General features: G+C 73.1%; 52 protein-coding genes (2 of these 52 running past the window's edge). 21 read left to right on the top strand and 31 right to left on the bottom strand.

The features are described 5' to 3' along the window. Positions 1–705 carry the 5' portion of a helix-turn-helix transcriptional regulator gene (locus tag E9228_RS11495; RefSeq protein WP_166780677.1) on the bottom strand. It extends 234 nt beyond the left edge of the window, so only the first 705 of its 939 coding nucleotides appear in the window; the start codon lies at positions 703–705; its stop codon lies beyond the left edge, outside the window. Between the two features lie 198 nt (positions 706–903). Here E9228_RS11495 and E9228_RS11490 point away from each other — a divergent pair, with 198 nt between their 5' ends. Together E9228_RS11490 and E9228_RS11485 are read left to right on the top strand one after the other, a co-directional pair. Beyond that, the gene (locus E9228_RS11490; RefSeq protein WP_166780676.1) at positions 904–8,559 is read left to right on the top strand and encodes a choice-of-anchor G family protein; all 7,656 of its coding nucleotides are present in this window, start codon (positions 904–906) and stop codon (positions 8,557–8,559) included. Between the two features lie 355 nt (positions 8,560–8,914). Further along, a complete protein-coding gene (locus tag E9228_RS11485; RefSeq protein WP_166780675.1) occupies positions 8,915–10,720 on the top strand; it encodes an adenylyl cyclase in 1,806 nt (601 codons plus the stop codon). A 103-nt stretch (positions 10,721–10,823) separates the two neighbouring features. Here E9228_RS11485 and E9228_RS11480 read toward each other — a convergent pair whose 3' ends face one another. Continuing rightward, positions 10,824–11,540 (bottom strand): TetR/AcrR family transcriptional regulator C-terminal domain-containing protein, encoded by a 717-nt coding sequence (locus E9228_RS11480; protein ID WP_166780674.1) that lies wholly within the window; start codon positions 11,538–11,540, stop codon positions 10,824–10,826. A gap of 254 nt (positions 11,541–11,794) precedes the next feature. Between E9228_RS11480 and E9228_RS11475 the strand changes: the two genes are divergently transcribed. From E9228_RS11475 to E9228_RS11465, 3 genes are all read left to right on the top strand, one after another. Beyond that, positions 11,795–12,619: a DUF2382 domain-containing protein gene (locus tag E9228_RS11475; protein ID WP_166780673.1), complete on the top strand. Its 825-nt coding sequence runs from the start codon at positions 11,795–11,797 to the stop codon at positions 12,617–12,619. An 88-nt stretch (positions 12,620–12,707) separates the two neighbouring features. Beyond that, a complete protein-coding gene (locus E9228_RS11470; RefSeq protein ID WP_166780672.1) occupies positions 12,708–13,472 on the top strand; it encodes a mechanosensitive ion channel family protein in 765 nt (254 codons plus the stop codon). A gap of 95 nt (positions 13,473–13,567) precedes the next feature. Next, positions 13,568–13,975: a YsnF/AvaK domain-containing protein gene (locus tag E9228_RS11465; RefSeq protein ID WP_166780671.1), complete on the top strand. Its 408-nt coding sequence runs from the start codon at positions 13,568–13,570 to the stop codon at positions 13,973–13,975. 38 nt (positions 13,976–14,013) lie between these two features. Here E9228_RS11465 and E9228_RS11460 read toward each other — a convergent pair whose 3' ends face one another. After that, positions 14,014–14,724 carry an SDR family oxidoreductase gene (locus E9228_RS11460; protein ID WP_166780670.1) on the bottom strand — a complete coding sequence of 237 codons (711 nt, stop codon included), beginning with the start codon at positions 14,722–14,724 and terminating at the stop codon, positions 14,014–14,016. Between the two features lie 54 nt (positions 14,725–14,778). Here E9228_RS11460 and E9228_RS11455 point away from each other — a divergent pair, with 54 nt between their 5' ends. After that, positions 14,779–15,174, top strand: coding sequence for a MerR family transcriptional regulator (locus E9228_RS11455; RefSeq protein WP_166780669.1), 396 nt, complete (start codon positions 14,779–14,781; stop codon positions 15,172–15,174). Positions 15,175–15,211: 37 nt separating this feature from the next. Here E9228_RS11455 and E9228_RS11450 read toward each other — a convergent pair whose 3' ends face one another. Beyond that, positions 15,212–15,418 carry a hypothetical protein gene (locus tag E9228_RS11450; protein WP_166780668.1) on the bottom strand — a complete coding sequence of 69 codons (207 nt, stop codon included), beginning with the start codon at positions 15,416–15,418 and terminating at the stop codon, positions 15,212–15,214. Between the two features lie 147 nt (positions 15,419–15,565). Next, positions 15,566–16,570, bottom strand: a complete 1,005-nt coding sequence (locus tag E9228_RS11445) for a helix-turn-helix transcriptional regulator (protein ID WP_166780667.1) — start codon at positions 16,568–16,570, stop codon at positions 15,566–15,568. Positions 16,571–16,732: 162 nt separating this feature from the next. On the opposite strand from E9228_RS11445, the gene E9228_RS11440 reads away from it, so the two are divergent. Continuing rightward, the gene (locus E9228_RS11440) at positions 16,733–17,596 is read left to right on the top strand and encodes an NAD-dependent epimerase/dehydratase family protein (protein WP_166780666.1); all 864 of its coding nucleotides are present in this window, start codon (positions 16,733–16,735) and stop codon (positions 17,594–17,596) included. Between the two features lie 3 nt (positions 17,597–17,599). Here E9228_RS11440 and E9228_RS11435 read toward each other — a convergent pair whose 3' ends face one another. Continuing rightward, on the bottom strand, positions 17,600–18,574 hold the full coding sequence (locus E9228_RS11435; RefSeq protein WP_208385846.1) for a DNA-3-methyladenine glycosylase family protein: 975 nt from the start codon (positions 18,572–18,574) through the stop codon (positions 17,600–17,602). Positions 18,575–18,646: 72 nt separating this feature from the next. On the opposite strand from E9228_RS11435, the gene E9228_RS11430 reads away from it, so the two are divergent. The 4 genes from E9228_RS11430 (at position 18,647) to E9228_RS11415 (ending at position 22,358) form a co-directional block, all read left to right on the top strand. Then, positions 18,647–19,675 carry a 6-phosphofructokinase gene (locus tag E9228_RS11430; protein ID WP_111075393.1) on the top strand — a complete coding sequence of 343 codons (1,029 nt, stop codon included), beginning with the start codon at positions 18,647–18,649 and terminating at the stop codon, positions 19,673–19,675. 126 nt (positions 19,676–19,801) lie between these two features. Next, positions 19,802–20,779, top strand: coding sequence for an MDR family oxidoreductase (locus tag E9228_RS11425; RefSeq protein ID WP_166780665.1), 978 nt, complete (start codon positions 19,802–19,804; stop codon positions 20,777–20,779). 86 nt (positions 20,780–20,865) lie between these two features. Then, positions 20,866–21,534: a GntR family transcriptional regulator gene (locus E9228_RS11420; RefSeq protein WP_166780664.1), complete on the top strand. Its 669-nt coding sequence runs from the start codon at positions 20,866–20,868 to the stop codon at positions 21,532–21,534. A 38-nt stretch (positions 21,535–21,572) separates the two neighbouring features. Further along, a complete protein-coding gene (locus tag E9228_RS11415; RefSeq protein WP_166780663.1) occupies positions 21,573–22,358 on the top strand; it encodes an ABC transporter ATP-binding protein in 786 nt (261 codons plus the stop codon). A gap of 136 nt (positions 22,359–22,494) precedes the next feature. Here E9228_RS11415 and hemL read toward each other — a convergent pair whose 3' ends face one another. The 11 genes from hemL to hemE all read right to left on the bottom strand — a co-directional run bounded on the left by hemL (position 22,495) and on the right by hemE (position 32,530). Next, positions 22,495–23,832: a glutamate-1-semialdehyde 2,1-aminomutase gene (hemL, locus tag E9228_RS11410; RefSeq protein WP_166780662.1), complete on the bottom strand. Its 1,338-nt coding sequence runs from the start codon at positions 23,830–23,832 to the stop codon at positions 22,495–22,497. After that, positions 23,829–24,884, bottom strand: coding sequence for a porphobilinogen synthase (gene hemB, locus E9228_RS11405; protein ID WP_166780661.1), 1,056 nt, complete (start codon positions 24,882–24,884; stop codon positions 23,829–23,831). Before hemB ends, hemL begins: the two co-directional genes overlap by 4 nt. Continuing rightward, a complete protein-coding gene (locus E9228_RS11400) occupies positions 24,881–25,630 on the bottom strand; it encodes a uroporphyrinogen-III synthase (RefSeq protein ID WP_166780660.1) in 750 nt (249 codons plus the stop codon). The genes hemB and E9228_RS11400 overlap by 4 nt, the downstream gene beginning before the upstream one ends. 97 nt (positions 25,631–25,727) lie before the next feature. Next, complete coding sequence (gene hemC, locus E9228_RS11395) at positions 25,728–26,768, bottom strand: hydroxymethylbilane synthase (RefSeq protein WP_166780659.1); 1,041 nt, start codon at positions 26,766–26,768, stop codon at positions 25,728–25,730. After that, positions 26,765–28,000 (bottom strand): ferrochelatase, encoded by a 1,236-nt coding sequence (locus E9228_RS11390; RefSeq protein WP_166780658.1) that lies wholly within the window; start codon positions 27,998–28,000, stop codon positions 26,765–26,767. The genes hemC and E9228_RS11390 overlap by 4 nt, the downstream gene beginning before the upstream one ends. Continuing rightward, positions 27,997–28,770, bottom strand: coding sequence for a hydrogen peroxide-dependent heme synthase (gene hemQ / locus E9228_RS11385; RefSeq protein ID WP_166780657.1), 774 nt, complete (start codon positions 28,768–28,770; stop codon positions 27,997–27,999). The genes E9228_RS11390 and hemQ overlap by 4 nt, the downstream gene beginning before the upstream one ends. A 141-nt stretch (positions 28,771–28,911) precedes the next feature. Further along, positions 28,912–29,151, bottom strand: a complete 240-nt coding sequence (locus tag E9228_RS11380) for a DUF3618 domain-containing protein (RefSeq protein ID WP_239539903.1) — start codon at positions 29,149–29,151, stop codon at positions 28,912–28,914. A gap of 51 nt (positions 29,152–29,202) precedes the next feature. Further along, positions 29,203–29,661 carry a phage holin family protein gene (locus E9228_RS11375; RefSeq protein ID WP_166780656.1) on the bottom strand — a complete coding sequence of 153 codons (459 nt, stop codon included), beginning with the start codon at positions 29,659–29,661 and terminating at the stop codon, positions 29,203–29,205. Beyond that, the gene (locus E9228_RS11370; protein WP_166780655.1) at positions 29,658–29,924 is read right to left on the bottom strand and encodes a hypothetical protein; all 267 of its coding nucleotides are present in this window, start codon (positions 29,922–29,924) and stop codon (positions 29,658–29,660) included. Before E9228_RS11370 ends, E9228_RS11375 begins: the two co-directional genes overlap by 4 nt. Before the next feature lie 117 nt (positions 29,925–30,041). Next, entirely contained in the window at positions 30,042–31,394 is a 1,353-nt protein-coding gene (locus E9228_RS11365; protein WP_166780654.1) for a protoporphyrinogen/coproporphyrinogen oxidase, read from the bottom strand. Continuing rightward, on the bottom strand, positions 31,391–32,530 hold the full coding sequence (gene hemE / locus E9228_RS11360; RefSeq protein ID WP_166780653.1) for a uroporphyrinogen decarboxylase: 1,140 nt from the start codon (positions 32,528–32,530) through the stop codon (positions 31,391–31,393). Before hemE ends, E9228_RS11365 begins: the two co-directional genes overlap by 4 nt. 74 nt (positions 32,531–32,604) lie before the next feature. Here hemE and E9228_RS11355 point away from each other — a divergent pair, with 74 nt between their 5' ends. Further along, the gene (locus E9228_RS11355; protein ID WP_166780652.1) at positions 32,605–33,909 is read left to right on the top strand and encodes a glutamyl-tRNA reductase; all 1,305 of its coding nucleotides are present in this window, start codon (positions 32,605–32,607) and stop codon (positions 33,907–33,909) included. Further along, a complete protein-coding gene (locus E9228_RS11350) occupies positions 33,906–34,352 on the top strand; it encodes an NUDIX hydrolase (protein WP_289845984.1) in 447 nt (148 codons plus the stop codon). The genes E9228_RS11355 and E9228_RS11350 overlap by 4 nt, the downstream gene beginning before the upstream one ends. A 23-nt stretch (positions 34,353–34,375) precedes the next feature. Here the strand turns inward: E9228_RS11350 and E9228_RS11345 are convergent, their stop codons facing one another. Beyond that, a complete protein-coding gene (locus tag E9228_RS11345) occupies positions 34,376–34,651 on the bottom strand; it encodes a hypothetical protein (protein WP_166780650.1) in 276 nt (91 codons plus the stop codon). Between the two features lie 135 nt (positions 34,652–34,786). Here E9228_RS11345 and E9228_RS11340 point away from each other — a divergent pair, with 135 nt between their 5' ends. Continuing rightward, positions 34,787–35,542, top strand: a complete 756-nt coding sequence (locus tag E9228_RS11340) for a DUF4232 domain-containing protein (RefSeq protein ID WP_166780649.1) — start codon at positions 34,787–34,789, stop codon at positions 35,540–35,542. A gap of 154 nt (positions 35,543–35,696) precedes the next feature. On the opposite strand, the gene E9228_RS11335 is transcribed toward E9228_RS11340, so the two are convergent. Both E9228_RS11335 and E9228_RS11330 read right to left on the bottom strand, forming a co-directional pair. Beyond that, the gene (locus E9228_RS11335; RefSeq protein WP_166780648.1) at positions 35,697–36,680 is read right to left on the bottom strand and encodes a serine hydrolase; all 984 of its coding nucleotides are present in this window, start codon (positions 36,678–36,680) and stop codon (positions 35,697–35,699) included. Beyond that, the gene (locus E9228_RS11330; RefSeq protein WP_166780647.1) at positions 36,680–38,644 is read right to left on the bottom strand and encodes a M13 family metallopeptidase; all 1,965 of its coding nucleotides are present in this window, start codon (positions 38,642–38,644) and stop codon (positions 36,680–36,682) included. Before E9228_RS11330 ends, E9228_RS11335 begins: the two co-directional genes overlap by 1 nt. Before the next feature lie 138 nt (positions 38,645–38,782). Between E9228_RS11330 and E9228_RS11325 the strand changes: the two genes are divergently transcribed. Beyond that, positions 38,783–40,135 (top strand): uracil-xanthine permease family protein, encoded by a 1,353-nt coding sequence (locus E9228_RS11325; protein WP_166780646.1) that lies wholly within the window; start codon positions 38,783–38,785, stop codon positions 40,133–40,135. A gap of 16 nt (positions 40,136–40,151) precedes the next feature. On the opposite strand, the gene E9228_RS11320 is transcribed toward E9228_RS11325, so the two are convergent. Then, on the bottom strand, positions 40,152–40,817 hold the full coding sequence (locus E9228_RS11320; RefSeq protein WP_166780645.1) for a GAP family protein: 666 nt from the start codon (positions 40,815–40,817) through the stop codon (positions 40,152–40,154). 32 nt (positions 40,818–40,849) lie between these two features. Here E9228_RS11320 and E9228_RS11315 point away from each other — a divergent pair, with 32 nt between their 5' ends. Further along, entirely contained in the window at positions 40,850–42,205 is a 1,356-nt protein-coding gene (locus E9228_RS11315; protein ID WP_166780644.1) for an MATE family efflux transporter, read from the top strand. Between the two features lie 24 nt (positions 42,206–42,229). Here E9228_RS11315 and E9228_RS11310 read toward each other — a convergent pair whose 3' ends face one another. From E9228_RS11310 to E9228_RS11300, 3 genes are all read right to left on the bottom strand, one after another. After that, positions 42,230–42,886 carry a hypothetical protein gene (locus tag E9228_RS11310; RefSeq protein ID WP_166780643.1) on the bottom strand — a complete coding sequence of 219 codons (657 nt, stop codon included), beginning with the start codon at positions 42,884–42,886 and terminating at the stop codon, positions 42,230–42,232. A gap of 49 nt (positions 42,887–42,935) precedes the next feature. After that, complete coding sequence (locus E9228_RS11305) at positions 42,936–43,403, bottom strand: DUF2087 domain-containing protein (protein WP_166780642.1); 468 nt, start codon at positions 43,401–43,403, stop codon at positions 42,936–42,938. Between the two features lie 168 nt (positions 43,404–43,571). Then, positions 43,572–44,798, bottom strand: coding sequence for a LacI family DNA-binding transcriptional regulator (locus tag E9228_RS11300; protein ID WP_166780641.1), 1,227 nt, complete (start codon positions 44,796–44,798; stop codon positions 43,572–43,574). 54 nt (positions 44,799–44,852) lie between these two features. On the opposite strand from E9228_RS11300, the gene E9228_RS11295 reads away from it, so the two are divergent. The 5 genes from E9228_RS11295 (at position 44,853) to E9228_RS11275 (ending at position 51,265) form a co-directional block, all read left to right on the top strand. Further along, complete coding sequence (locus tag E9228_RS11295) at positions 44,853–46,154, top strand: MFS transporter (RefSeq protein WP_166780640.1); 1,302 nt, start codon at positions 44,853–44,855, stop codon at positions 46,152–46,154. A gap of 65 nt (positions 46,155–46,219) precedes the next feature. Beyond that, positions 46,220–46,915, top strand: a complete 696-nt coding sequence (gene nucS, locus E9228_RS11290) for an endonuclease NucS (protein ID WP_166780639.1) — start codon at positions 46,220–46,222, stop codon at positions 46,913–46,915. A 62-nt stretch (positions 46,916–46,977) separates the two neighbouring features. After that, positions 46,978–47,652, top strand: a complete 675-nt coding sequence (locus E9228_RS11285) for an HAD hydrolase-like protein (protein WP_166780638.1) — start codon at positions 46,978–46,980, stop codon at positions 47,650–47,652. After that, complete coding sequence (locus E9228_RS11280) at positions 47,649–48,932, top strand: MFS transporter (protein ID WP_166780637.1); 1,284 nt, start codon at positions 47,649–47,651, stop codon at positions 48,930–48,932. The genes E9228_RS11285 and E9228_RS11280 overlap by 4 nt, the downstream gene beginning before the upstream one ends. A 173-nt stretch (positions 48,933–49,105) precedes the next feature. After that, positions 49,106–51,265 carry a glycosyltransferase family 39 protein gene (locus tag E9228_RS11275; protein WP_166780636.1) on the top strand — a complete coding sequence of 720 codons (2,160 nt, stop codon included), beginning with the start codon at positions 49,106–49,108 and terminating at the stop codon, positions 51,263–51,265. A gap of 15 nt (positions 51,266–51,280) precedes the next feature. Here the strand turns inward: E9228_RS11275 and E9228_RS11270 are convergent, their stop codons facing one another. From E9228_RS11270 to E9228_RS11240, 7 genes are all read right to left on the bottom strand, one after another. Beyond that, a complete protein-coding gene (locus E9228_RS11270) occupies positions 51,281–52,120 on the bottom strand; it encodes an NmrA family NAD(P)-binding protein (protein WP_166780635.1) in 840 nt (279 codons plus the stop codon). A gap of 66 nt (positions 52,121–52,186) precedes the next feature. Beyond that, entirely contained in the window at positions 52,187–52,846 is a 660-nt protein-coding gene (locus tag E9228_RS11265; protein ID WP_341849868.1) for a nucleoside/nucleotide kinase family protein, read from the bottom strand. Beyond that, positions 52,843–53,589: an FAD:protein FMN transferase gene (locus E9228_RS11260; RefSeq protein ID WP_166780634.1), complete on the bottom strand. Its 747-nt coding sequence runs from the start codon at positions 53,587–53,589 to the stop codon at positions 52,843–52,845. Before E9228_RS11260 ends, E9228_RS11265 begins: the two co-directional genes overlap by 4 nt. Then, positions 53,586–54,059 (bottom strand): FMN-binding protein, encoded by a 474-nt coding sequence (locus E9228_RS11255; protein WP_166780633.1) that lies wholly within the window; start codon positions 54,057–54,059, stop codon positions 53,586–53,588. Before E9228_RS11255 ends, E9228_RS11260 begins: the two co-directional genes overlap by 4 nt. Continuing rightward, entirely contained in the window at positions 54,056–55,495 is a 1,440-nt protein-coding gene (locus E9228_RS11250; RefSeq protein WP_166780632.1) for a ferric reductase-like transmembrane domain-containing protein, read from the bottom strand. The genes E9228_RS11255 and E9228_RS11250 overlap by 4 nt, the downstream gene beginning before the upstream one ends. Before the next feature lie 129 nt (positions 55,496–55,624). Next, positions 55,625–57,028, bottom strand: coding sequence for an ATP-binding protein (locus E9228_RS11245; RefSeq protein ID WP_166780631.1), 1,404 nt, complete (start codon positions 57,026–57,028; stop codon positions 55,625–55,627). Beyond that, positions 57,025–57,206, bottom strand: partial view of a response regulator transcription factor gene (locus E9228_RS11240; RefSeq protein ID WP_166780630.1) — the end only. The gene runs 499 nt beyond the window's last position; only the last 182 of its 681 coding nucleotides appear in the window; its start codon lies off the right edge, out of view; it ends in the stop codon at positions 57,025–57,027. The genes E9228_RS11245 and E9228_RS11240 overlap by 4 nt, the downstream gene beginning before the upstream one ends.

Here is a 57,206-nt window from a genome sequence, read left to right as displayed (position 1 = left end):
GAGTCGTGCCGCCGCGGCGAGGTCGTGCACCGTGATCGGCTCGCGGCGGTGTTCGTCCACCCAGGTCGTCGCGCGTCGGACGGCGGCGCTCTCGCAGGCTCCGCGTCGGGGTTCGGCGACGAGTCCGAACGCCGAGATCGCACTCACGACGACGAACCGCGACGCCTCGGCGCGCAGCAGCTCGTTGCCGTAGACGTCCGGGGTCTCGAGCACCTGCTGGCGGTACTCCTGCACGGTCCGGCGCCAGAGCCAGTGGCGCGCGGCGTCCACCGGCCGCAGGGAGCCCTCCGCCAGGCAGACGTCCTCGTCGTCCCAGACCTCCTGGGCGACCCGGCGGAGCAGCTGCGCCGAGAAGGAGCACGTCGACGCCACCGCGTGGTCGATCGCGAACTCGAGCTCCTGGTCGGGTGGCATCACGAACGCGTCGCCCCCGCCGATGGCCTGCTCGGAGCCCCACGGGTTGAAGGCGAACGTCCCCGAGTGGACCTCCACGAACATCACCTCGTCGGTGGCGTCGACCGCGAGTCGGAGCTCCGTGTCCCACTCGAGGTCCGCGATCGTGACCGGGTCCCCGACGATGACGTGCTGCCGGTGCGAGACCAGGTCGGAGGACGGCGCGACGCGGTACCCGAACCCCTCGCTGATCGCTTCGGTGAGTTCGTCGGCATTCGTCGTCTCCACGTCGAGGAACGAAGGACTGCTCATGGGGAGGGGTCTACCACACCCCGTCCCGGCACGCGGCAAGATGTCCACCGCCCCCGAACGGGGGTTGCGGCGGAATTCCTGAACGTGTGTCAAGATCGCTGCCAGGAACCCCCAACCAGGGTTCCTGCACCTCCGGCTCACCACCGGAGGCACTTCCAGGATCAGGTGGCGGGATCCCCGCCAGGATGAGAGACACGCATGCGCAGGCACGCGTCGTTCCGTGGTACCCGCGTACCCGCCGGAGCGAACGACCGGTCCAGTCCGACCAGCGGTTCCGTCCCCGTGGAGGCTCGACGACGAGTCGCCCTCGGCCGGAACCCCGTCCTGCGCGGCACCGTCGTCGCGACCGTGGCGGCGCTCGTCGCCGCCACGGTCGCGCTCGAACCCGCGAGCGCCGCACCGACCGACGTCACTGCAGCCGAGGGCGTCGTGCTCAGCGGCTCCGGGGTCGTCGACCTCGACACGATCGCCCAGCTCGCCGGCGCCTACAACGCGTCCGGCTCCACGAACGGCGGCACCACCCGGCAGCCGCTCGACCTGACGGCCCTCGACGCCGTCCGGGTCGACCTGGGCAACGACCTGACGCTGCTCGGACGCAACGGGATCCTCGACCTCGGGGTGTCCGACCAGTACGCCCGCACCTCCCGGACGGGAGCGACGGCGAGCGCCGGGCTCCTGGCCGGCGACGGCGGACTCGGTGTCGGCAGCGGTGCCGACGACCAGGCCACCACGCTCGACCTCACCGCGCTGCTCCGCTCGGCGGGGGTCGGCGCGGACGTGCTCGCGAACGGCGGCCTCGAACTCGGCGCGCTCGGCTCGACGATCACCGCGACGCGTGGCACCCCCGTCCGGACGCAGAGCTCCTACGACGTCGCGAGCGCCGAACTGCACCTGCAGAGCCCGGCCCTCAGTGGCCTCACGCCGGCGCTGCAGGACGACGTCGCCGGACTCTCCGACGGGGTCGACGCCGCCGTCGGCCGTGACGGGGCACTCTCCGGCGTGACGACGGGTCTCACCGACTCGTTGGCGGGCGTGCTGCGCCCGCTGCTCGGACGGCTGCTCAGCGTCTCCGGCACCACGGTCACCGCAGCGGTCGACGTGGACCTCGACCAGACGGTCCGCACCGTCCTCGACCAGCCGCTCACCGACGGCGCCGTCACGATCGTGCCGGGGACCGGTGCCGTGACGATCGACCTCGACCGGCTCACCGCCCTGAACGGCCAGCCCGCGAACACCCCGGTGCTCACCGACGCCGCGATCGCCGCGGTCAACCGCAGCATCACGACGATCCTCGGTCAGCAGCTGCCGACGGCCCTGCAGAGCGCGGTCGTCACCGCCGTGGACGCCACGCGTGTGAGCGTGGACGTGGACGCACGACTCACGCTGCTCGGCGCGACGCTCGCGCCGCTGCACGTGGACGTCGACACCACGATCGGACAGCTCCTCGGCACGGACACCCGGCCGCCGACCGTCGCCGCCACCGGCCCGGCCGGCCTCGACCTCGCCGCACTGGTCGGCCCGGTCGTCACGGGTGCGGTCCTGCCGGTGCTCGCCGGCATCGTCCGGCCCCTGGTCACCGGCGACGCCCTGACCGACCTCGGCGCCACCGTCACGGCGACCACCACCGCCGTCGCGGGTCTGCTCACCCCGGTGACCGCGCTCGTCCGCCAGGTCGTGCAGCTCACCGTCAACGCGCAGGACACGACGACGGGCTTCCGCGACGGCCGCGGGACCGACACCGGCTCCCGCAGCGTGCACGCCGTCCGGCTGTCGATCCTGCCCGCGGTCGACCTGGCGACGATCGACCTCGCCACGTCGACCGTCAGCGCGGCCGCCTTCGTCGCCCCGACGATCACCACGCCCACGGCCGGTCAGCCGTTCAGCGTCCCGAGCGCGGACGCGACCCGGAGCGTGACCATCGGCGGCAGCGGCGAACCGGGTGCCGCGATCGCCGTCGACCTCGGCTCCGGCCGCACGGCCGACGCGACCGTCACGGCGGACGGGACCTGGACGACCACGGTCCCGGGCCTCCCGGTCGGCACGTACACGGCGACCGCGACGCAGACCGTCGACGGCGCCGCGGCCGGCAGCACGACGCAGACCTTCAGCGTCGTCGCGCAGCGTGCCCTGACCATCGCGACGCCGACCTCCGGACAGACGATCCGCGTCGTCGGGACCAGCGGCCCGGTGGAGCTCACCGGCACCGCGACGCCCGGCGCGACCGTCGCGGTCGACCTCGGGGACGGCCGGACCGGCACCACCACCGCCGACGCCACGGGCGCCTGGGACGTCACCGTCACCGACGTCGCGGTCGGCCCGCACACCGCTCGGGTCACGCAGACCGTCGGGGACGCCACCTCGGCGGTCGTCACCCGCGACTTCACGGTGGCCCGCGCCGCCGCGCTGACGATCACCGCTCCCGAGGACGGCGAGCGGTTCGCCGTCCTCGGCGCCGACGGCACACGCGACGTCACCGTCTCCGGGACGGCGCAGGCCGGCGCCCGCGTCGACCTCGACCTCGGCTCCGGCCGTACCGCGACGACCACCGCGAACGGGTCCGGCACGTGGACCACCGCGGTCCGTGACCTGCCGGCGGGGTCGTACACGATCGCCGCGACGCAGACCGTCGGCGCGGAGACCTCGGCCGTCGTCGAGCGCGCGTTCACCATCACGGCGGCACCCGCCCTGACGATCACGGCCCCCGCGGACGGGGACACGATCACCGTCGCCGACGAGTCGTCCACGACGCCGGTCACGGTCCGTGGCTCGGCCGCGCCCGGCGCCCGCGTCCAGGTCGGCATCGGCGGCTCCTTCGTCGCGGCCACCACGGCTGCGGACGACGGGTCCTGGTCGGCGACCTTCGTCGGGGTGCCGGTCGGCCCGCGTACCGCGACGGCGACCCAGACGCTCGACGGACGCACGTCCGACGCGGTCACCACGGACTTCGCCGTCACCGCCGGTACCGCCCTCGTGCTCGAGGACCCGGCCGACGTCGTCGTGCTCGACGACGCCCGCACGACGGACCTGCCCGCCGCCGGGACCGCCACGCCGGGAGCCACCGTCGACGTCACGCTCGGCTCCGGCCTGACCGCGTCGACCGAGGCCGGGACCGACGGCTCCTGGTCGGTCGTCGTCGACGACGTCCCGGTCGGCACGCACACGGTGCGCGCCACCCAGACGGTCGCCGCGACCCCGGTCGCCGGCGCGACCACCTCCCCCGCGGAGACGCAGTCCGTCACCGTGTCCGCCGCCGCACGCGTCCGGGTCACGGCGCCGACGCAGGACCGCGTCGTCACCGTCGCCGAGGACGACTCCCTCGTGGACGTCACGGTCACCGGCACCGCCCAGCCCGACGCGACGGTCTCCGTGTCGCTCGACGACCGGGAGGCGCGCACCGCCACCGTCGACCGTGACGGCACCTGGTCGGTCGCGTTCGACGGCCTCGGCACGGGCGGACACACCGCCACGGTCACGCAGACCGTGAGCGGCGCCACCTCCGAGCCGGTCGACCGGGACTTCTCGGTCGCTGCCGGCGACGCCGTCGTCATCGAGACCCCGACCGCCGACCAGGAGGTCCCGGCCGGCGGCGGCGGGTCGCCGGACGGCACCGCGGGCGTGATCGCCAGCGGCACCGCCGAACCCGGCGCGGACGTCCGCGTGCAGTTCGACGGCCGCGCGCCGATCCGGGTCGTCGCGGACACCACCGGACGCTGGACGGCTCCGTCCGACGACGCCGTGCAGCTCGGCGTCGGCGACCACCGCGTCACCGCGACCCAGACCGTCGGCGGCACCGTCGGCGACCCGGTCGTGCGCGACTTCACGGTCGTCGCCGGTCGGGCGATCACGATCGACTCCCCCGCCACCGGTCAGCGCTTCGTGGTCGTCGACGACGACGCGACGACGACGGTCCGGCTCACGGGCACGGCCGATCCGGGAGCCACCGTGCAGGTCTCCGTCGGTGGTGCGGCCCCGGTCGCGGTCCGTGCCGACGACGTCACCGGCGCCTGGGTGCTCGACGCGGAGGGCCTCGGCGCCCGCACCGAGCCCTACACGGTGAACGCCTCGCAGACCGTCGACGGGCTCACCACCACCGCCCTGCCGACGACGTTCCGCGTCGTCGCGGCCGCACCCGTCCGGGTCACCGGCCCGACGGAGCCCGTACAGGTCGCCGGACCGGACGCCACCACCGACGTCACCGTGTCCGGGACCGCACAGCCGGGCGCGTCCGTCACCGTCGTCACCGCGGGTGGCCCGGACCGGACCGCCACGGTGACGCCCGAGGGCACCTGGACCGTCACCGTGCCCGGCCTGACCGTCGGCGACCACGACGTCACCGTCACCCAGACCCTGGGCGGCGACACGTCCGGACCGGTCGACGCGACGGTCTCGGTCGTCGCTGCCGAGCCGGTCGCGGTCACGTCCCCCGACGACGGCGAGGTCCTCCTCGTCCTGCCGGGCGACGCACCCACCCGCCCGGTCGTCGTGACCGGCACGGCCGAGCCCGGCGCACCGGTGACGGTGACGCTCGACGGCACGCAGACCCCGACCACCGCGGACGAGGACGGCGACTGGACCGTCACGTTCGACGGGGTCCCGGTCGGTGACCACACGGTCTCGGCCAGCCAGACGGTCGGCGGGACCAGTGCCTCCAGTCCGGACCGGACCGTCACCGTGCGCGCTGCCGCACCGATCGCGATCACCGAGCCGGGCGACGGCACCGTGGTCACGGTCGCCGACCCGGACGGGACCGTCGACCTGGTCGTCACCGGTACCGCCCAGGACCGCGCCCCGGTGACGGTGCGCCTGTCCACCGGGGAGACGACGACGACCGAGGCGACGGCCGACGGCGACTGGACCGTCCGCTTCCGGGACGTCCCGGTCGGCGACCACCGCGTCAGCGCGACCCAGGTCGTCGGCGGCGCCACCTCGGCGCCGGTCTCGGTCGGTGTCTCGGTCACGGCCGGCGCACCGCTCACCGTGACCCGGCCCGCCGGAGCGTCGACGCTCACCGCAGCAGACGACGACGCCACCGTCGACCTCCGCTTCGGCGGCCGCGGCGAACCCGGCGCGGTCGTCACCGTGGACCTGGGCGACGGCGGGTCGGTGACGACCCGCGTGCAGGACGACGGCTCGTGGGCCACGACCGTCCGGACGATCCCGGTCGGCAGCTGGACCGCTCGCGTCACCCAGTCGATCGGCGGCACCACGAGCGCCGCGATCGAGCGTCCGGTGTCGGTCGTGGCGGGCGCTGCGCTCACCGTGCGCGAGCCCGGCGACGGCGACACCGTGACCGTCGCGGACGACGACGCGACCACGACCGTCCCGGTCGCCGGCGACGCCGAACCGGGCGCGACCGTGGTCGTCACGATCGACGACCGTGACCCGGTCGAGGTCACGGCCGGCACCGACGGCACCTGGACGGTCGACGTGCCGCAGCTCGGCACGGGCGACCACACGGTCGAGGTGGTGCAGACCGCGCCCGACGGATCGACGTCGAGCACCCCGGTCGACTCCGCCTTCACGGTCGTGGCGGGTGCACCGGTCCGGATCACCACGCCGGGGTCGGGCGACCGCTTCCTGGCCGGCGACGCGGACGCCACCGTCCGGATCCCGGTCCGCGGCACCGCCGAACCGGGCGCACGGGTCGTGGTCGACCTCGGTGCCGGCGACGTCGTGGCGACGACCGCCGACGAGGACGGCGCCTGGCGGGTCACCGTCCCGGGCATCGGGGTGGGCGACCGCACGGTCAGCGTCACGCAGCGCATCGGCGACACGGAGTCCGCTCCGGTCACCGTGCCGATCACCGTCGCCGCGGCCGACCCGGTGACCATCGCGGTCCCCCGGGACGGCGTGACGATCCCGGTCGCCCAGGCGTCCTCGACGCTCACCGTCGCCGTCCGCGGTGCCGCCCAGGACGGCGCGACCGTCCGGGTCACCCTGGACGGCGGCGACGGGCAGACCGGCACCGTGCGGACCGTCACCGCGGTCGACGGCACCTGGACGGCCGACTTCACCGACGTCGGCGTCGGCTCGCACACGGTGCGCGCCACGCAGACTGTCGACGGGTCGACCTCCGCCCCGGTCAGCTCCACGTTCTCCGTGGCGTCGGGTCGGGAACTGGTCGTGGACGCCCCCGCGGCAGACGCGGTGGTCGTGGTGCCGGCCGGCACCACGGACGCCGACGTAACCGTGACGGGCAGCGGCCAGCCCGGCGCCACGGTCCGGGTCGTCGTCGACGACCGGGACCCGGTCGAGGTGCCCGTCGGCACCGACGGCCGCTGGACCACCACCGTGCCGGACCTCCGCACCGGTGACCACACGGTCGCCGTCACCCAGGTCGTCACCGGCACGACCTCGGCTCCCGTCGAGCGGGACTTCTCGATCGAGCCGGCCGCGGCCGACGCGGTCGTCGTCACCGCTCCCCTCGGCGGGACCGAGTACCGGGTGCTCGGCGGCGGCACCGACGTGCCGGTCCGCGGCACCGCGGCAGCCGGGGCCCCGGTCACGGTCGCCGTGGACGGCCGCGCACCGGTCACGACGACCGCCGACGACGACGGTCGCTGGGCCGTCACGGTCCCGGACGTCGCCCTCGGCTCGCACGCCGTGGTCGCCACCCAGACCGTCGGTGGCGCGCAGTCCGCGTCGCCTGCCGTCGGGTTCACGGTCGTCGAGGCCACCGCCGTCACCGTCACCAGCCCGACCGACGGCCAGGTCCTGCCGGCCGCCGACGGGACGGCGGACGTCCGGGTCGACGGGTCGGCCGAACCCGGTGCGACCGTGTCGGTCGACATCGACGGACGGACCGGCACCACCACCGCGGGTGGGGACGGCTCCTGGACGGTCACCATCGTTGACGTGCCCGCGGGCGACCACACCGTCGCCGTGACGGAGACCGTCGGCGGGGTCACCTCGCAGCCGGTCACCAGCGGCATCACGGTCGTGGTGCCGGCGGTGGACGACGTCGTGATCACGTCGCCGACGTCCGGCACCCTCATCACGGCCGACGGCTTCGCAGACACTGCGGACGTCACCGTGGTGGGCCGCGCGGCCGCCGGGGCCGCGGTCACGGTGCAGCTCTCCGACGGGGAGGTGCGCCGGACCACCGCCGACGACCGGGGCCGCTGGACGGTCGTGTTCGAACGGGTGCCCGAGGGCGACTGGACGATCGGCGCGACGCAGACCGTGGGGACCACGACGACCGCGGCCGCTCCGGTGACCGTGTCCGTCGACGCCGTGGAGCCGCTCGCGGTCACCTCGCCCGCCCCGGGCTCGGTCCGGATGGTCGACGACGCCGAGTGGGTCGACTGGATGTTCACCGGCACCGCCGAACCGGGGGCGACCGTCACGCTCGCCCTCGAAGGCCGCGACCCGGTGGTCGTGGACGTCGACGAGGACGGGCACTGGTCCGCGATGCTCCGCCTGATGATCGGGTCCCACATGGTCCGCATCACGCAGAGCGTCGGTGGGCTCACCTCGGCGATGCAGTCGGTGCCGGTCAGCGTCCGGACGATGCCGGACGGGCCGAGCCAGCCGGGTGGGCCGGGCGAGCCCGGTCAGCCCGGTCAGCCTGGTCAGCCGGGTCAGCCCGGTCAGCCCGGTCAGCCCGGTCAGCCGGGTACCCCCGGCCAGCCCGGCGGGCCCTCCGACGGCGGGGCCGGCACCGGCAACGGTGTCGGGAACGGCGCAGGGACCGGCATCGGGAACGGCACCGGCACCACCCCCGGTGGTCTCGCCTTCACCGGTGCGGACATCGCCCCCCTCGCGGTGACCGCCGGCGGCCTCGCCGCCCTCGGGATCCTGCTCCTCGGCCTGGCGCGCCTGCTGCGCATCGCACGCCGTCGCAGCCGGAGCTGACCCACCCGAACGAGCCGAGCCTCCCGCCCGTCATGACGACGGACGGGAGGCTCGTCCCGTTCCCGCCCCGTCCGCCACCCACCGCAGGTGCGGGCGCTGGTCCCCCCGCGCGCCGGCCGGATCATCCGCGCAACGAGTCCGTCCGCATCCGTTCCCTGCGGACCACCCCGACGGCGTTACGCTTCCGCCACCCCAACCAGCGCGGCCGTCGTCGTCCGCCCCGGCGACAGCGACGTCCGCCGGGCCCGGCGGCGTCCGCACATCTGCAAGGAAGCAGGTCACGGTGAACCCCCTCTCCCCAGCGCCCCTCGGACGGGCCCGAACCCGCAGGCGCGTCATCGGCGCGACGGTGGCGGTGAGCGCAGCAGCGCTCGGCGTCCTCGCCACGACCCAGACCGCCGTCGCGGCACCACCCGCCCCCGCACCGACCACCGACCTCGGCCAGAACGTCCTCGTCTTCTCGCCGGACATGCCCCAGGCGGACATCCAGGCGAAGGTGGACGCGGTCTACGAGCAGCAGGTCGACAACGAGATGGGCACGGCGCGGTACGCGCTGCTGTTCAAGCCCGGCACCTACGGCTCGGCGACGAACCCGCTCGACATCCGCGTCGGGTACTACACCGAGGTCGACGGCCTCGGACAGGACCCGGGTGGCGTGACGATCAACGGCGGTGTCACCGCGATCGGCCGCAACGGCAGCGGGTCCCTCGACACCTTCTGGCGGTCCGTGTCGAACCTCACCATCCACGTGGTGCCGACCGCCGACGCCTGCCACACGGGCAACGAGATGTGGGCCGTCTCACAGGCCGCACCGATGCGACGCGTGGACGTGAAGGACTACACGACCTTCATGCCCTACTGCGAGGACCCGAACTACGCCAGCGGCGGCTTCGTCGCGGACTCGGCGCTCGAAGGCGGAGCGTTGAACGGCTCGCAGCAGCAGTTCTACGTGCGCAACAGCGACCTCGGCGCCGGCTGGTCGAACGGCGTCTGGAACCAGGTGTTCTCCGGTGACCTCAACGCCCCCGCCCAGTCCTTCCCGGTCCCGCCGTACACGACGCTGACGGCGACCCCGGTCTCGCGCGAGAAGCCGTACCTGTACGTCGACGACAGCGGGGCGTACCGCGTGTTCGTCCCCAGCGCCGCCACGAACTCGGTCGGCACGAGCTGGGCGAACGGCCACACCCCCGGTCGGTCGCTGCCCCTCAGCGACTTCTTCGTCGCCCACCCCGGGGACTCCGTCGCCACGATCAACGCCGCCCTCGCCAGGGGCAAGCACCTGCTCGTCACGCCCGGTGTCTACGACGTCGCGACGAGCATCACCGTGAAGCGCGCCGACACCGTCGTGCTCGGCCTCGGCCTGGCCACGCTCACCGCGCAGAACGGTGCCGTCCCGATGACCGTCGGTGACGTCCGGGGCGTCGACATCGCCGGCCTCACCTTCGACGCCGGTACCGTCAACTCGCCGACCCTGCTGAAGATCGGCAGCGGCCACCACAAGGTCGACCGGAACCCGGCCACCGCCGGCAGCGCCGCCGACCCGACCGCCCTGCAGGACGTGTTCTTCCGCATCGGCGGTCCGCACGTCGGCAAGGCCACGACGAGCCTCGAGGTCAACAGCAGCCACACGATCCTCGACGACATCTGGGCCTGGCGTGCCGACCACGGTGTCGCCGGTTCCGTCGGCTGGACCGTGAACACCGCCGACACCGGCGTGGTCGTGAACGGTGACGACGTCACCGCCACCGGCCTGTTCGTCGAGCACTACCAGAAGTACAACGTCGTCTGGAACGGCGAGCGCGGACGGACCGTGTTCTTCCAGAACGAGCTGCCGTACGACGCCCCGGACCAGGCCTCCTGGCGCCACCAGAAGACGAACGGCTGGGCGGCGTACAAGGTGTCCGACAAGGTCAAGACCCACGAAGCCTGGGGCCTCGGCAGCTACATCTTCACGAACGTGAACCCGACACTCCACGCGACGCAGTCGTTCGAGGTGCCGGACCGGCCGGGTGTGGTGATGCACGACATGACCACCGTCGCGCTCAACACGAACGCCGGGACGATCGACCACGTCATCAACGGCAAGGGCTCCGCGGCCACGGGCGCGGTGTCCGGACAGCCGCAGACCGTGACGCGGTACTCCGACAAGGCGGTGCAGTAGCGATCGCGCGCTGACACACCCTGCGTGGGCCGAGCCTCCTGTCCGTCACGATGACGGGCGGGAGGCTCGGCTGCGTCAGGCGGTCGTCACCGGGACACTTCGGTCACTGGGACACTTCGCGGTCCAGGCGGTCGAGCAGCGCCTCGAGCGAGACCTCGAACTCCTCGTCGCTGCGGTCCTCGCTCAGCAGGCCGCGGAGTCGTCGGACCTCGGGCGCGACGTCCAGGGACATGCTGCCGTCGCCCTGCGGGACGTCCGCGCCGCCCTCGTCGAGCGGTTCCTCGGCGGGCCCGGCCTCGGCGCCGCGGACCACGGACTGCAGGAGGAGCTGGCCGAGCAGGAAGCTGCTGAACGCCCGGTAGGCGTTGACGGCCTGCCCGTCGGAGAAGCCGTTCCGGGTCAGGGCGGTGAGGAACGTGTTGACGACCTCGACGCTCCGGAGCGGCGGGCGGAGCCAGGGCGCAGCCGGGTGCCGCGTCGCCACGAGCGGGAACGCCTTCGGGTGGTCGGTGGCGATCTTGCGGACCGCGTGGGCGACCGTCTGCAGGAACTGCTGCCAGTGGTCGCCCTCGGCCTCCTGGAGGTGCGCGGTCAGGTCGCTCATCAGCGACGCGACGATGCCCTCGAGCAGGTCCTCCTTGCCGTGCACGTACCGGTAGAGGGACATCGCCTCGACCCCGAGCTCCTGTGCGAGGGACCGCATCGACAGTCCCTGCATGCCGGACCGGTCGATCTGGTCGAGCGCGGTCTGGACGACGAGGTCCCGGCTGAGTCGGGGCGCGTTCGGCCGGTTCGTGTTCGTTCTGTCGCGTTCCGTCACGGTGGATGGCTCCTGACCTCTCCTTGCACGCTACCTCGCCTTACGATGTAAGCTCCGACGTGGGCTTACACCGTAAGTCCGCCGAGGTGGTTTCCCCACCGACCCGAGTTCCCCTTTTCCGTGCGCAAGGTCGCGCAGAACCGACGGGTCAGCAGCCACGCATCGAGGACCCCTGTTCCCGGCGGTCCCGCCTGTCTCCTCGGGAGCACTCCGCATCGAGCCCGTCGACCACGACGGGGAGAAGGAGCACCACCATGATCGACAGCAACAGCGTCAACGACCTCGTCGGTGCCGACGTGTACGGCAGCGACGACGCCAAGATCGGCACCGTCGGCCAGGTCTACGTCGACAACGACTCCCAGGACCCGACCTGGGTGACCATCCGCACCGGGCTGTTCGGCACGTCCGAGACCTTCGCACCGCTGCACGACGCCACGTTCGACGGCGGCGTCGTCCGCGTCGCCCACGACAAGGCGTTCGTGAAGGACGCGCCGCGCATCGACGACGACGGTGCCCTGCACGCCGACGACGAGCGTGCCCTGTACTCGTACTACAGCGACGGCACGGTCGACTCCGCCACCACGGAGACGACGCACCACGAGCAGGACGCCGACCGACTCGGGAGCACCGCCGGCACCGAGGGCCACGACACCTCCGGCCCGACGACCGACGACGCCATGACCCGCTCCGAGGAGCGCCTGCACGTCGGCACCGAGCAGGTCGAGACCGGCCGCGCCCGGCTGCGCAAGCACGTCGTGACCGAGCACGTGGACCAGACCGTCCCGGTCAGCCACGACGAGGTCACGCTCGAGCGCGAACCCATCACCGACGCGAACGCCTCCGACGCCCTCGCCGGCCCGGACCTCAGCGAGGAGGAGCACGAGGTCGTCCTCACCGAGGAACGCGTCGTCACCGCCAAGGAGACCGTGCCCGTCGAGCGCGTCCGCCTGGGCACCGAGACCGTCACCGAGCAGCAGCAGGTGTCTGAGGACGTCTCCCACGAGGAGATCGAGCTCGACGACGCCTCCCGCACCCGCACCACCGACGGGACCGTCGCCGACCGCGACGCCCGCTCCTGATCACCGGTGGCGGTCGACCTCCGGTCGGCCGCCGCCGCGCTCCACCCCGACCTGACCCCGATGGACCCCACCCGAAAGGCCCACCTCCATGGACTTCCCCGCCGCTCTGCAGAACGGACTGGCCGCGGTCATCGCGTTCGTGCCGCTCGCCCTGCTCTTCCTGCTCATCCTCATCGTCGGCCTCGTCATCGCGAAGCTCATCGAGAAGGGGCTCTCCCGCCTGCTGACGAAGGTCGGCTTCGACCGTGCCGTCGAGCGTGGCGGCATCAAGAAGGCCCTGTCGAACTCGAAGCTCGACGCCTCCGACATCGTGTCGAAGATCATCTACTACACGCTGGTGCTGTTCGTGCTCCAGTTCGCGTTCGGGGTCTTCGGCCGCAACCCGGTCAGTGACCTGCTCGCCGGCATCATCGGGTTCCTGCCGAAGATCATCGTCGCGATCATCATCATCGTGATCGCCGCCGCGGTCGCCGCCGGCGCCAAGGGCCTGATCCAGAACACCCTCGGCGGCCTGTCGTACGGCAAGGTCCTGGGCAACGCCGTCGCCGTCTTCATCCTGTTCATCGGCGCGACCGCTGCGCTGAACCAGATCGACGTCGCCACGACCGTCACCACGCCCATCCTCATCGCCGTCCTGGCGATCATCGCGGGCGTCATCATCGTCGGCGCCGGCGGTGGCCTCATCAAGCCGATGCAGCAGCGCTGGGAGACCATGCTGACCAAGGCCGAGGCCGAGGCCCCGAAGATCCAGCAGCACGCGCAGAACGCGCCGTCCGTGACCGACCAGGCGAAGCAGGCGGCGCACACGGCGAAGCAGGCCACGTCGACCACGAGCGCCCGTCGCTCGGTCTGATCCGGTCCCCCCCCCCCCAGGTCGGCCCCGCTCACGCCGAGCGGGGCCGACCTCCGTCCCCCTGTCCACCACCACCGCTCGCATCGGAGAAGACCATGACCGCCACCCCAGAGCAGTCCGCAACAGCTCCCGACGGCCGCGCGGAGGTGACCCTGCACGACGAGCGCCTGCGCGTCGGGACCGAGCGTCACGCGACGGAACGGATCCGGCTCGAGCGCGTCGTCGTCACCGAGCAGCGGACGATCACGGTCGACGTCAGCCACGAGGAGATCCGGCTCACCCGCGAACCGGTCACCGGCGACACCCGGCTGCCGGGCGGCCCGGCCGCCGACCGTGAGCCCGTCGTGGTCGTCCTGCACGAGGAACGCGTGGTCGTCACGAAGACCGTCGTGCCGGTGGAACGCGTGACCCTCACCACCCGCGCCGTGACGCGCGACGAGCCGGTCGTCGACACCGTCCGGCGCGAAGCGGTCACGGTGCAGACCGGACCGTCCGGCAGCTGACCGACGACGGACCGGCTGCGACCGGGCGCCGCTGCGTCCTACGCCGCGAGCATCTGGGCCAGGACCGCGTACAGCTCCTTCGGGTCCCGGGCGAGCAGCTGCTTGATGAGCGCGGTCTGCTCGTCCACCACGACCTCGTACTCGCCGCGCTCGACCCCGTCGAGGGTCGCGCGCGCCACGTCGGCCGGGTCGGTCTTGGCCATCGAGATCCCCGCGGTCATGTCGGTGTCGGCCACCCCGAGGTGCACGGACATCACCGTGGTCCCCTGCCCGGCCAGCTCGTGACGCAACGCGTTGCCCATGTTCCACAGGGCGGCCTTCGAGACCGCGTAGGCGGAGGCCCCCGGCATGGCCAGCCAGGAGGCGCCCGAGGCGATGTTCACGATGCCCCCACCGCCGTTCGCCGCCAGGACGGGTGCGAACGCACGGATCACGGACAGGGTGCCCCAGACGTTCGTGTCCATGTCGGCGTGCGCCGCGTCCAGATCGCCCAACAGGGTCGCCGTCGTGGCGATCCCGGCGTTGTTGACGAGGAGGTCGACGTCGGTCGCGACGGCAGCGGCGGCGGCGACGGATGCCGGGGAGGTGATGTCGAGGGCGAGACGTTCGACGCCGTCGAGGTCGATCAGTTCCGGACGTCGGGCGGTCGCGTACACCTTCGCCCCACGAGCGGCCAGTTGTGCGGCGAGGTGGCGTCCGATACCGCGGTTCGCACCGGTGACGAGGGCAGTGGCTCCAGAGATGTCCATGGCGCTACGGTAGGACCTGACGTCAACGTCAGGATCAAGTCGAGGAGCCGGAAGATGCGGATCGGTGAGCTCGCGGAACGGGCCGGCGTCAGCGTGCGGTCGCTGCGGTACTACGAAGAGCGAGGCCTCCTCGAGTCCGAACGGACCCCGGGCGGACACCGGGAGTACCGCGAGTCCGACGTGACGCGGGTGCGCTTCATGCAGATGCTCTACGCAGCGGGCATGCCGAGTCGCCGGATCGTCGAACTGCTGCCCTTCCTCGACACCGGGGTCGCCACGCCGACGATGCTCGACCACTTCGACGAGGAGAGCGAGCGCATCCGACGCCAGGTCGAGGCCCTCACCGCGACCCACGATCGTCTCGCGCGGCTCCGCGACGTCGCGGCGGAGTCCATCGCGGGCCGACCGCCGGAAGAGTGCCGGTCGTCGGCGAACGCGGCCGCCGCCTGACGGCCGGGGGCACCCCTCGCCCCTCCGGCGACACGCCCTAGGAGTGATCCGACCCCGTCGCCCACGCTGCCCACGCGTCGAGCTGCGCCTGCGCGTTGCCGAGCGAGTTGTGCGAACCGCGGATCGTCCCGTCGGTGGAGTGCAACTCGTAACCCTGCACCTGGTCGATCGTGCCGACGACGACGCCGTCGCGGCGGGCGGTCCAGTGCCCACCGGAGTCGTGTCGCCATGTGATGGCCTGCATGCGGTCCACGAGCGCCGACTTCCTGTGTTGCGCCGACACCAGAGACCGACGACCGACTCCGACGGTAGGCCGGCCACATGTGTGACCGGACATGTCGTCGTGCATGCGGTCACCGGACGACCGGGATGGTGCCCGATCGGCGGCTCGTCACCGTCGGAGGGTGACGCGTGGGTACTCGTCGAACGCCACGCGGTAGGCCGCCGAGAACCGACCGAGGTGGTCGAACCCCCACCGGTGGGCGACCTCGCGGACGCTCGAGGTCTCCGGGTCGGCGTGCAGCAGGTCCTGCCGGACCCGCTGCAGGCGGACGTGCTGCAGGTAGTGGAGCGGTGAGCGGCCGATCGAGTGCTGGAAGGCCTCCTGGGTGGCCCGCACACTGAACCCCGCCGCGGCCGCGATGTCGGCGACCCGGAGCGGTTCGGTGACGTGCTCGTGGATGTACTCCACCGCGGCGCGGAGCCGCTCCCGCCTGGGCAGGTACACCGCGGCGGGCAACGCGACCACCCGCGGCGGGTACATCCGCAGGAACGCCACGACGACGTCCCGCGACAGGGTGGACCGGACCAGGCCGCCGCCATCGGAACCCTCCCGGAGCTCGCGGGAGAGCAGGTGCAGGCTGCCGCGCCACCGCGCGATCGCAGCGGGGTCGAGCGGGTGGAGGTGGTCGATGCCGAGATCGTCGACGGGCCCGGTGTGGAAGAGCTCGTCCGCGACCTCGTGCACGAGTCGACGGGACAGGTGCACGAGGCGCTGGTCGTGGTCGGCGTACTCGAAGACGAACTCGCGGGCGGTCGGGAGCAGCATCGGCACGTCCCGGACCATCGGGACACGGTCGTGCAGCACGTCCGGGGTGCCTTCCCCGGCGGTCAGCCACTGCACGATGTAGTCGTCCGTCGGCGGGACGGCACCGCGGATCGCGCCGGAGAACTGCGCACGCCGCAGCGTGACGTCGCCGTCACCCACGGCGCTGTACCGGTACGCGAACGGCTGTCCGGTCGGGGCGGCTGCCCAGTCGTGACCCGAGTAGAAGCCGCTCAGTTCGGCCACCGCCGCATCGGGACTCGAACCGGCCGCCTCGATGCGGACGTCGTGCCACGCGGGCTGCGCGCCGACGGACGACCGGTGCAGCGGTCCGTCGTCGACGGTGGCCATCATGTCCCTCAGGCGTGCATCGATGTTCGACTTCGTGGCACGTTCCGTACGGAAGCTGCGTCGGCGAACAGTGCGGCCTCGTCGTGAGCATACGTGGTCGTCGCCCGGCGGCACGGGCGGCGGACTCGACCGCCCTGACGGCATCCGTGGGAGGGTCGACAGATGTCAGACCACCAGAGAGTCGTCATCGCCGGCTGCGGCGACCTCGGCACCGAGGCCGCCCTGCGCTTCGCCGACCTCGGGTACCGCGTCGTCGGCCTCCGGCGCCGCGCCGAGCTCCTGCCCGCGCCGATCGAGGGTCGGAGCACCGACCTCCGCGACGACGTGCCCGAGATCGCCCACGACACCGCGATCGTCGTCGTCGCCCTGGCCGCGGGCAGCCGCGACCCGGACGAGTACCGCGCGACCTACGTCGACGGCCTGCGGAACGTGCTCGACGGCATCGACCGCTCGGGCGCGGCTCCTCGGCTCGTCGTCGTGTCCTCGACGGCGGTGTACGACGTCTCCGACGGCAGCACGGTCACCGAGGAGACACCGGCGACCGGCGGGACCCCGACGGCGACGGTCCTCGTGGAGGCCGAAGCGCTGCTCCGCGAACGGGCGCCGGGTGCCGTGCTCCTCCGCCTGTCGGGCATCTACGGCCCCGGGCGCGAGCGGCTGATCGACCAGGTGCGGTCCGGTCGCGCTCGACTCGCCCCGGCCGAGGTGTCGTCGCCGCACACGAACCGCATCCACCGCGACGACGCCGCGGCGGCGATCGTGCACCTCGCGACGCTGGACGACCCGGCACCGACGTACCTCGGCACCGATGACGAACCGGCCCGCCTCGACGACGTGCTGCGGTTCCTCGCCGGCGAGCTCGGTGTCCCGGCGCCGGAGCACGGGCCGGCGTCGGACCGGCAGGCGGGCGGCGACAAGCGCCTGTCGAACGCGCTGCTCCGCTCGACGGGCTTCGCCTTCCGGTACCCGACCTTCCGCGAGGGCTACCGCGCGGTCCTGGCCGGAGACGGCGCGCACCACCGCTGAACTTCAGTGCCCCCGGTGGTCCTGGATCGTCATCCGCGGCCCGAACGTCGGTTTCCGGAAGCCCGAGCCCGCGATCAACCGCACCACCCGCTCCCGGTGTCCGCGCCAGGGCTCGAGGAGTTCGAGCATCCCGTCGTCGTCGACGGGTCCGCCGGTGAGCGCCCACCCGACGAGCGCGGGCACGTGGTAGTCCCCGACGCTCGGCGAATCCGGGTCGCCGTGGGCCCGCTGCGCCGTCTCGGCAGCGGTCCACGGTCCGACGCCGGGGATCGACTGCAGTCGACTGGCGACGAGTTCGCCGCCGCGGCCGAGGGTCAGCGTCCGCTCGAGAGCGGGTGCGACCTGCACGACCCGCATCACCGTGGCCGACCGACCGGGTTCGATGCCGGCCTTGTGCCACTCCCAGCTCGGGATCCGGGCCCAGGTGTCGGCGTCCGGCGGGACGACCATGCCCTCCGGAGCCGGTCCGGGCGCGGGTGTGCCGAACCGCTGCACGAGGTACCGCCACGCGCGCCAGGCCTGACGGGAGGTCACCTTCTGCTCCATGATCGCCGGCACGAGCATCGCGACGACCGTGTTCGTCCGCAGCAGTCGTAACCCCGGCTGGCGGTGTCGTGCCTGCGCGAGGAAGGCATGCGCGGACACGTCGAGGTCGTCCCAGTCGTCACCGCGTCCGACCAGGTCCGGCCCGTGCGCGACGGCCCAGGGCGCACCGTCGCCCCACGCGCTGATCGCCACGGTGTCGCCGACGGGTCGGAGGAGCACCGACGCCGGCCCCTCGGGCGTCCGGAGGGCGAGCCACACGTCTGAGCCGACCACCCGGTGCGCCGGGTCGCCGGAGCCGCGCGACAGGGGCCGCAGCGTCGCGACCACGTCCACCGGGCCTCCCGGCCGGTACACCGTGTCGACGCGACCGGCCCCGTCGTCCGCACCGGGACGGACCGCCGGGGACGCGGCGACGGGACGGACGGAGGGCATGCAGGGATGGTAAGCGGAACCGCCGTCAGACATGATGGGCACGTCCCTTCGGACCCGACCACGGGAGTCACCATGCGCATCGGCATCCTCACCTCCGGCGGCGACTGCCCCGGCCTCAACGCGGTCATCCGCGCCATCGTGCTCAAGGGCATCGCCATCCACGGCCACGAGTTCGTCGGCTTCCGGGACGGCTGGCGGGGTGTGGTCGAGGGCGACATCGTGCCGCTCGGCCGGAAGGACATCCAGGGCATCGCGAAGCAGGGCGGGACGATCCTCGGCACCAGCCGGACGAACCCCTTCGAAGGTCCGAACGGTGGCGTCGAGAACATCACGAAGACGCTGGAGCGGCACGGCATCGACGCCGTCGTCGCGATCGGCGGCGAAGGCACGCTGGCCGCCGCGAAGCGCCTCACCGACGCCGGCCTGCAGATCGTCGGTGTGCCGAAGACGGTCGACAACGACCTGGGCGCCACCGACTACACGTTCGGGTTCGACACCGCAGTGGCGATCGCGACCGAGGCCATGGACCGCCTCCGCACCACCGGTGAGTCGCACTCCCGCTGCATGGTCGCCGAGGTCATGGGTCGCCACGTCGGCTGGATCGCCCTGCACTCGGGCATGGCGGCGGGCGCGCACGCGATCCTGATCCCCGAGCAGAAGACGTCGCTGGCGCAGATCGGCGAGTGGGTGCAGGCCGCCTACGACCGCGGACGCGCGCCGCTGGTCGTGGTCGCCGAGGGCTTCGTCCCCGACCACGAGGACACCGCCCACACCGAGCGTGGCCTGGACGCGTTCGGTCGACCGCGTCTGGGCGGCATCGGTGAGCGCCTCGCCCCGCTCATCGAGGAGATGACCGGCATCGAGACCCGCGCCACGACACTGGGGCACATCCAGCGCGGGGGCACGCCGACGGCGTACGACCGGGTGCTGTCGACCCGGCTCGGGCTGGCGGCGATCGACGCGGTCGTCGAGGAGCGCTGGGGCCGGATGGTCGCGCTGAAGGGCACCGAGATCGTGCACGTGTCGTTCGCGGACGCGCTCGGCGAGCTGAAGACCGTGCCGCAGGACCGGTACGACGAGGCCGCCATCATGTTCGGCTGAGACGGGCGGCGGCGGGCGGGTTCCGCGCTCAGCGACAGCGCTCGCGCGCGGGGACGAACGGTGTCGCTGGGCGCGAACCGTCCGGTGGGCCGTCCCGGCCGGGAGGCCCGGGGTAGCGTCGCGCGCATGACCCGCGCCGTCCTCGTGTCCCGTTCCGCCGCCCCCGTCGTCACCGACGTCGACCTGCCCGCGCCCGGCGACCGGGAGGCGCTGGTCGCCGTCACGCGGTCGAGCGTCAACTACAAGGACGGCCTGGCCGTCGCCGGCGATCCCGGCGTGGTGCGGACCGACCCGCTCGTCCCGGGCATCGACGTGGTCGGCACCGTCGTCGCGGTCGGGCCGGACGTGCAGGACGTGGCGGTCGGCGAGCGCGTGGTCCTCACCGGCGCCGGCGCGGGCGAGACCCGTCACGGCGGGTGGGCGGAGCAGTGCGTGGTCCCGGTGGACGCGCTCGTCGTGCTGCCGGAGCGTCTCGACGACGACCTCGCGGCAGCGATCGGCACGGCGGGCTTCACCGCGATGCTCAGCGTCCTGGCACTCGAGCGCGTGGTCGCCCCCGAGGACGGACCGGTCCTGGTGACCGGGGCCTCGGGCGGGGTCGGCACGGTGGCGATCGCCCTGCTCGCGGACCGTGGGTACCGGGTGACGGCGTCGACCGGTCGCCCGGAGAACGGCGACTCGCTCCGGGCCCTCGGCGCCACGGACGTCGTCGACCGTGCGCAGTTCGCCGAGCCGGGCAAGCCGATGCAGCGGGCGGTCTGGGCCGGCGCGGTGGACAGCGTCGGCGGCGCGACCCTGGCGAACGTCCTCGCCGCGACGCAGTACGGCGGAGCGGTCACGGCGTGCGGCCTCGCGCAGTACACCACCCTGTCGACGACGGTGCTGCCGTTCATCCTGCGCGGGGTGTCCCTGCTCGGCATCGACTCGGTCGCGGCACCGCTCGACCTCCGGCAGCGGGCGTGGGCGCGGCTGGGGACCGACCTCGACCCGGCGCTGCTCCGGGCGGTGACGCGGAGCGTCGGGCTCGCCGAGGCGATCGACGTCGGCGCCGAGGTGGTGGCGGGACGGGTGCACGGGCGGACCGTGGTCGACGTGACGCGGTGATCCGTGCCTCCCGTCGATTCTTCGCAAGCGTTTGCACAATGTCACGTTAGGATTTGAATACCGAACACCTTCTGAAGGAGACCCGGATGCCGGTACCCAAGTCGACCGTCGAGAACTCGCCGCGCAAGCTCCTCCGGGACGTCGTCCTCGAGAAGATGCTCGGGGCGATCCAGGACGGCACCCTGCAGGCCGGCGAGCGTCTCAACGACGACGAGCTCGTCGCCTGGCTGGGTGTCAGTCGCACGCCGATCCGCGAGGCGATCGCCAAGCTCGTCGACTACGGCCTGGTCGAGATGGAGGCGAACCGGTACACCCGCGTCGCCTCCCCCACGCGTGAGGCCTACGACGACGCGTTCCAGATGCTCTTCGGCTTCGGTGAGCTCGCTGCACGCTGGTCCTTCCCCCGCTTCGAGGACGCCGACGTGAAGGCCTTCGGCGCGATCCTCGACGACATGCGCGCCCACGCGAAGGCCGAGGACCGCGCCCTCAACGACGACATCGACCGGGCGATCGCGTTCATGGTGCAGAAGTCCGGCAACGAACTGCTGATCAAGACGAGCGAATCGCTGCTGAACCGCGCGAAGTTCGTCCGGATCGGCGAGCCCGAGTTCGTCTTCTGGGACGTGGCGCAGGCCCTCGACGGCTTCCGTGCCGCGGCGAAGGGCCGCGACGGTGAAGCGGGTGGAGCACTCGTCCGCGGCCTCGGTCGCGCGATGGCCGAGCACCTCGCCACCGCCCGGGCCGCGAAGGCCTGACCGAACGCGGACCCCACGAGGTGCGCGAGGATGGACTGATGACCGACGTCCTCCTCCACGCGTCCGGACTCCGGGTCACCCGCGGCGGCCGTGACCTGCTGCACGACGTCGACCTGACCGTCCGGGCCGGCGAGCACTGGGCGCTGCTCGGCCCGAACGGCGCCGGCAAGTCCACCCTGCTCGCGGTCCTCGGGGCGACCGGGCACCCCTCCGCCGGCACCGTCGACCTGCTCGGGCACCGCCTGGGCCGGGTCGACGTCCGGGAGCTCCGCGAGCACATCGGGCACGTCGACCCACGGCACCGGATGCTCTCGCCGCTCACCGTGCTGGAGACCGTGCTCACCGGACTGACCGGCACGACGGACCTCATGGTGCGGTGGGAGCCGAGCGCCGAGCAGGTCGCCCGCGCCGAGCAGCACGTCGCCGACGTCGGGCTGTCCGCGCGCCGGGACGCCCGCTGGCCGGTGCTGTCCCAGGGCGAACGCGGACGCGCACTCATCGCCCGGGCGCTCATGTCCGAACCCCGGCTGCTGCTGCTCGACGAACCCGCCACCGGGCTCGACGTCGCCGCGCGGGAGCACCTGCTCGAGACCGTCGACGCGCTGCGGGTGCGGCAGCCGGAGCTCGGCAGCGTGATGGTCACCCACCACCTCGAGGACCTGCCGGCGTCCACCTCGCACGCGATGCTGCTGCGCGACGGGGCCGTCGTGGCCGAGGGGCACGCGGACGAGGTCATCACCTCGGGCCGGGTGTCGGCCGCGTTCGACTTCCCGCTGGCGGTCGAGCGGAGCGGTGGTCGCTGGCACGCGCGGCGCGCGGACTAGCCGCCCCGTCCCTCCCGGCCGGCCGGCCCGCCCGTCCGGCCCGTCCGGTCCGCGGAACGCAACGTCGGCGCCATCTCGCAGCGGTACCGCGCTGCGCGACGACGCCGACGTTGCGTTTTACGGGAGGGGGGGTCAGTCAGGCGGCAGCGGCGGCCTTCGCGGCGGCGGGCAGCGCGTCGAGGATCTGCGAGACCGCACGCTCGTCGTGGGCCGCGGTGAGGAACCACGCCTCGAACACGCTCGGCGGCAGGGTGATGCCGGAGTCGAGCATGCTGTGGAAGAACGGTGCGTACCGGAAGACGTCCTGCGCGCGGACGTCGTCGTAGTTCCGCGGCGGGGTGTCCGTGAAGGCGAACGAGAACAGGTTGCCGGCGTGCTGCACGGTGTGCGCGACCCCCTCGGCGGACAGCGCCTCGCTCGTCGCTCGCGACACGACGTCGGCCGTGCGGTCCAGGTGAGCGTAGACGTCGGCCGTCGCGGCACGGAGCGTGGCGATGCCGGCGGCCACCGCCAACGGGTTCCCGGACAGGGTGCCCGCCTGGTACACCGGGCCGAGCGGGGCGAGGAAGTCCATCACCTCGCGCCGACCACCGAGTGCGGCGAGCGGCATGCCGCCGCCGATGACCTTGCCGTAGGTGACGAGGTCCGGCTTCCACCCGGCGCCGTCGGGCACGGTGTTCGACGCCTCGAGACCCCACCACCCGGCGGGCCCGACGCGGAAGCCGGTGAGGACCTCGTCGACGATGAGCAGCGCACCGTGCGCGCTGGTGATCTGCGACAACGCCCGGTTGAAGCCGCGCTCGGGTGCCAGGACGCCCATGTTCGCGGCGGCGGCCTCGACGATCACGGCGGCGATGCGCTCGGAGTGCTCCTCGAACGCGCGACGGACGGCGTCCAGGTCGTTGTACGGCAGCACCAGGGTCTGCGCAGCGGTCTCGGCGGTGATGCCCGCGCTGCCGGGGAGGGCGAGCGTCGCGACACCGGAGCCGGCCTCGGCCAGCAGTGAGTCGGAGTGGCCGTGGTAGTGGCCGGCGAACTTCACCAGCAGGTCACGACCGGTGTAGCCACGCGCCAGGCGGATCGCGGTCATGGTGGCCTCGGTGCCGGTCGACACCATCCGGATCTTCTCGATCGGGCCGTCGCCGTCCACCTGCACCCGCTGCTTGACGAGCTCCGCCAGCTCGGTCTCGCCCGGGGTGGAGGCACCGAACGACAGCCCGCGGGCCGCCGCCTGCTGCACGGCCTCGACCGTGCCGGGGTGGGCGTGCCCGAGGATCGCGGGACCCCACGACGCGACGAGGTCGACGTACTCGCGGCCCTCGGCGTCGGTGACGTACGCGCCCTTCGCGTTCACGAGGAACCGGGGCGTGCCGCCGACCGAGCCGTACGCACGGACCGGGGAGTTCACGCCGCCCGGGATGCTGTTCTTCGCGCGGCCGAACAGCTGGTCGTTCGTGGTCGTCGTCGAGGTCATTCGGGGGCCTTCCCGGTCGTGGCGATGCCGGCGACGTCCGCGGTGCTGCCCGAGGTGCGCAGGCCCGCTTCGTCGTTGAGCTTGCGGGCGATGTCGACCGCGAAGTAGGTGAGGATCGCGTCGGCACCGGCGCGCTTGATGCCGATGAGCGCCTCAATGGCCGCAGCGTCCCGGTCGATCCAGCCGTTCTGGGCGGCTGCGGTGATCATCGCGTACTCGCCTGAGATCTGGTACGCCCAGACCGGGACCGGCGAGGTGTCCGCCGTGCGGGCGAGGACGTCGAGGTAGCTCATGGCGGGCTTCACCATGACGATGTCGGCGCCCTCCTCGATGTCCTGCTCGACCTCGCGCAGCCCCTCGCGCCCGTTGCCGGAGTCGAGCTGGTACGTGCGGCGGTCGCCCTGCAGGGTCGAGGCCACGGCCTCCCGGAACGGACCGTAGAAGGCGGAGGCGTACTTCGCCGCGTAGGCGAGGAGCGCGGTGCCGGAGTGGCCGGAGACGTCGAGGGCGTCGCGGGCAGCGGCGATCTGGCCGTCCATCATCCCGCTCATGCAGACCAGTTCGGCACCGGCTTCGGCCTGGGCGACCGCCATGTCGCGGTACCGGAGGAGCGTGGCGTCGTTGTCGACCGAGCCGTCGGTCGCGAGCACGCCGCAGTGGCCGTGGTCCGTGAACTCGTCGAGGCACAGGTCGGACTGCACGACGAGTGCGTCACCGACCTCCTCCTTCGCCACCCGGATCGCGACGTTGAGGATGCCGTCCGGGTCGGTCGCGCCGGAGCCGACGGCGTCCTTGTGCTCGGGCACACCGAACAGGTTCACCCCACCGATGCCGACCGACGCGGCCTCGTTGAGTGCACGACGGAACGAGTCGAGGGAGTGCTGCTGCACCCCGGGCATGCTCGTGATGTCGATGGCGTCGGTGGCGCCTTCGCGGATGAACATCGGCAGCACGAGTTCGGCGGGGTGGAGCCGGGTCTCGGCGACGAGTCGACGCATCGCGGGGGTGGCGCGGAGTCGTCGGGGGCGGACCTGGGGGAAGCGTCCAGTCACGAGTGACCTTCCTGTTCGGGGTGTGGGGTGAGGGACTCGACGACGGCGTCGAGCAGGGCTTCGGCGGACCGTTCGGCGGCGACGACGTGCACGGGCAGTCCGGCGTCGCGGGTCTCGGTGGCGGTGCCCGGGCCGATGCAGGCGATCCGGGTCCGTGGGTCAAGGGGGGTGAGGCGGCGGGTGACCTCACGGGCGACGCTGCCGCTCGTGACGAGGACGACGTCCGGCGCCGGGTCGAGGGCGATCTGCCCGTCGCCGGTCCCGACGGTGCGGTACGCGACCACGTCGAGGACGGTGGTGCCGCGCGCCCTGAGGCCGTCCACCAGGGTCGGGGCGGCGAGGTCCGAGCGCGGGTGCACGACGAGCGGGGCGCCGTCGGGGAGTGCCGTCACGAGCCCGGCGGCCGAGGCGTCGTCCGGCACCAGGTCGACGGGCCAGCCGACCGCGCGGGCAGCCCGCGCTGTCGCGGTGCCGACGGCGGCGACGCGCACACCGGACGGGAGGCTCGCCACGCGTTCCGAGAGCACCCGCACGGTGGTCGCACTGGTCACGACGAGCCACGGCTCGCCGGCTCCAGCGGCCACCGCCGCCGCCGCCGCGGTGAGCCGGGTGATCGCCGTGTCGAGCGGGCCCGGGTCGGCCGGCGGCTCGTCCGTGATGAGCGGGACCACCACGGGCACGAGCCCCCGGGACCGTGCGGCCGCCGCGACCCGGTCACCCCACGCACCACCGCGCGGCACGAGCACGACCGTTCCCCGGTGCGACGGGCCGTCGTCCGGCGTCGTCGTGGGTGCCGCGGCGCTGGTGTGCGTGGAACTCCGGGTGTCGTCCGTGGTGCCCGCCCTACTCGGCCGGGGTGGCCAGCCCGGGGCCGGCGGTGTGCCCGGTGTCCGGTTCGTCGGTTCCGGGACCGCTCGTCGCGGGCAGGTCGGCGAGTTCGGCAGCGCCGTTCTCGAGGAGTTCGTCGGCGACCCGGCCGGCGACGGACAGTGCTTCGTCGAGGCGGTCCTGCGCGGAACCGTCGAGCATCGCCGCGTGTGAGGCCGTGCGGTACTCGGAGCCGTCCGGGCTGTACACGGTCGCGGAGACCAGGAGCATCTCGGCGTCGACGACCGCCGTCGCCCCGATCGGAGCGGAGCAGCCAGCCTCGAGCTTCGCCAGGACCTCGCGCTCGGCGGTGACGGTGAGGCGGGTCGGCGCGTGCTCGATCTTCCGGAGGGCGGCGAGCAGGTTCCGGTCGTCCTCGTCCGCACGGATCTCGACGGCCAGCGCACCCTGTCCCGGGGCACTCGGCCAGAAGCCCAGGTCGAGGAGCTCGGTGGCGGCGTCGAGTCGACCGATGCGGCCGAGCCCGGCGGCGGCGAGCACCACGGCGTCGAGGTCGTCCTCGACGCGGGCGAGCCGGGTGTCGATGTTGCCGCGGATGTCCACGACGTCGAGGTCGGGACGGTCGGCCCGGAGCTGTGCGGCACGGCGCGGTGACCCGGTGCCGACGGTCGCGCCCTCGGGCAGGGTCTCCACCGTCGCGCCGTTCCGTGCGACCAGGACGTCGCGGGCGTCCGCGCGCTTGGGCACGGCCCCGATCGTCAGGCCGGGGTACGGCGCGGTCGGCAGGTCCTTGAGGGAGTGCACGAGCACGTCGACCTCGTGCGCCACCAGGGCTTCACGGAGCGCCGACGCGAACACGCCGGTGCCGCCGAGGGACGCCAGGGAGGCACGGTTCGTGTCGCCCTCGCTGGTCACGGTGACGAGTTCCACCGGCCGACCGGACGCCTTGGCGAGGCGGTCGGCGATGTCTTGCGACTGGGCGACCGCGAGCCGGCTGGCACGCGTACCGAGCCGGATCGCGGGCTTGTCGCTGTTCGGTGTGGAGCCGTCGGTCACGGGGCGACGCCGGCGGCGGCGGGCTTGAACCCCGCTCGCACGTTCTCGCAGCACCCGGGACGGCACACGTCGTACCAGGGTCCGATGTCGGTCATGTGCGGACGCTCGGCCTTCGGCGTCCCGTTGACCCGCTCGAGCACCAGGTCGACGAGACCGGACACGTACGCGGGGTCGATGCCGGGGGTCTGCGTGCGGAGCGACCAGTACCCGAGCTCGCCGGCGGTCTCGGTGGCTTCCTCGTCGAGGTCCCACATGACCTCCATGTGGTCACTCACGAAGCCGAGCGGCACGATGAGGACGGCGCGGGTCGGTCCGCCCTTGAGCTCCTCGTTCATGTAGTCGTTGATGTCGGGCTCGAGCCACGGCTGCGTCGGGGGGCCGGACCGCGACTGGTAGACGAGCTTCCAGGCGGGCTTCGACGTGCCCTGCAGGTGCGCGTGCTCCGGCTGTTCGAGCAGCTCGGACCATGCCTGGTCGAGGACAACCTGACCGACGGCGAGGTGCTGCGCCTCGTACGCGCCGTGCTCGTCGAAGCCACGGAAGTCGGGGCCGGACCGGGCGGCGTCGCTGGACGGGATCGAGTGCGTGGAGAACAGCACCTGCAGCTCGGTCGCGACGTCGAGCCCGTCGTTCTCGGCGATCGCGCGGGCCATGCCGTCGCGGACACCGTCGATGAACGGTCGGACGAAGCCCGGGTGGTCGAAGAACTGCCGGATCTTGTCGATCTGGATGGTGTCGATCAGGCCGGTCTCGGTCAGCACGCGGGCGTAGTCCTCGCGGTACTGGCGGCAGCTGGAGAACGACGAGTACGCGCTTGTGGCGATCGCGACGAGCTTGTTGTAGCCCTTGTCGGCCGCTTCGGTGAAGGCCTCTTCGAGGTAGGGCTCCCAGTTGCGGTTGCCCCAGAGGACGGGCATGTCGATGCCCCGCGAAGCGAGCTCGGCCTCGAGCGCGGCCTTGAGCGCGCGGTTCTGGGCGTTGATCGGGCTGACGCCGCCGAAGTGTCGGTAGTGGTGGGCGACCTCTTCGAGCCGCTCGTCCGGGATGCCACGGCCGCGGGTGACGTTGCGGAGGAACGGGATGACGTCGTCCTGGCCCTCGGGTCCGCCGAAGCCGGCGAGCAGGATGGCGTCGTACGCGGTCGGGACCTCGACGTGCTCGGGGCCGGACGCAGCGGCCGCGGTGGCGGCGAGGACGGGCTGTCCGTTCGTGATCAGGCTGGTGTCGGTCATGACAGGACCTCCGGGAGTTCGGCGGTCGTCACGCGACGACCCGTGTAGAAAGGCACTTCTTCGCGGACGTGCATGCGGGCCTCGGTGTAGCGGAGGTCGCGCATCAGGTCGACGAGGTCGACCAGGTCCGGGCTCTCGAGCGGCAGGATCCACTCGTAGTCACCGAGGGCGAAGGAGGCGATGGTGTTGGTCAGCACGCGGCGGTACTTGGCGCCGGCGACGCCGTGGTCACGGAGCATCTTCGAGCGCTCGTCCTCGGGCAGCAGGTACCACTCGTAGGAACGGACGAACGGGTACACCGTGATCCAGGCCTCGGGGTCCTTGCCACGGAGGAAGGCCGGGGTGTGCCGCTTGTTGAACTCGGCTTCGCGGTGCATCGCCATCGCGTGCCAGACCGGTTCGGCGTCCTGGAACAGCGCCGTACGACGGACGTCCCGCAGCACCGCCTGGATCGCCTGGGCGTCGTCACCGTGCAGCCAGATCATGACGTCGGCGTCGGCGCGGAAGCCGGAGACGTCGTAGAAGCCGCGGATGGTCACGCCACGCGCTGCGCCGGCCGCGACCACGGCGTCGAGCTCGGCGACCGAGTCGTCGCCGCCGCGGGTGACGGCCCCGACCGGACGACGGAAGACCGCCCACAGCGCGTAGGCGGTCAGCAGGTTCGGGTCGATCCCGGTCGCGGGATCCGTCTCGTGCGCTGCGTCAGTGTGTGCTGCGGCGCCGTGTGTGGTGTCGCTGTGGGCTGCTGGTGTGGGCACGTCAGTGCTCATGGATCGGTCGTCCTCCACGGTGGCCGCGAGCACGATCGCCAGCGGCACGGTTGCCAGGGGTGTGGGTCGCCCGTCCCCGTCGCCGAGCGGGCGTCCGGGGCGGGGTTCCACAGTGGCTCGCGGTGGCTCGCCGCCTGTGGATCACCGTCGTCGGAGCGCCGCTACGACGATACCCCCGACCACTGCCACTCCCGCTGCGAGCCCGGCCAGGTAGGGCACCGGGTTCTCGTCGACGCCGCGCTTCACCTTCGACGCCGCGATGCCGAGCTGCTTCGGGACGTTCAACTTGTCCTCGATCGCGTCGAGGGTGTCGAACAGCTGGGCACGGGTGGCGGCGACACGGTCGGCGATGTCGCCGTGCTCGTCCTTCGGGTCGGTCACTGGTCCTCCGGTGGAGTCGTGGGGATGACGGGGGTCAGCGGACTGACGGGGTCAGAACCGGCCGTCGACGTCGGGCTTGCGCGAGCCGCGCTGCGTCTCCGGGGTCGGCTTCCAGCCGAGTCCCTTGACCGCGTTGACGTCGTTCTTGACGCTGGCGATCGTGCGCTTCGGCGTGATCGGCAGGCCCTTCTTCAGGCGCTTCCAGCCGACGAGTCCGAGGATCCCGGCGACGATGAGCATCAGCACACCCAGCAGCAGCGCCGCCAGCCATGCCGGCATCACGGTGGCGAGGCCCATCACCGCTGCGGTGAGGAGCACGCCGATCGCGTAGAGCACGATGACGAGTGCGGCGACGAGGATGCCCGCGGCGATGCCGAAGACCTTCGCCTTGCCGATCATCTCGGCCTTGAGGAGCGAGATCTCGCCCTTCACCAGGTCCTTGACGAGGTCGGGGAGGTCCTTGACGAGGCCGAACAGCGACCGCGACTTCCGGTCGCGTGTGTCGGTCATGAGATCTGCGAGCCCTTGTTGGACGACGTCTTGGAGCTCACCTTGCGGACGACCTTCTTGGTCTGCTCACCGATGAAGTCGGCGACGTCGGGCGTGCGGTCCTGCACGAAACCCTCGACGTCGTGCACGCTCTTCTGCACGCCGTTGCTGTTCCAGATCTTGCCGCTGACGGTCTTGATCTGCTCGTACCGCGCCCGTCCGGCTCGCGATCCCAGGACGTACCCGAGTGCTGCGCCGGCGACGAACAGGAGCTTTCCTCGCATGAGCGATTCCTCCGTTGGGTCAGTGTGCTTGGTGATGCACCGTTGCGGGGTCATGCACCGATCGGCATGTGTCCGACGGTTCCCCCAACAGTAGCCCTCGGGGCCGCAGCGGTCCGCTCAGGAATCCAGGATGCGCTCAGCCGCGGTCCGGGCAGCGGTCACGATGCCGGACAGCCCGCGACCCGACGACGCCTCGCCGATGCCGACGACGCCCTCCGCCAGCCCGGCGGCCTCGGCGTCCGGCCCGTGCCACAGGACCCGTGCGGCACCGACGACGTGCTCCGGCCCCACGCGCATGCCGAGCAGGGCCGACGCGTCGGCGGTCGCGCGGTCGCTGACCGGCCCGGCGGGGTCGACCGGGAGGCTCGTGGCGACCTGGTCGGCGGCCGTCGCGTCGGCGACGCCGGTCGCCTGGTCTGCACCTGCCGGGGGCAGGGCGTAGCTGAGACGGAGGACGTGCCTCCCGGCCGAGCGCTCCGCCAGCCACGGCCACTTCACGGTGGCGTGGGTCAGCGCCTTCGCGCCGACGCCCGCCGCCGCCGGGTGCACGAGCATCCCGGTGCCGCGGGGTGCGGTGTCCAGCTCGGGCCGGTCCACGACCAGGGTGAGGAGTTCGATGCCGGAGCGCCGGGGTGCCGCCGTGCGTGCCGGGTCGGCCACCGTGGCGAACACGTGGTCCGCCGCCAGTCGTTCGGTCCGGCCGTCGGCCGAGGTGGCCTCCACCGCGGCCCGCTCGACCCGCGTCGCCCGGGTGTGCAGCCGGACGTCGACACGGTAGGTCTCGAGGTCGGCGACGAGCTCGTCGACCAGTCGGGCGATGCCTCCGCGGATGCCCTGCACCGCGGACCCGGCGACGGCACGCTTCCGCATCGCGAGCACGGCGCGGGCGAGCGAGCCCTCCCGCTGGAGTGCCGCACGCAGGCCGGGTGCGACGCGGTCCGGGTCCAGGTCGTCCGGGTGCGTGGAGTGCACGCCCGCGACCACCGGCACGACCAGGTCGTCGAGGACCTTCGCGCCCATGCGGCTCCGGACCATCGCGCCGAGCGAGGTCGCCCGCGCACCCACCGGCGACGGCAGGAGTGCGTCCATCTGCGCGCGGAGGGCCCCGGCGCCGCCGACCACCGCGATGACGTCGGCGGCCATCGGGGTACCCGGGATCCCGAGCAGTCCGGTCGAGGGGATCGGGGCGGTCCGGCCGTCGCGGGTCATCAGCCATGCGCCGCGCGGGTCCGGCGAGACGATGTCGTTGCCCAGGCCGAGTTCGATCGCGAGCGAGGACACCGCGTCCGTCCGGGTCGCGAACGAGTCCGCCGCCATGTCGAGGTCGAGGCCGGCCACGGTGTGCCGACGGATCATCCCGCCGAGCGCGCCGGAGGCCTCGAGCAGCACCACGTGCGCGCCGCCCTTCGCCAGGTCGCGCGCGGCGACGAGCCCGGCGACCCCGCCGCCGACCACGACGACGTCGGTCATGCTGCGGCGCTCCCGGTCCCGCCGGCGCTGTCGACGCTGTCGCTCACGGCCGTCCCGTCGCCGAGCGAGTGCACGAGTTCGACGACGCGGGTCAGCACGGTCGGGTCGGTCTCCGGCGGTACCCCGTGCCCGAGGTTCACGACGTGCGCCCGGGCCACCCCGCCGCGTCGGACGACCGCGCGGACGTGCGCCTCGAGGACCGCCCACGGGGCCGCGAGCATCGCCGGGTCGATGTTGCCCTGCACGGTGACGCCGGTGCCGACGCGCTGCACGGCCTCGTCGAGGGGCAGGCGCCAGTCCACACCGACCGCGTCGACGGCGTCCGCGTGGCCGCCGACCGTCGCCATGTCGGCCAGGACCTCGCCGCTGCCGACGCCGAAGTGGATGCGCGGGACGCCGAGGTCCGCGACGTGGGACAGCGCGGTCGCCGAGTGCGGTGCGACCCGCTCGACGTAGTCCGCCCGCGACAGCGACCCGACCCACGAGTCGAACAGCTGCGCGGCCGAGGCGCCGGCGAGCACCTGGGCACGGAGGAACGCCCCGGACACGTCCGCTGCCCAGTCGAGCAGGCGCGACCAGGTCTCCGGGTCGGCGTGCATCATCGTCCGGGCGCGGATGTGGTCCTTCGACGGGCCGCCCTCGACCAGGTAGGCGGCGAGGGTGAACGGCGCACCCGCGAAGCCGATGAGCGGTGTGCTGCCCAGCTCCGCCACGGTCCGGGCGACGGCCTCGGAGATCGGTGCCAGCGCCTCCGGCTCGAGCCGACCGAGGGCGTCGACGTCCGCGGCGGTCCGCACCGGCGAGCCGAGGACGGGGCCGCGACCGGGGACGATCTCGACGTCCACGCCCGCGAGCTTGATGGGCACGACGATGTCGCTGAAGAAGATGCCGGCGTCGACCCCGTGCCGGCGCACCGGCTGCAGGGTGATCTCCGACGCCAGAGCCGGGTCGAGGCAGGCGTCGAGCATGGCCGTGCCGACCCGCAGCTCGCGGTACTCGGGCAGCGAACGGCCCGCCTGGCGCATGAACCACACCGGCAGCGTCTCGGGTCGCTCTCCCCGGAGGGCCCGGACGAGTCGGGAGCCCGCGGTGCGGCCGTCGGCGAGCGGATGGGTGGTCGGGAGCGCGTCGGTCACCCGTTGATTCTCCCACCGCGAACAGGGCCGTTCTCCGATCCGGCGCTCGGGACGGCGGGGTTACCATTGAAGACGTGCTCATCTGTCTCACGGCGTCGCATCGCAACGCCAGCTTCGACCTCCTGGAGCGTCTGAGCATCGGAGCACCCGCGGCCGCCAGCCACCTCGTCACGGACTCGGACGTCCTCGACGGTGCGGTCGTCCTCGCCACGTGCAACCGGTTCGAGGCCTACCTCGACATCGCCGGTGACGACGAGGTCGCCGTCCGCGCCACGGTCGAGGCCGTCTCGGCAGCGAGCGAGCTGCAGGCCGACGAGGTCCTCGACTCCGTGCAGGTCCTGGGTGGCGGCGACGTCGTGCAGCACCTCTTCGCGGTGTCGAGCGGGCTCGAGTCCGTGGTCGTCGGCGAGACCGAGATCTCCGGCCAGGTCCGACGGGCCCTCGAGGACGCCCGCCGCAACGGCACCACGACGTCCGAGCTCGAACGCCTCTTCCAAGAGGCTGCACACACCTCCCGCGGGGTCAAGACCCGCACCCGCATCGGCGCCGCCGGCCGGTCGCTCGTCCGCCTCGGACTCGAGCTCGCCTCGTCGCGCATCACCGACTGGGCCGCCACCCGTGTGCTGCTCGTCGGCACCGGCAGCTACGCGGCCACCACGATCGCCGCCCTCCGCGACCGCGACGCCGAGCAGATCCAGGTCTTCTCGCCGTCCGGCCGCGCCCCGTGGTTCGCCGCCAAGCACGACCTGGTCGCCGCCACGGACCTGCGCACCGCGATCGGTTCGAGCGACGTCGTCATCACGTGCACCTCGAGCGAGGTCCCGGTGGTCGAGGCGTGCGACCTCGACGACGGCGCCCGACGGATCGTCATCGACCTCGGACTCCCCCGCAACGTGCACCCCGACGCCGCCGACGTCGAGGGCGTCGAGCTGCTCGACCTCGAGACCATCAGCATCCACGCCCCGATCGCCGAGCTCAACGCCGAGACCGAAGCGCGTGCGATCGTCGACGACGCGGTCTCGCGGTTCCGCGCGCAGGCGCTCGAGCAGTCCACCACCCCGGCACTCGTGGCCCTGCGCAAGCACGTGTTCGACATCCTGGACGACGAGATCGACCGCGTGAAGCGTCGCGGCGACACCACGCCCGAGTCCGCGGAGCAGACCGAGCGGGCCCTCAGGCACCTGGTCGGCGTGCTGCTGCACCGCCCCTCCGTGCGGGCGCGGGAACTCGGCCGTGCCGGTCGCGGCGACGACTTCACCGGGGCGCTCGACGCGCTCTTCGGGGTGCGCCCGGAACCCGTCGCGGACGTGCCGTCGGCCGTCGTGCCCCTGGCGGAGCGGGCTGCGCGCGTGCGCGACGACGAGGCGGACGCGAGCTGACCGGCTCGGGTGGGTCGAGCCTCCCGGCCGGACCCGTACTGGACGTCAGCGCGCTCCTGCTGGTCCGGGACCGCCGCGTGCTGATGGTGCGCGCACGTGGACGCGACGTCCTCTACCTGCCGGGCGGCAAGGTCGAACCCGGCGAGAGCGCCGTCGACGCCGCGGTGCGCGAGGCGTTCGAGGAGACCGGCCTGCACCTCACCGCCGCCGACCTCGACGAGTTCGCCGTCGTCACCGAACCCGCCCACGGGCAGGCGCCCGGGACGATCGTCGCGATGACGCTGTTCCTGGCCCGGCCGGGAGGCACGCTCGACTCCGCCACGCCCGTCGCCTCCGCAGAGGTCGACGAGGTGGACTGGGTCACCTCCGGCGACGCCGGACGCTGCCCGCCGGCCGGGGTCGAGACGCTCCGCCTGCTGATGCAGGCGGGACTCATCGACTGACCGACCGGACGGGCGACCGACCGTTACTGGTCGCGGTCGGTGTACTGCCCGGCCTCCTCGGGACCGGCCGGCTGCGGCTCGCCGGGGATGTCCGACTCGACGTACTCACCCGACTCGCCCTCCGGCTCTGGACGGGCCTCGCCGGGGATGTCGCTCGACACGAACTCGCCGACCGGCTCGTCCTCGGTGACGCGGTGCTCACCGGGGATGTCGCTGTCCACGAACTCGCCGGCGCGTGCGTCCACGCCGTCGGCCCGGTCGTCGTCGCCGCGTGCTGCCTCGTGCTTGCCTGCTGCCATCGGTCTGTACCTTCCGTGTCCGCACGTCGTCGTCGACGTGCACGATGCCGATCCTGCCCGAACACGCTGGGCGGCGGTGCGGATGTGGGAGGACGTGCGAGACGGTTCCACGGTGGAAGTGGTTGTCTGGCGGGCATGGGACAGAGCAGTCGAGGGTTCGGCGGGCAGGTGACCGGACGGCGGTCGCTGCGCGGAGTGCTGGGGACGGTGAGCGTGCTCGGGGCGGTCGTGCTCGCACTGACGGGGTGCACGAGCACGTCGAGTGGAGGCGGGGCGTCCTCGGCGCCGGCCGGTCCGACCACCTCCGCTCCGACCACCTCGGCCACGCCCGCCTCCGCGGCACCGACCACGCCGACCACACCGTCGTCCACTCCGGCTGCGTCGGCGGCCGCCGGTTCGACGGGTGCTGCCGCGGCCGGTCCGGCAGACGGCGGCACCGCCTCCGGCGCGGGGACCTGCGCGACGTCCTCGCTGACCGGGTCGATCGCCGAGGGCAGTGGCGGCGGAGCCGGCAGCGTCTACCTCAACCTGGCGTTGCGGAACACGGGGACCGCGTCGTGCACCCTGCAGGGCTGGCCCGGCCTGTCCTTCGTGGGCGACGGGAACGGCATGCAGCTCGGGGCAGCGGCGGCACTCGACCGCAGCGGCACACACCCGACCGTCACCCTGGCCGCCGGGCAGACCGCGTACGCGCCGCTCCGGATCGTCCGAGCCGAGAACCTCGAGCCGGCCGACTGCACGACGCAGCAGCCCGACGGGTTCCGCGTCTACCCGCCCGGGTCGAAGCAGTCGCTGTTCGTCGCCTCCACCGCCTACACGGCGTGCCGGCAGCAGTCGGCGGAGCTGCTGTCCGTGCGGGCGTTCGTGCCGGAGGGACAGCAGGAGCGGTAGCCCGGTCCGGGGACTGCGCGTGTCCGGCGGGCCGCGCGTGCTCGGCGGGGCGACCCCGACCGCCAGCGCGGGGACACAGCGGTCTGATCCCGCCGGGATCGGTCGTCGGTGCTCGGCGCTCAGCGCTCAGCGCTCAGCGCTCAGCGCTCAGCGCTCAGCGCTCAGCAGGAGCGTGCACGACCTCGAGGACCTCGGTGCCCATCGTCCGCAGCGCCTCGACCACCGCGAGTCGACGCTGCAACGAGTCGTCCTCGAACCGCACGGTGACGGCGTAACAGACCGAGGACGCCGGACCGCGGAGGACGCCGGCCTCGGCCCGGACCCCCGGCCCCGACCCGGTCACCGCCACGGACTGGAGGCCGTGGTCGAGCGCGCGGTGTGCCAGCGGATCGAGACCGAACGACCCGGCGACGAGCGACAGGTCGGCCGCCAGGGACAACCACCCGAGGACCCGGTTCGACACCGTCTGGTCCACGACCTCGCCGAGCGCGAGGCCACGGAAGAGCCAGCTGAGCTCTCCCGACGCCGCGACCGAGACGTCCGGGGCGTCGTCCGGGCCGCGGCGGTCCCGCACCCGGTCGATGAGTGCGGACCGCTCGACCCCGAGGGACTCCGCGCGGGATCGTACTGCGTCGATCCCGACCGTGGTGAGCAGCGCGTTCGTGGCCCAGGCATCGGCCGTCGCCCCGACCAGGGTGGCGAGGTCCGACACCTGCATCGTCGGCTCCTGCAGGAACTGCCAGAGCCCCGCACCCGTCGCGGTGTCCCGGGCCATGCGCTGGAGCCGGTCACCGTGCAGCCGACCGTCCTCGAGCTGCGCCGCCACCTCGATGAGCAGCAGCACCCGCCCCAGGCCGGACACGGGTTGCACGAGCCGGTCGTCGATCGCCAGCAGCGCGCGGCCCGTCGACGTGTCGATGATCGATGCGCTGACACCGGCACCGTCCTGTGCGATGGTGCCGAGTGCCTCGGTCGTCGCCGTGAAGCGCTCGTCGGCCCCGCCGCGGTGCTTGCCGCGGCTCCGACCACCACCGCCGGCACGACCGCCGCCGACGGGACCGTTCCCCGCTGAGCCGTCGTCAGCGGGGCGTCCGGGGCGGCGCCGGCGCGACGAGTGCGGCGCGTCCGGCTCCGTCATCACCAGATGGCGACGCGCTCGGCCGGGGCCAGGTACATCGCGTCACGGTCCGAGACGTCGAAGGTGTCGTAGTAGACGTCGATGTTGCGGACGATCTGGTTGCAGCGGAACTCGTTCGGCGAGTGCGGGTCGATGCTCAGCAGACGAGCGGCCTCTTCCGGACGGATCGCCATCCGCCAGGCCTGCGCCCAGCTCAGGAAGAAGCGCTCGGCTCCGGTCAGGCCGTCGATCACCGGCGGCTCGGCACCGTCCAGCGAGATCAGGTAGGCCTTCCACGCGATCGACAGACCGCCGAGGTCACCGATGTTCTCGCCGATGGTGAGCGCACCGTTCACGTGCCCGTCCGGCACCTCGGTGGGCACCAGGGCGTCGTACTGCGCGATGAGGGCCTTCGTGCGCTCCTCGAACGCCTGCCGGTCGGCCTCGGTCCACCAGTTCTGCAGGCGGCCGTCGCCGTCGTACTGCGAGCCCTGGTCGTCGAAGCCGTGCCCGATCTCGTGGCCGATGACGGCTCCGATCGCACCGTAGTTGGCGGCGGCGTCACGGCTGGCCTCGAAGAAGGGGAACTGCAGGATCGCGGCCGGGAAGACGATCTCGTTGAAGCCCGGGTTGTAGTAGGCGTTGATCGTCTGCGGGGTCATGAACCACTCGTCACGGTCGATCGGCTTGCCGATCTTGCCGAGCTCGCGGTCCACCTGGAACGACGCGATCGCGCGGACGTTGCCGAGCAGGTCGTCGGCGGTGACCGGCAGGGCGCTGTAGTCGCGCCACTTCACCGGGTAGCCGATCTTCGGGGTGAACTTCTCGAGCTTGTCCAGCGCGCGGGCCCGGGTCTCGTCGGTCATCCACTCGAGGCCGGTGATGCTCTGCCGGTACGCCTCGACCAGGTTCGCGACGAGGTCGTCCATCGTCGCCTTCGACGTCTCGTCGAAGTGCTCCTCGACGTAGATGCGGCCGACCGCTTCGCCCATGGCGCCCTCGACCAGGGAGACGCCGCGCTTCCAGCGGTCACGCTGCTTCGGTGCGCCGGTGAGTGCCGTGCCGTAGAACGAGAAGCTCGTCGCCGAGAACGCGCTGGTCAGGTACGGCGCCGAGGCGCGGATGACCTGCCAGCACAGCCAGTCCTTCCAGACCGGGAGGGGCTGCTCGCGGAACAGCTGCGCCAGGCCGGTCAGGAACGAGGGCTGACGGACCACGACGGTGTCGAAGGCGCCAGCCGGGGCGTCGATGGCCTGCCACCAGTGCCGGAGGTCGACACCTTCGGCGAGCGCCGAGACCTCGTCCCAGTGCAGTTTGTTGTAGGTCTTCTGGCTGTCGCGGGTGGCGACGTTGTCCCAGTGCGCCGAGGCGATGGCGGTCTCGAGGGCGATGACGTGTTCGGTGCGGTCGCCGCTCTCGTCGTAGCCGGCCAGGGGGAACATCGCGCCGACGAACTCGCGGTACTTCTCGCGGATGTCGGCGAAGCGCTCTTCGCGGTAGTACGACTCGTCGGGCAGGCCGAGGCCGGACTGCTCCAGGAACACGATGTACGCGTCCGGGTCGCCCGGGTCGTTGTCGACGAAGAGCTGGATGAAGCTCGGCAGCCCGAGGCGTTCGAAGCGGCCGACCATGCGGAGGACGTCGTCCTTGTCCTCGATCGCGGCGATGTCGGCGAGGAGCGGCTCGATCGGGGCGGACCCGAGTGCTTCGAGTGCGGTCTCGTCGGTGAAGGACGTGAAGAGGTCGCCGACCTTGCGCTGCTCGGTGCCCGGCGCGGCGGTCTGTGCGCGCTCGATGATCGTGCGCACGGCGGCTTCGGCTTCCTCGGCCAGGACGGTGAACGAGCCGTAGCGGGCCTTGTCGTCGGGGATCGGGGTCTCGTCGATCCACCTGCCGTTGACGTGCCGGTAGAGGTCGTCCTGCGGCCGCACCGACTCGTCGAGTTCGTCGGTGCGGATTCCGGTGGTGCCTGCGACGTCGGTCATGCTCACCACGATAGCCACCGGGACCCGGTCCGCCACCCGGCCGGTACGCATCGGTGGAGGGCCGTGCGGCGACGGCGTTCTCCACAGGAGTCCGACGTGGCCCGTCACGGAGGGCCGACCGCCCGCTACGGTCGTCGCATGGGACTTCCGTGGAAGCTGCACGGTGACGGCCGCACCGTCTCCGCAGCGACGATCGTGGCGCCGGACGAGCGCCTCACCTGGCCCCGCACGATCGGGCTCGGGGTGCAGCACGTCGTCGCGATGTTCGGCGCGACGTTCCTCGTGCCGCTCATCACCGGGTTCCCGCCGTCCACGACGCTGCTGTTCAGCGGCATCGGGACGATCCTGTTCCTGCTCCTCACGGGCAACCGGCTGCCGAGCTACCTCGGGTCGTCGTTCGCCTTCCTCGCGCCGATCGGGGCCGCGACGAAGATCGGCGGCATCCCGCTGGCCCTGTCCGGCATCATCGTCGTCGGGGCGCTGCTCGCCGTCGTCGGGCTCATCGTGCACCTCGCCGGTGCCGGGTGGATCGACCGACTCATGCCGCCGGTGGTCTCGGGTGCGATCGTCGCCCTGATCGGCTTCAACCTGGCCCCGGCCGCGCGCGACAACTTCGTCGCCGCCCCCGTCGTCGCGGTGATCACCCTGGCCGCCATCGTCCTGTGCACCGTCCTGTTCAGGGGGCTGCTCGGTCGGTTGTCGATCGTCGTCGGCGTGGTCGTCGGCTACGTCGCGGCCCTGATCGGCGGCCAGGTGGACCTGAGCGCCGTCACCAAGGCGGACTGGGTGGGCCTGCCGACCTTCACGGCACCGGCGTTCGACCCGTCACAGATGGCCGTCTACCTCGGGTTCCTGCCGGTGGTCCTGGCCCTGGTCGCCGAGAACGTCGGCCACGTCAAGGGCGTCGGGCAGCTCACCGGCCGCGACCTCACCCCGCTGACCGGCCGCGCGCTCTTCGCCGACGGCATCTCGACCGTGCTGGCGGGTGTCGGCGGCGGTTCCGCGACCACGACCTACGGCGAGAACATCGGCGTGATGGCGGCGACCCGGGTGTTCTCGACGGCGGCGTACTGGGTCGCCGCGATCGCCGCGGTGCTGCTCGGGCTCTCCCCGAAGATCGGCGCGGTCATCTCGACCGTCCCGGCCGGTGTCCTCGGGGGTGCGACCACGGCGCTCTACGGTCTGATCGGCGTCATCGGCATCCGGATCTGGGTGGAGAACCGCGTCGACTTCGCCAAGCCGAAGAACCAGCTGACGGCGGGCATCGCGCTCATCATGGGCATCGCCGACTTCACGTTCCACCTGGGCGGTGCGACGTTCGGCGGCATCATCATCGGCACCATCGCCGCGATCGTCGTCTACCACCTGATGGACCTCATCGGCCGGGCCCGTGGCACCGACCCGGTGACCCCGGCGGCGACCGAGGCCGACCGGGCGGCCACGGGCGGCGTCCCCGTCGAGCCGCGGGTCGACACCGCAGCGCGCGACTGATCCGAGGTCCTGCGGTTCAGAGCAGCGCGACGACGCCCGTGACGCACTGCACCAGGCCGAGCACCACGAGGACGACGACGAGTGCGACGGAGCCGCGCTGGGCGATGAACCCCCGGGTCGCCGCGAGCATCGGTTCCGCTCGACGCCCGAGCGCCGCTGCGATCGCGATCGGCAGGACAGCGCTGGAGCCCGCGACCAGGACGTAGGCGGTCCCGATCCCGACCATCGCCACGACCGACGGGTCCGCGTCACCGACGACGAGGCCGGCGGTCACGGAGAGCACCAACGCCTTCGGGTTGGTCAGGAACCAGGCGACACCGACGACGAATGCACGTGCCGGCCCGATCGCCGCCATCAGGTCCGACCAGCCGGCGCTCCGTGGGCGGCCGTCGGGCAGCCGACGAACGGTCCACTGCCAGATCCCGAGACCGAGCAGCAGCACGCCGGCGACGACCTCGATCACCGCCCGGACGTCGGTGCCGCCCTCCGACGGAGCCGGCAGTCGCTCGCCGAGCAGGACAGCCACGACGAGCGCCACGGCGACGCTGAGGACCCATCCGGTGGCACACGCAGCGGCGGATGCGTACCCGCCTCGGTGGCCGAGCAGGAACACGATCGAGGCGACCACGAGCGGACTCAGTGCGATCCCCACCACGGCGGGGACCAGTGCGACGATGTCCACTCCTCGACCGTAGCCATTGGCAGGATGTCCTGGTGCCCACCGACCAGCCCGACGACGACACGACGACCGCCGACGATCCGCGCCGCGCACGCCGTTCGGTCGACCGCGACATCGTCCGGCTCGCGCTGCCGGCACTCGGGGCGCTCGTCGTCGAACCGCTCTTCCTGCTCACCGACACGGCCCTCGTCGGGCACCTCGGAGCCACGTCACTGGCCGCCGTGGGGGTGGCGAGCGCGGTCCTGCAGACGGTCACGGGCCTCCTGGTCTTCCTCGCCTACGCCACCACCCCGGCGGTCGCGCGTGCCCTCGGTTCCGGCGACCGCCGTGGCGCAGTGCACGCCGGCATCGACGGGATGTGGCTCGCCCTGGGGCTCGGCGGCGTCCTGGCCCTGCTCGGTTGGCCGCTCGCCGGACCCCTCATCGACCTGTTCGGCGCCGCTCCCGAGGTCTCCGAGGCAGCGACCGCGTACCTGCTCGTCTCGTTGATCGGTCTGCCGGGCATCCTGGTCGTGACCGCGTCGACCGGACTGCTCCGCGGACTGCAGGACACCCGGACCCCGCTCGTCGTCGCCACCGTGGGGTTCATCGCGAACGGCCTGCTGAACGCGCTGCTCATCTACGGCCTGGGCTGGGGCGTTGCGGGTTCCGCCGCGGGCACCGTCGTCGTGCAGTGGGCGATGGCGGCCGTCTACGTGGTGATCGCCGTCCGCGCAGCACGGGCCTCCGGCGCTCCGCTGCGGCCGGGTGCCTCGGGTGTGGTCCGGGCGCTGCGGTCCGGGGCGTGGCTGTTCCTCCGCACCGCGTCACTGCGGATCGCGATGCTCACCACCATCGCGACGGCGACCGGACTGGGCACGATCGGGCTCGCGACGACCCAGATCGGGTTGACCGTGTTCAGCACCCTCGCGTTCGCGCTGGACGCGCTGGCGATCGCCGGGCAGGCCCTCGTCGGCCACGCGCTCGGTGCGCGGGACGCCGAGCGGGTCCGGCTCGTGACCGGGAGGCTCGTGGTCCTCGGAATCGCCGGTGGCGTCCTGCTGGGACTGCTGACGCTCGCCGCGAGCGGCGTCCTCGGGCCGGTGTTCTCCGACTCCCCAGCGGTCCGGGCAGCGCTGCCACCCGTGCTGGTCCTGATCGCGGCGGGGCTGCCGATCGCCGGGTACGTCTTCGTGCTCGACGGGGTGCTCATCGGCGCCGGTGACGCGCGGTACCTGGCCCTCGCCGGTGTCGCGAACCTGGTCGTGTACCTGCCGCTGCTGTGGTGGCTCGGGGACGGCCTGGCGTCGCTGTGGGCGGTCTTCTCGTTCGGCTACATCGGCATCCGTGCGGTGACACTCGGCCTCCGCGCGCACCGGCCGGGGTGGATCGCCGCGGCGCTCGCCCGCTGAATCCGGACGCGCCCGACGGCAGGGCTACGCGATCGGGCTGCCGGTCGGGGCGGTCGAAGGCGACGACAGATCGGGCAAGGACCGGCGCACGCGCTCCCTGCGACGCGCCTCGATCCCGCTCATCACGGTGACGAGGACGGCCACGACGAGCAGGAGCACGAGGAGCCACACATCGCCGGAGGACAGCGCGAGGGCCCAGGCCGATCCGACCAGGACGGTTCCGAACGCGACGAGACCCGGCACGGCCGCCCGCGATGACCGCTCCTGCCACACCAGGAAGGCGCGGACGAGTGGTGCGCTGTCCGACGACCCCGGCGCTCGACCGTTGATCTGACGCCATGCCCGCTGCCGCTGACCGCGGTCGAGTACTGCGAACGGACGCTCGCCGGTGGCGATCCAGAACGGCTGCAGGGTGTGACGACGGCGGGCGACGAACCAGTTCCGGACGGCGAGCACCATGCCGGACACCGCCACGGCGACCGGACCGATCCACCAGCGTTCGCCGAACACGATGACGGGCACGACGAGGGTCATGAGCACCGCGAGGACAGCGAGGACACCGGTGACGGACGGCCCGTGGACCGTCGGGCCGTGTTCCGCCAACCGCTCGGCTCGACGGCTGGCTTCGAGCAGGGCGGCGTCGGGCGTCAGAGCCGGAACGGCGCTCGGGGTCGTGGTCACGAGCCCAACCAACCACACCCGCCACGGTGCGGTCGGGATGCCCGAGCCGTCACTCCGCCCGGAGCGCGTACGCCGAGCCGTCTGCCGTCCGTGTGAGGACACCCGCGTCCACGGCGTCCCGCCGCACCAGCGCCACGTCCGCGACGAGCATCGCCAGCGCCGCGTTGAGCGTGCTCTCCGGCACCCGGCGTGACGGGCCGAGTCGGTCGAAGACGAGTCGGACGACGGCGGTCGACACCTCCTGCCGTGCGCCGGCGTCGAGCGGCAGGTCGGTGATCCGACCGACGTGCAGGACTGCCCGGTCGGAGCGGAGCAGCTCGACGGCGTCCTTCGCCTGTCCGAGCAGTCCGGTGTCCACCGCACCGTCCGCGTCGACCCAGTCGAACCGGGCCACGACCTCCCGCGTCCGTTCCTCCTCGGGTCGAGAAGCACGGCTGCCCAGCTCGGCCAGGAGCTTCGGGGTCATGACGACCGCGATCACCTGTCGCGCCCGTCCCAGCGCCGTCTGCACGTCCATCTCCGGTCCCTCCGTCGTGTGGCTGCGGGAACGATACCGACCACCCACGGACCGGAAGGCGCGCGCGGAGCGGTGCCGGGCCTCCCGGCCGCCGCGCAGCGGCCCGCTCCGGGCGCGCGGTTCGGGGTGGACCCGAACGGAACCACCCGAGCGCCCGCGCCGCAGCGCCTACCTCCGCGGCGGCGCCGTCGTGTCGCCGACCTGCAGCTCCGAACGGAACGACGCCGGCTCCGGCGCCTCCCCCTCGAGCATCGCGAGCGCAGCCCGCGCCGCCGCCTCGCCCTTCGGCACGAACGGCTGCACGAGGGTGGTCAACTGCCGGATCGGGGAGCGGTGCAGCAGGCTGTCGTCGACGTGGATGCCGTCGAAGCCGACGACGCTGACGTCCTCGGGGACGCGCAGGCCGGCCTCGAGTGCGGCGGAGATCACCCCGACGGCGAGCAGGTCGCTCTGCGCGACGACGGCGGTGGGGGCCTCGACGCCGGGGGCGAAGAGCGCGGCGCCGGCGATGCGGCCCTCTTCCACGGAACTGCCGGTGGTGACGACGGCCGGCGCGGAGGGGTAGACCTGGCGGACGCCGCGGAGGCGCTCCATCGTGGTGAAGGCGGTGGACGAGCGCTCCCGGTCCGCGTCGACGGGTCCGCGTTCCCGCGAGCTGTCGAGGGGCAGGGCGACGACGGTGACGTCCCGGTGGCCGAGCTCGCGGAGGTACGCGGCGGCCCGGCGGGAAGCGTCGCGGTTGTCGAGGTGGATGGGGACGGCGCCCTCGATGACGTCGGCCTCGATCGCGACGACGGGGATCGCCCGACGGCGGAGGACGGCGACCGCGGGGTCGATGCGCACGTTGCAGCCGATGAGGATGACGGCGTCCATGGGTGCGTCGACGAGGGGGGCCATGCCGCGTTCGTCGTCGAGGGGGCTGCGGACCAGGAGCAGCGAGACGCCGGCGGCCCCGGCGACCTCCGCGATGCCGTCGAGGGTCAGCACGTTCACCGGGTCGCGGAAGGCGTCGCTCAGCCGGTCGTCGAGGACGACGCCGATCACGCCGGAGCGCCCGCGGCGCAGGGAGCGGGCGCGGGGGTCGGGGCCGTCGTAGCCGAGTTCGGCGGCGACGGCGAGGATGCGTTGCCGGGTGTCCTCGGAGACGGGTCCGCTGCCGCTGAACGCCAGGGACGCGGTCGACGGGGCGACGCCGGCAGCGCGGGCGACGGCGGCGAGCGTCGGCCGGGAGGCACGCCCCACCCGGGCAGCGCCGGTTCCGTCCGACCGGGTCGGGCGGGCGACGTCGGTCACGCGGGACGCGCGGGACGCGGCGGTCGCGCGGGACGCGCCGGTCGCGCGGGGCACCAGGGCGCGGTCGTCCGACTCGCCGGGTTCGCTTGCCGTGTCGTCCATCGCTGGTTAGCGTAACGGGAAGACCAGCTCGAATCGATTCGATCGGACAGACCCATGACGACGGCCGTCACCCGCACCGCACCGACGACGCGCGCCTGGCGCAACGCGGTGTTCGTCGTGTTCACGCTCTCCGGGCTCGACATCGCCACCTGGCTCGGCCGGGTCCCGAGCGTCCGCGACTCGCTCGACGCCTCCACCTTCACGATGGGGCTCCTGGTGCTCGGCATGTCCGTCGGCTCGATCGGCGGGCTCACCTTCGCCGGCCACATCGTCGCCCGACTCGGTGCCCGCCGCGGAGTCCTCGTCGCCTCGGCCTGCCTGGCGCTCGGCATGGTGGCCGCCGGTGTCGCCGTCACACTGGGGTGGGGCTTCGCCGCGATCTGGGTCTGCCTCATCGCGTTCGGCTTCGGCAACGGGCTCTGCGACGTCTCGATGAACGTGTCCGGTGCCACCGCGGAACGCCTGGGCGGCCGGACGATCATGCCGCTGTTCCACGCCGCGTTCAGCGTCGGGACGCTCGCCGGCGCGGGCATCGGCGCCCTGGCCGAGCGCTTCGACGTCCCCGTCGCCCTGCACTTCATCGTCGTCGGGATCCTCACCAGCCTGGCGATGATCGTCGCCATCCGCTGGTTCGGCGACGACCGCCACGTCGAGCCCGAGGCCACCGACACCAGCCCCGTCGCCCTGCCGGTCTCGCGCTGGGCGGTCTGGCGGCAGCCGTCGACGCTGCTCATCGGCGTCATCGTGCTCGGCATGGCGCTTGCCGAGGGCTCCGCGAACGACTGGCTGCCCCTCGCCATGATCGACGGGCACGGGCTGGCGAACGACGGCGGCTCCGCGGTCCTCGCCGTGTTCCTCGCCGCCATGACCGCGGGCCGGATCGCCGGCAGTCCGCTCATCGACCGGTTCGGACGGGTCCCGGTGCTCCGTGCCAGCGCGGTCGTCGCGGTGGTCGGTCTCGGCATGCTCATCTTCGTGCCGAGCGTCCCGATCGCGATCGTCGGTGTCGTGCTCTGGGGGCTCGGGGCGTCCCTCGGCTTCCCGATGGGGATGTCCGCCGCGGCCGACGACCCGCGGACCGCCGCCGCGAAGGTCAGCGCCGTCGCGACGATCGGCTACGTGGCGTTCCTCGCCGGACCGCCGATCATCGGGTTCGCGGGCGAGCACGTCGGCCTGCTCAACGGGCTGCTCATCGTGTTCGTGTTCATCATCGCGGCGGGCCTGGCGTCCGGCGCAGCGCGCGAGCGGACCGGGGCTGGCACGGGCACCACGACGACCACTCCGGTTGGCGCGGTGGATGCCGGGGCCGGGTCGCACCTCCAGTCCGACGCGACGGCCGAGGCCGACCGCCGCTGAGCCGCGACCCGCGCCGCAGCCCGCGACCCGCCGGGCGCGCGCCCGATCCCGGTTAGGCTTCCCGGGTGCGTCTCGTCATCGCCCGCTGCTCCGTCGACTACGCCGGTCGCCTGTCGGCCCACCTGCCCCTCGCGAACCGCCTGCTCATGCTCAAGGCGGACGGCTCGCTGCTCGTCCACTCCGACGGTGGCAGCTACAAGCCGCTGAACTGGATGAGCCCGCCGTGCTCGATCGCGATGGCCGAGCCGGACGAGGACCAGGCCGCCGCCGGCATCACGCAGGTGTGGACGGTGACGCAGAAGAAGACGCAGGACCGCCTGATCGTCAGCATCCACGAGGTGTTCGCGGACGAGACCCACGACCTGGGCGTCGACCCGGGCCTGGTGAAGGACGGCGTCGAGGCGCACCTGCAGCAGCTCCTCGCCGAGCAGATCGAACTCCTCGGCGACGGCCACACGCTGGTCCGCCGCGAGTACATGACCGCCATCGGACCGGTCGACATCCTGGCGCGTGACGACGCGGGCGCGAGCGTCGCGGTCGAGATGAAGCGCAACGCCAACATCGACGCCGTCGAGCAGCTCACCCGCTACCTCGAGCTGATGAACCGCGACCCGCACCTGCGTCCGGTGCAGGGTGTGCTGGCGGCGCAGTCGTTCGCCCCGCAGGCGCGCACCCTGGCCGAGGACCGCGGGATCCGCTGCCTGGTCCTGGACTACGACGAGATGCGCGGCATCGAGGGCGGGCACGCCCGCCTGTTCTGACGGGAGGCACGCCCCGGCCCGGCCGCGTCCGCCCGGCCCGCCGCAGCTAGGCTGGGCAGGTCATGACAAGCAGCCCGGAGCGTCCGTTCACCGCCGTCCTGTTCGACCTCGACGGCACCATCAGCGACTCGGCACCGGGCATCCTCGAGAGCCTGACGTACACGTTCCAGCAGGTCGGCGTACCGGTACCGGACCACGAGACGCTGCTGTCGTTCGTCGGACCGCCGATCCTCGACACCTTCCGCATCGCGATGGGCATGGACGACGAGCTCACCGAACGCACCCTGGCCGTGTACCGCGAGCACTACCTGTCGCACGGGGCCCTCGACAGCCTGATGTACCCGGGCATCGACGTCGTGCTGCACACCCTGCACGAGGCCGGCGTGCCGATCTCGACCGCGACGAGCAAACCCGAGACGCCGGCCACCTACATCCTCGAGCACTACGGGCTCACCGGGGACATCGACATCATCACCGGGGCGAGCGACGACGAGGTCCGCTCCGCGAAGGCCGACGTGGTCGAAGAGGCCCTTCGGCGCCTGCACGCCCACGGGTTCGACGTGTCGCGACCGGTGCTCGTCGGGGACCGCCTGCACGACGTCGAGGGCGCCGCGGCACACGGCGTCCCGACGGTCTTCGCGGAGTGGGGCTACGGCTCCCCCGCCGAGGCACAGGGCACCATCGCGCAGGCGGCCACCCCGCTCGACCTGCTGCCGATCCTGCTGCCGAGCGCATGACGTCCGGCACGGCGGACTCCGGTCGCGTCCGGTCCGGTCTGCGCGGAGCCGCGTGGCTGCTGCCGGCCGCGATCGTCCTGGTCGCCCTGAACTTCCGCGGGCCGATCGTGGCCCCGGCGCCGGTGATCGGGGACATCCGCGCCGACCTCGGCATGACCGCGACGGTCGCCGGACTCCTCACCACGATCCCGGTGCTCTGCTTCGCCCTCGCGACCCCCTTCGCCAGCTGGGTGATCGCCCGCTTCACCGCGGAGCGTGCGGTGTCGCTGTCGCTCGTCATCGTGCTGGTGGGGACCGTCGTCCGGTCGATCCCGCACGAGGCCGCCCTGCTCATCGGCACCGCGGTGATCGGCATCGGCATCACGATCGGCAACGTGGTGATCCCGGTCGTGATCCGCCGTGACACTTCGCCGGAGCGGGTCGGCCTGGTCACCGGTGTGTACACGTCGGCGCTCAACATCGGGTCGATGACCACCTCGCTCGGCACCGCACCCATCGCGGCCGCCTGGGGTTGGCCGATCGCGATCGCGGTGTGGGGCGTCCTGGCACTCATCGCGGCGGCCGCGTGGACGTACACGGTCGGAGCCGGCGCCGCCTGGCGCGGATCCGACCACGACTCGGAGCCGCTGCCCGTCACCGGTCCGATCGACCAGGTGCTCGACACCGGGTCGGTGCGGACCGCGACGGAGCAGCGTGCAGCGGTCATCGAGACGCTGCCGCACCCGGCCAAGCGCTGGGTGACCTGGGGGTTGATGCTCGCGTTCGGCGGGCAGGCGTTCTCGTACTACGCCCTGACGGCGTGGATCCCGACGCTGCTGCACGACGAGATCGGCTTCGACACGGCGTCCTCCGGGGCGAGCTCGTCGGTGTTCCAGATCCTGGCCGTCGTCGGCGCACTCGGGGTGCCCGTGCTCGCCAACCGCTTCCGCCCGCGGGTGATCATCGTCCTCGTCGCGTTCTTCTGGCTGGCGATGCCGCTCGGCCTGCTCATCGCGCCGCAGCTCTGGCTGCTGTGGTCCGTCCTGGGTGGCGCGGCCCAGGGCGGCGGCATCACGATCATCTTCATCGTCATCGTCCGGCTGGTGTCCAACGACGACGACGCCCGCCGGATGTCCGCGTTCGTGCAGGGTGGCGGCTACCTGCTCGGGTCCGCCGGACCCCTCGTCGCCGGGGCGCTCCACGGGGCGACCGGCGGCTGGACGGCTCCGCTGCTGACGGTCCTGGTCGCCGTGCTGCTGCTCGGCGTCGTCGGGTCGGTGTCGGCGCGGAAGGTCCGCTGACCGGACTGACCGGACTGACCGGCTCGCGCGGCTGACCGGGCGTGGTCGGCCTGGGAACTCCGGCGCGCAGCTCGGTGTCCGCTGGGTGTCGTCTCAGCGTCCGCCGATGATCAGCAGCCCGCTGGCGGCACCACTGCGGCTGATCCACCGGCTGGACGGCCATCGTCCCGGATGTGGACGAGACGACGAGACCCGCACGCTGGAGCGACCAGCACCCCGGCGCGCGCTGGGCCCTCGCCGGCATCCTGGTCGGCGCCGCCGTGCTGTTCTCGTGGAACCTCGGCCGTGGCGGTGACTTCACCTTCTACCAGGCGGCTGCTCGGTCGATGTCCGAGTCCTGGGCCGCGTTCCGCACCGGAGCGTTCGACCCCGGCGCGACGGTCACGCTCGACAAGCTCAGCGGCTTCGCGGTCCCGCAGGCCCTGAGCCTGCGGGTGCTCGGGGACTCGACCGCTGCCCTCGCCTTCCCCCAGGTGGTCGAGGGGCTCGTCACGATCTGGGCGTGTTCGCTCGTCGGACTGCGCTGGGCGGGCCCGGGCACCGGCCTGGTCGCCGCGGCCGCCGCCGCGACCACGCCCGTCTTCGTCTCGATGTTCGCGCACCCGATGGAGGACGCGATGGTCACGGCGGCGCTGGCCGTCGCCCTCTGCTCCTGGCAGCGGTCGGTGCTCACCGGAGCGTGGTGGCCCCTCGTCGCCGCGGGCCTGGCCGTCGGCGTCGGGTTCCAGGCGAAGATGCTCCAGGCCTGGTTCGTGCTCCCCGCGCTGCTGCTCGGCACCTGGCTCGGCTCGGCGCACGGCCGACGGCTCGTCCGGACGTCGGTGCTGGCGGCCGTCGCGGTCCTGTCGTCGCTCTCCTGGACGGTCGCGTTGGCGCTCCTGCCCGCGGGGCAGCGTCCGTGGATCGACGGCACGACGAACGACGACCCGTTCGCGATGGTGTTCGGGTACAACGGGCTGGGGCGGTTCCTGCCCGGGCTCTTCCCCGGCGCGGTGCCCGCCGGCGGCGGCGGTTCCCGGTGGATCCACCCCATCACCGGCGCGGGCGACGGGACCGGTCTCACGAAGCTCGTCGACCCGCAGTACGCGACACAGATCGGGTGGCTGCTGCCCGCCGCGGTCCTCGGCGCGGTGCTCGCGATCGGGTCCCTCCGCGCCCGACCGGCGGCGGACCGGGCAGGTCAGGGCACCCGGGCGAGCCACGCCACCCGGGCCGCCCGGGCGACGACGGTCACCGTGCTCGTCTGGACCGCCACCGCCGCCACCGTCCTGTCGGTCATGCACCTGCCGCACACCGCGTACGTCGCAGCGGTCGGGGTGCAGCTGTGTCTGCTGGCCGCCTCGGGCTGGCGCGGGGCGGTCGGGCTGCTCCGCGCCTCCCGGCCGCTGCCCCGGTCGACGCTCGCCGCACTGCTGCTGGTCGAGACGGTCTGGTGGCGCTGGCTGGACCGCACGGGCGGGACGCCCGAGGTCCTGGCGCGGCCCGCGGTCCTCGCGGGACTGGCGGCCGCCGCCGTCGCGCTGGTGCTCGCCGCGGTCCCACCGGGGCACTGGTCGGCACGCCGTGCCGGCGCCGAGGACCGACCCGTCCGTCACCGCCTCAGGGGGCTGGTCGCCGTCGCGACCGCGGCGGCACTCCTCGCCGGACCGGCCGCGTTCTCGCTGCAGGCCCTGGACGCGCAGCGGGACGGGTCCGGCGAGGACGCCTCCGTCGGGACCGTCGACAGCCTGGCGGCACGTGGTCCGCACGGGGACCGCGAGGTCTTCCACGTGTCGGCACCGGCGTTCACCGGAGGGACGACGCCGTTGCCGCCCGACGCGCGGGTGCTCGTCCGGACCGCGCTGGCGCTCGGCGGCGGACGCGAGGGTCGGCCGCTGTTCCTGTCCGACTCGTGGCAGGTCTCCGCCGGGATCATCGCCGCGACCGGTCGGGCCGTGCTCACCGACGGCGGCTTCTCCGGGCTCGCACCCGTCTTCACGGTCGGGCGGATCGGCGCCGAGGTCCGCTCCGGGGTCCGCCTGATCGTGGAGCGCGCGGGTGCCTCCCCGGGCGACCCGGTCCGCGAGTACGTGGCGCACGACCCCTGCCGGCTCGTGCGACGACACGAGCTCGGCGTCGGGCCCCTGCGGTCGGTCCATTCGCACGACCGGTCCGGCCGACACGTCGGTCCGGTCGGCCGGGAGGCGCGCCACCCGTCCGTCGCCGCGGCGCACCACCGGCTCCACACGCCCCCGGCACACCTGCGCCCGCACCCCCAGCTCCACCCGCGCCCACGCCCGCGTCTCGACGAGCACCGGCGGCCGGAGGGTTGGGCCCTCTGGCAGTGCCGCTGACGGGAGCGGCGCGGATCAGTCGCCGCGTGCCTCCAGGACCTGGCGGAGCGTCATCGGCGGACGCCCGGTGACGCGCTCGACGTCGCCGGACACCTTCGCGAGCGACCCGTCCGCGATCGCCGTGTAGGTGCTGACCCAGGCGTCGGCCTGCCAGGGCTCGGGCTGCCAGCGCTGGCGGGAGGCGTAGGCCTCCTCCAGGGACTCGCGGTGGTACGACACCGGGCGGCCCCGGACCTCGCTGACGACCGCGGCTGCCTGCTCGAGCGTGATCGCCGCGGGACCCGTCAGGTCGTAGGTGCGGTCGAGGTGTCGTGCCGGGTCGCGGAGGACGGCCGTCGCCACGCGGGCCACGTCGGCGCGGGCGACCGCGGCCATGGCGCCGTCGTCCGCCGGACCGCGGATCACGCCGTCCTCGCCGACCAGGTCCTCGACGAAGTCCAGGTAGAACGAGTCGCGCAGGAACGTGTGCGCCATCGAGGTGTCGCGCACGGCCTGCTCGGTCCAGAAGTGGTCGCGGCCGAGCGTGAAGGTCGCGTCGGCGGACGCGCCCTGGAACGACGTGTAGACGACGTGCCGGACGCCGGCGTCGGCCGCCGCACGGACGACGGTGCGGTGCTGGTCGAGCCGGTCGTGGGCCTCCGCCCCGGACACCAGGAACAGGACGTCGATCCCCTCGAAGGCGGCGCGCGCCGCGTCGGCGTCGGCGTAGGTCGCGACCGCGACCTCGGTGCCGGGCAGCTCCGGGGCGCGGGATGCGTCACGGACGACCATGCGGAACGGCGTGCCGTCCGCGGCGAGCGCCCGGGCGACGGCGCCGCCGATCTTGCCGGTGGCTCCGGTGATGGCGATGGTCACGTCGTGCTCCTGTCGGTCGGTGGTGCGGGGAGGGTGCGGTCGTACGAGGTGGTGCGGTGGTCCGCGCTACGTCCGGACCAGGACGGAGGCCCGGTGCAGGTCCGCCGTGACGCGTGCGGCGTTGACGCCGTCCACCTCCACGGCCCACGCACGGGCGCGCTCGTGGTCGCGGCCGTGGCGCATGTGCCGACCGACGAGACGGTCGATGCGGACGTCGTCGTCGACCACGCAGGCCCAGGTCTCGGTGCAGAGCCCGGGCAGCTCGCGCCACGGGGTGCTCTGGTCGAGCAGGTAGTTGCCCTCGGAGACCACGAGCACGGTCTCCGGCGGGACGGCGATGCTGCCGGCGACGGGTTCGTCGACGCGGCGGTCGAAGTCGGGGGCCCAGACCGTCCCGGTGCCGTCTGTGCCGTCGCCGGTCGCGGTGAGGCGCCGGACCAGGGCCACGTACCCGGCCGCGTCGAAGGTGTCGATCGCCCCCTTGCGGTCGTGTCGGCCCAGGGCGTCGAGTGCCGCGTTCGCCAGGTGGAACCCGTCCATCGGGACCTGCACGGCGACGCCCGGACCGAGCTGCTCGGTGACCGCCGTGACGACACGTCGAGCAAGCGTGGACTTGCCCGCGCCGGGGGCGCCGGCGATGCCGAGCACGCTCCGGCCACCGGCTGCGGCGAGCGCCACCGCGCGTGCGACGGCCTGGTCGGCGGACAGGGTCTGCGGCGTGCTCACCCACCCATCCTGCTGCACGGGCGGCGGGACGGTCCGGGTGTCGCCCAGGCACGACCGTCGACGCCGAACGCCAGGACGTCGACGGTGCCGTCGGCGGTGGTCCGGGCGAGGTCGGTCTCGTCACCGGCCAGGACCGCGGTCGCCAGGACGTCCGCGGTGACGATGTCGTCGGCGATGACCGTCACCTGCGCGAAGGTCGGGACCGAGCGGCGCCAGACGTGTTCGCCCCGCTCGGCGGTGCCGGACGTCGCGACCGCACGCCGGGGTGCGTCGAGCTGCACGACGTCGGCCAGGGCGTCGCGGCGGTCCGGGTCGACGATCCCGACCCGCCAGGGTGCGCCGTCGTGCGTCCCGCGCACCAAGACGTCGCCGCCCGCGCTGAGCATCCAGTCCGAGGTGGCGGCGTCGAGCACCGCGCCGGCGTCGCGGACGGCCAGGGCCTTGACGATGCCGGAGAGGTCGATCGTCCCGTCCGGGCGGTGCGGGGTGAAGGCGCCGCCGGTCCGGTCCCGCCAGGCGAGGGCCGACGCGTAGACGTCCCGGACCTCCTCCGGGGTGTCCGTCATGCGGAGCGACCCGGCCGCGACGCGGCTGAGCACCGACGCGGGGTCGTACCGGCTGTACCGGTGGTCGTACCCGGCGAAGACGGCCCGGACCCCCTCGGCCGTCTCGTCGTCCGCACCTCGGAGGCTCACGACGGTGCCCATCGTCGCGAAGGTCCGGACGGTCGGGGGCGCGTTCACAGTCCGGCCTGGTCGATCGCGGACTGCAGCGACGTCGTGTAGCCCTCGCTGGTGAAGGTCGCACCGCTGACGGCCTGGATGTCGGCCGACTGGGCCTGCAGGGCCTCCTGACGGAGGACCGGCGCGGCCTGGGCGCTGATCGCGACCGACCGTCCGTCCGCGTCGGTGAGCTGCGGTGCGGTCACGTCGGTGATGACGCCGTCGCTGACCACGATCTGCACCTGGACGGGGCCGTACCGGGTCTGGGCGACCGAGCCGAGGAAGGTACCCGACCCCGTGGAACCCGTCCCCGTGGAGCCCGACGACGCCGGACCGGAGGTCGCGCTCGTGCCGGTCCCGGTGGACCCGCTCGTGTCCGACGTCGACGTCTGCGGACTCGCGGTCGTCGCCGTCTGCCCGCCGACCTGCCATCCGATCACCAGCACCGCGACGGAGGACAGCACCCCGCCGAGGACCGCCCGGGCCCTCATGCGCCGAACCGCTCGAGGTGGATGCGGTGTCCGGGAACGCCGGCTCGTCGGGCGTCCTGCACGACGAGGTCGGACCAGGCCCGGGGACCGCAGACGTACAGGTCGGACTCGAGCAGGTGCGGGAACACCGACCCGAGGGTGACCCCTCGGCGCAGGTCCTCCTCCGTCATCCAGCTCGGTCGGGACCACGCGCGCGGCCCGACCATCGCCCAGACCCGGCTGCCCGTGGAGTCGGCGAGCGCCGCGGTCTCCTGCCAGAGGTACTGCTGCCGCCGGTCGGTGCCGCGCAGCAGCACGGTCGCCTCGCCCGGCCGCAGGTCGGTGTCCTCGAGCAGCGCCCGGACCGGTGTGATGCCGATGCCCGACGCGACGAGCGCCAGGTACGGCGCGGTCCGGGCGTGGGTGGTGAAGAGTCCGTACGGACCCTCGAGCGAGACGGCGGTGCCGGGCCGGACCCGCCCGAGTCGCGCCGAGCCGGCACCGAGGTCACGGACCGTGATGCGTGCGCGGTCGGCGGTGGGCACCGCCGAGAAGGACACCGGATGGGCGTGCCACCACGTGGCGCCGGTCCAGAACCGCCACACGCCGTACTGGCCGCCGCGGGCGCCCAGCCGGTCGAGGTCCCGGCCGGCCAGGTGGATCGAGACCACCCCGGGGGCGATCGCTTCGACGGCGACGACCCGGATGCGGTGCCGCAGGCTCACGACCACCGGGACGACGAACCGGTACACGGCGATGAGCCCGAGCGACAGGACGTACAGCGCGATCCAGTACCCGCGCTGCCAGGTGCCGTGGGCCAGGACACTGCCGGCGCTGAGCATGTGCGGGAGCGCGACCAGGACCGCGGCGTAGCTGAGCAGGTGGATGCCGTGCCACACCTCGTACGACAGGCGCCGTCGGACGGCGACGAGCGAGCTGACGACCACGACGAGGAACAGCCCGAGGCCGAGGTACGCCAGCGGCATGTCCGGGCTCGAGAACAGCGCGATGGTCTCGGCGACCGGACTCGACCCGTCGGCGGCGGCGTACCCGAGGGTGAGCAGCGCACCGTGGGCGAGCAGCAGGAACAGGACGGGCTTGCCGAGGGACCGGTGCACCGCGATCGCCCGGTCCTGTCCGACCACGCGGTCGAGCAGCGGGACACGGGCGGCGAGGACCAGCATCACGAGCACCAGGTCCGTCGCGACCAGGCCCGCGACGATCCCCGCGTCGGTCAGGACGCCGCTGACGCCGGAGACGCTGTGCGACCCGGGCGAGACGAGCCACAGGGCGACGGCCATCGCGGCGGAGGCCCAGGTCGCCGCCACGAGCAGGTCGGCCGCGGCCAGGCGACGGCGTCCGGACCGGTGTCGCCGACGAGCGGCGTCGTCCCACGGTCGGAGCGGTGGTCGGGGTGCCGGGGCGGTCCTCGGCGTGGGGCGAGCGGTGTCGATCATCGGCTCGTTCCTCTCCAGCGTGTGATCAGGTGCCGTTCAGCATCGGCACCGCTCCTCTCGATCTGCCCGGAACCAGCAGTGGGGATCGCTCGAGACCTCGAGTGATCGGGGGGCGGACGCGCCACGCGGTCAGGCCGGCGGGATCACGACGGCGGCGGACGCGCCTCCTGTCCGGCGGTTCGTCAGCGTCGCCGATCCGCCGGCGTGCTCGGCCAGGCCGCGCACCAGGGCGAGGCCCAGGCCGGCCCCGCCGGTGCCGGCCCGACGAGCGGCGTCGGCGCGGGCGAACCGTTCGAAGGCGATCGGCAGGAACGCCTCGGGGATGCCCGGGCCGTCGTCCTCGACCAGGAGGCGCAGCGCCCGGTCCGGCGTCTGGCCGAGCCGGATGGTGACGGCGGTGGCCCCGGTGCCGTGCGCGACGGCGTTCGTCACCAGGTTGTCGACGATCCGGGCGAACGCGGCCGGATCGACGGCGTACGAGCGGGCCGGGTCGAGGAGGTCGACGGTGAAGTCCACGTCCACCGGCGTCGCACCGGTACCGGTACCACCCGGACCGGTACCACCGGTCATCCGCGCCCGGTCGACGCTCTGCATGACCTCGGTGACGAGGGCCTCGGCCGTCGTCGTCGCCGGGCGCCGGTCGCCGTCGGACGCCTCGTCGAGCCGGCTGAGCTCCAGGAGGGTCTGGGCCAACGACGTCAGCCGCGCGACGTCGGACTCGGCGGCCGTCAGCACCCCCTCGAGCGCGACCGCGTCCCCGGAGGACCGGTGCGCGAGTTCGAGCCGCGCGGTCAGGGCAGCGAGCGGGGTGCGGAGCTCGTGACTGGCGTCCGAGACGATCCGACGCTCGCGGTCGGTGTTCTCCCGCTGTCGGTCGACGAAGGAGTTCAGCGTCCGGGCGAGGTCGGCCAACTCGTCGTCGGAGGGCCCGACCGGGAGGTGTCCGGCGGTCCGGCCGCCACCGAGGTCCTCGGCGGCCCGCCGCATCCGGGACACCGGTCGGAGGGTGATCGTCGAGAGCAGCCACGCGGCGAGCCCGAACGCGGTCAACGCGAGGAGCGTGCCGACGACGAGTGACCGGTCGATGCGCCCGAGGGTCTCGTGCCCGGCACGCCCGTCCCGCGCCGCCCAGACGACGGACGTCCGGTCGGCACTCCGGACCGGCACGCCGACGACGGTCACGGGCCCACGCGGGGTCCGCAGGCGCATGGTGACCTCGTCGTCCGGCACCGTCCTCGGGAGCGCACGGCTGACCATCCGGGGCAGGGCGTCCACCACCCAGTCGCCGTCGGCCGACCGGATCCCGACGAGGACCCCGGCTGCCGGACGGTCCGGAGGCTCACCGGGGTTCCCCCGCAGGTCCGAGACGAAGGGCGCGGCGTCGGCGGCGGCGAGCGAGCGGTCCGTCTCGAGGGTGGCGTGCGCGATCTGCAGGTGCAGCGCGACCATCGCGCCGGCGAGGACGACCGCACCGACCAGGAGGCTGCCCAGCGTGATCCGGGCCCGGATCGACAGCCGTCGCAGCAGTGTCACCCGGCGGTCCCGACCTCGAGCGCGTACCCGACACCGCGGACGGTCCGGATGCGGACCCCGGCCCCGGCGGCGTGCAGCTTCTTGCGGACGTAGCTGACGTACTGGTCGACGATCGTCGGGTCGAAGTGGTCGGCGCTCCCCCAGACCTCGTCGAGCACGTCACGGCGGCTGCGGGCCT

It is taken from the genome of Curtobacterium salicis (genome assembly GCF_011759505.1).
GTDB classification, from domain to species: domain Bacteria; phylum Actinomycetota; class Actinomycetes; order Actinomycetales; family Microbacteriaceae; genus Curtobacterium; species Curtobacterium salicis.
Note: the sequence above shows the minus strand (reverse complement) of the source record. Positions and strands in the feature narration are given on the sequence as shown.

Excerpts from the sequence above, each read along its gene's own strand:
- E9228_RS11490 (WP_166780676.1), top strand. The coding sequence starts at position 904 with ATGCGCAGGCACGCGTCGTTCCGTGGTACCCGCGTACCCGCCGGAGCG.
- E9228_RS11475 (WP_166780673.1), top strand. The coding sequence starts at position 11,795 with ATGATCGACAGCAACAGCGTCAACGACCTCGTCGGTGCCGACGTGTAC.
- E9228_RS11470 (WP_166780672.1), top strand. The coding sequence starts at position 12,708 with ATGGACTTCCCCGCCGCTCTGCAGAACGGACTGGCCGCGGTCATCGCG.
- E9228_RS11465 (WP_166780671.1), top strand. The coding sequence starts at position 13,568 with ATGACCGCCACCCCAGAGCAGTCCGCAACAGCTCCCGACGGCCGCGCG.
- E9228_RS11460 (WP_166780670.1), bottom strand. The coding sequence starts at position 14,724 with ATGGACATCTCTGGAGCCACTGCCCTCGTCACCGGTGCGAACCGCGGT.
- E9228_RS11455 (WP_166780669.1), top strand. The coding sequence starts at position 14,779 with ATGCGGATCGGTGAGCTCGCGGAACGGGCCGGCGTCAGCGTGCGGTCG.
- E9228_RS11450 (WP_166780668.1), bottom strand. The coding sequence starts at position 15,418 with ATGCAGGCCATCACATGGCGACACGACTCCGGTGGGCACTGGACCGCC.
- E9228_RS11445 (WP_166780667.1), bottom strand. The coding sequence starts at position 16,570 with ATGGCCACCGTCGACGACGGACCGCTGCACCGGTCGTCCGTCGGCGCG.
- E9228_RS11440 (WP_166780666.1), top strand. The coding sequence starts at position 16,733 with ATGTCAGACCACCAGAGAGTCGTCATCGCCGGCTGCGGCGACCTCGGC.
- E9228_RS11435 (WP_208385846.1), bottom strand. The coding sequence starts at position 18,574 with ATGCCCTCCGTCCGTCCCGTCGCCGCGTCCCCGGCGGTCCGTCCCGGT.
- E9228_RS11430 (WP_111075393.1), top strand. The coding sequence starts at position 18,647 with ATGCGCATCGGCATCCTCACCTCCGGCGGCGACTGCCCCGGCCTCAAC.
- E9228_RS11425 (WP_166780665.1), top strand. The coding sequence starts at position 19,802 with ATGACCCGCGCCGTCCTCGTGTCCCGTTCCGCCGCCCCCGTCGTCACC.
- E9228_RS11420 (WP_166780664.1), top strand. The coding sequence starts at position 20,866 with ATGCCGGTACCCAAGTCGACCGTCGAGAACTCGCCGCGCAAGCTCCTC.
- E9228_RS11415 (WP_166780663.1), top strand. The coding sequence starts at position 21,573 with ATGACCGACGTCCTCCTCCACGCGTCCGGACTCCGGGTCACCCGCGGC.
- hemL (WP_166780662.1), bottom strand. The coding sequence starts at position 23,832 with ATGACCTCGACGACGACCACGAACGACCAGCTGTTCGGCCGCGCGAAG.
- E9228_RS11390 (WP_166780658.1), bottom strand. The coding sequence starts at position 28,000 with ATGACCGACACCAGCCTGATCACGAACGGACAGCCCGTCCTCGCCGCC.
- hemQ (WP_166780657.1), bottom strand. The coding sequence starts at position 28,770 with ATGAGCACTGACGTGCCCACACCAGCAGCCCACAGCGACACCACACAC.
- E9228_RS11375 (WP_166780656.1), bottom strand. The coding sequence starts at position 29,661 with ATGACCGACACACGCGACCGGAAGTCGCGGTCGCTGTTCGGCCTCGTC.
- E9228_RS11370 (WP_166780655.1), bottom strand. The coding sequence starts at position 29,924 with ATGCGAGGAAAGCTCCTGTTCGTCGCCGGCGCAGCACTCGGGTACGTC.
- E9228_RS11365 (WP_166780654.1), bottom strand. The coding sequence starts at position 31,394 with ATGACCGACGTCGTCGTGGTCGGCGGCGGGGTCGCCGGGCTCGTCGCC.
- E9228_RS11345 (WP_166780650.1), bottom strand. The coding sequence starts at position 34,651 with ATGGCAGCAGGCAAGCACGAGGCAGCACGCGGCGACGACGACCGGGCC.
- E9228_RS11340 (WP_166780649.1), top strand. The coding sequence starts at position 34,787 with ATGGGACAGAGCAGTCGAGGGTTCGGCGGGCAGGTGACCGGACGGCGG.
- E9228_RS11335 (WP_166780648.1), bottom strand. The coding sequence starts at position 36,680 with ATGACGGAGCCGGACGCGCCGCACTCGTCGCGCCGGCGCCGCCCCGGA.
- E9228_RS11330 (WP_166780647.1), bottom strand. The coding sequence starts at position 38,644 with ATGACCGACGTCGCAGGCACCACCGGAATCCGCACCGACGAACTCGAC.
- E9228_RS11325 (WP_166780646.1), top strand. The coding sequence starts at position 38,783 with ATGGGACTTCCGTGGAAGCTGCACGGTGACGGCCGCACCGTCTCCGCA.
- E9228_RS11305 (WP_166780642.1), bottom strand. The coding sequence starts at position 43,403 with ATGGACGTGCAGACGGCGCTGGGACGGGCGCGACAGGTGATCGCGGTC.
- E9228_RS11300 (WP_166780641.1), bottom strand. The coding sequence starts at position 44,798 with ATGGACGACACGGCAAGCGAACCCGGCGAGTCGGACGACCGCGCCCTG.
- E9228_RS11295 (WP_166780640.1), top strand. The coding sequence starts at position 44,853 with ATGACGACGGCCGTCACCCGCACCGCACCGACGACGCGCGCCTGGCGC.
- E9228_RS11285 (WP_166780638.1), top strand. The coding sequence starts at position 46,978 with ATGACAAGCAGCCCGGAGCGTCCGTTCACCGCCGTCCTGTTCGACCTC.
- E9228_RS11280 (WP_166780637.1), top strand. The coding sequence starts at position 47,649 with ATGACGTCCGGCACGGCGGACTCCGGTCGCGTCCGGTCCGGTCTGCGC.
- E9228_RS11255 (WP_166780633.1), bottom strand. The coding sequence starts at position 54,059 with ATGAGGGCCCGGGCGGTCCTCGGCGGGGTGCTGTCCTCCGTCGCGGTG.
- E9228_RS11250 (WP_166780632.1), bottom strand. The coding sequence starts at position 55,495 with ATGATCGACACCGCTCGCCCCACGCCGAGGACCGCCCCGGCACCCCGA.